52 protein-coding genes (1 of these 52 cut by a window edge) are annotated in these 57,671 nt (G+C 71.0%); 43 read left to right on the top strand and 9 right to left on the bottom strand.

Annotated elements, in window-relative coordinates:
- Positions 1-194 precede the first annotated feature (194 nt).
- From secD to relA, 4 genes are all read left to right on the top strand, one after another.
- Positions 195-1,958, top strand: coding sequence for a protein translocase subunit SecD (gene secD / locus ACZ5TL_RS14325; RefSeq protein WP_468589887.1), 1,764 nt, complete (start codon positions 195-197; stop codon positions 1,956-1,958).
- A gap of 1 nt (position 1,959) precedes the next feature.
- A complete protein-coding gene (gene secF, locus ACZ5TL_RS14330) occupies positions 1,960-3,075 on the top strand; it encodes a protein translocase subunit SecF (protein ID WP_468589889.1) in 1,116 nt (371 codons plus the stop codon).
- Positions 3,072-3,611 (top strand): adenine phosphoribosyltransferase, encoded by a 540-nt coding sequence (locus ACZ5TL_RS14335; protein WP_468589890.1) that lies wholly within the window; start codon positions 3,072-3,074, stop codon positions 3,609-3,611. Before secF ends, ACZ5TL_RS14335 begins: the two co-directional genes overlap by 4 nt.
- Before the next feature lie 192 nt (positions 3,612-3,803).
- A complete protein-coding gene (gene relA / locus ACZ5TL_RS14340) occupies positions 3,804-6,320 on the top strand; it encodes a GTP pyrophosphokinase (RefSeq protein WP_468589891.1) in 2,517 nt (838 codons plus the stop codon).
- Positions 6,321-6,387: 67 nt separating this feature from the next.
- Here the strand turns inward: relA and ACZ5TL_RS14345 are convergent, their stop codons facing one another.
- Both ACZ5TL_RS14345 and ACZ5TL_RS14350 read right to left on the bottom strand, forming a co-directional pair.
- Entirely contained in the window at positions 6,388-7,617 is a 1,230-nt protein-coding gene (locus tag ACZ5TL_RS14345) for a DUF349 domain-containing protein (RefSeq protein WP_468589892.1), read from the bottom strand.
- 136 nt (positions 7,618-7,753) lie between these two features.
- Positions 7,754-8,599 carry a peptidylprolyl isomerase gene (locus tag ACZ5TL_RS14350; RefSeq protein ID WP_468589894.1) on the bottom strand — a complete coding sequence of 282 codons (846 nt, stop codon included), beginning with the start codon at positions 8,597-8,599 and terminating at the stop codon, positions 7,754-7,756.
- A gap of 167 nt (positions 8,600-8,766) precedes the next feature.
- On the opposite strand from ACZ5TL_RS14350, the gene ACZ5TL_RS14355 reads away from it, so the two are divergent.
- Both ACZ5TL_RS14355 and hisS read left to right on the top strand, forming a co-directional pair.
- Positions 8,767-9,474, top strand: a complete 708-nt coding sequence (locus ACZ5TL_RS14355; protein WP_468589896.1) for an MBL fold metallo-hydrolase — start codon at positions 8,767-8,769, stop codon at positions 9,472-9,474.
- A gap of 11 nt (positions 9,475-9,485) precedes the next feature.
- Positions 9,486-10,748 carry a histidine--tRNA ligase gene (gene hisS, locus ACZ5TL_RS14360; RefSeq protein WP_468589898.1) on the top strand — a complete coding sequence of 421 codons (1,263 nt, stop codon included), beginning with the start codon at positions 9,486-9,488 and terminating at the stop codon, positions 10,746-10,748.
- Between the two features lie 280 nt (positions 10,749-11,028).
- Here hisS and ACZ5TL_RS14365 read toward each other — a convergent pair whose 3' ends face one another.
- Genes ACZ5TL_RS14365 through ACZ5TL_RS14380 form a run of 4 tightly spaced genes read right to left on the bottom strand, consistent with a single transcriptional unit; the run spans position 11,029 to position 14,553 of the window.
- The gene (locus ACZ5TL_RS14365) at positions 11,029-11,655 is read right to left on the bottom strand and encodes a response regulator (protein WP_468589899.1); all 627 of its coding nucleotides are present in this window, start codon (positions 11,653-11,655) and stop codon (positions 11,029-11,031) included.
- Positions 11,652-12,848, bottom strand: a complete 1,197-nt coding sequence (locus ACZ5TL_RS14370) for a sensor histidine kinase (protein WP_468589900.1) — start codon at positions 12,846-12,848, stop codon at positions 11,652-11,654. Before ACZ5TL_RS14370 ends, ACZ5TL_RS14365 begins: the two co-directional genes overlap by 4 nt.
- Complete coding sequence (locus ACZ5TL_RS14375; protein WP_468589901.1) at positions 12,845-13,690, bottom strand: ABC transporter permease; 846 nt, start codon at positions 13,688-13,690, stop codon at positions 12,845-12,847. Before ACZ5TL_RS14375 ends, ACZ5TL_RS14370 begins: the two co-directional genes overlap by 4 nt.
- Complete coding sequence (locus ACZ5TL_RS14380) at positions 13,687-14,553, bottom strand: ABC transporter ATP-binding protein (protein ID WP_468589902.1); 867 nt, start codon at positions 14,551-14,553, stop codon at positions 13,687-13,689. The genes ACZ5TL_RS14375 and ACZ5TL_RS14380 overlap by 4 nt, the downstream gene beginning before the upstream one ends.
- 142 nt (positions 14,554-14,695) lie before the next feature.
- Between ACZ5TL_RS14380 and ACZ5TL_RS14385 the strand changes: the two genes are divergently transcribed.
- The 17 genes from ACZ5TL_RS14385 to nusB all read left to right on the top strand — a co-directional run bounded on the left by ACZ5TL_RS14385 (position 14,696) and on the right by nusB (position 31,326).
- Entirely contained in the window at positions 14,696-15,352 is a 657-nt protein-coding gene (locus ACZ5TL_RS14385; protein ID WP_468589903.1) for a vitamin K epoxide reductase family protein, read from the top strand.
- Positions 15,353-15,421: 69 nt separating this feature from the next.
- Entirely contained in the window at positions 15,422-16,774 is a 1,353-nt protein-coding gene (locus ACZ5TL_RS14390) for a replication-associated recombination protein A (RefSeq protein ID WP_468589904.1), read from the top strand.
- A 314-nt stretch (positions 16,775-17,088) separates the two neighbouring features.
- Positions 17,089-17,703: a 30S ribosomal protein S4 gene (gene rpsD / locus ACZ5TL_RS14395; RefSeq protein ID WP_003988971.1), complete on the top strand. Its 615-nt coding sequence runs from the start codon at positions 17,089-17,091 to the stop codon at positions 17,701-17,703.
- A gap of 195 nt (positions 17,704-17,898) precedes the next feature.
- Entirely contained in the window at positions 17,899-18,330 is a 432-nt protein-coding gene (locus ACZ5TL_RS14400) for a DUF948 domain-containing protein (RefSeq protein ID WP_468590042.1), read from the top strand.
- A 9-nt stretch (positions 18,331-18,339) separates the two neighbouring features.
- On the top strand, positions 18,340-18,693 hold the full coding sequence (locus ACZ5TL_RS14405; protein WP_468589905.1) for a hypothetical protein: 354 nt from the start codon (positions 18,340-18,342) through the stop codon (positions 18,691-18,693).
- Positions 18,693-21,365: an alanine--tRNA ligase gene (alaS, locus tag ACZ5TL_RS14410; RefSeq protein WP_468589906.1), complete on the top strand. Its 2,673-nt coding sequence runs from the start codon at positions 18,693-18,695 to the stop codon at positions 21,363-21,365. Before ACZ5TL_RS14405 ends, alaS begins: the two co-directional genes overlap by 1 nt.
- A gap of 15 nt (positions 21,366-21,380) precedes the next feature.
- Positions 21,381-21,845, top strand: coding sequence for a Holliday junction resolvase RuvX (gene ruvX, locus ACZ5TL_RS14415; RefSeq protein ID WP_468589907.1), 465 nt, complete (start codon positions 21,381-21,383; stop codon positions 21,843-21,845).
- 123 nt (positions 21,846-21,968) lie between these two features.
- Complete coding sequence (mltG, locus tag ACZ5TL_RS14420; protein WP_468589908.1) at positions 21,969-23,702, top strand: endolytic transglycosylase MltG; 1,734 nt, start codon at positions 21,969-21,971, stop codon at positions 23,700-23,702.
- Positions 23,703-23,713: 11 nt separating this feature from the next.
- A complete protein-coding gene (locus tag ACZ5TL_RS14425; RefSeq protein ID WP_468589909.1) occupies positions 23,714-24,541 on the top strand; it encodes a shikimate dehydrogenase in 828 nt (275 codons plus the stop codon).
- Between the two features lie 51 nt (positions 24,542-24,592).
- The gene (locus ACZ5TL_RS14430; RefSeq protein ID WP_468589910.1) at positions 24,593-24,958 is read left to right on the top strand and encodes a hypothetical protein; all 366 of its coding nucleotides are present in this window, start codon (positions 24,593-24,595) and stop codon (positions 24,956-24,958) included.
- 140 nt (positions 24,959-25,098) lie between these two features.
- The gene (aroC, locus tag ACZ5TL_RS14435) at positions 25,099-26,283 is read left to right on the top strand and encodes a chorismate synthase (RefSeq protein ID WP_468589911.1); all 1,185 of its coding nucleotides are present in this window, start codon (positions 25,099-25,101) and stop codon (positions 26,281-26,283) included.
- Positions 26,280-26,795 carry a shikimate kinase gene (locus tag ACZ5TL_RS14440; protein WP_468589912.1) on the top strand — a complete coding sequence of 172 codons (516 nt, stop codon included), beginning with the start codon at positions 26,280-26,282 and terminating at the stop codon, positions 26,793-26,795. Before aroC ends, ACZ5TL_RS14440 begins: the two co-directional genes overlap by 4 nt.
- A complete protein-coding gene (gene aroB, locus ACZ5TL_RS14445) occupies positions 26,792-27,883 on the top strand; it encodes a 3-dehydroquinate synthase (RefSeq protein WP_468589913.1) in 1,092 nt (363 codons plus the stop codon). The genes ACZ5TL_RS14440 and aroB overlap by 4 nt, the downstream gene beginning before the upstream one ends.
- A gap of 163 nt (positions 27,884-28,046) precedes the next feature.
- The gene (locus tag ACZ5TL_RS14450; protein ID WP_468589914.1) at positions 28,047-28,910 is read left to right on the top strand and encodes a Pro-rich N-terminal domain-containing protein; all 864 of its coding nucleotides are present in this window, start codon (positions 28,047-28,049) and stop codon (positions 28,908-28,910) included.
- A gap of 249 nt (positions 28,911-29,159) precedes the next feature.
- On the top strand, positions 29,160-30,269 hold the full coding sequence (locus ACZ5TL_RS14455) for an aminopeptidase P family protein (protein WP_468589916.1): 1,110 nt from the start codon (positions 29,160-29,162) through the stop codon (positions 30,267-30,269).
- Between the two features lie 53 nt (positions 30,270-30,322).
- Positions 30,323-30,889: an elongation factor P gene (gene efp / locus ACZ5TL_RS14460; RefSeq protein ID WP_095933031.1), complete on the top strand. Its 567-nt coding sequence runs from the start codon at positions 30,323-30,325 to the stop codon at positions 30,887-30,889.
- A 2-nt stretch (positions 30,890-30,891) separates the two neighbouring features.
- On the top strand, positions 30,892-31,326 hold the full coding sequence (gene nusB, locus ACZ5TL_RS14465) for a transcription antitermination factor NusB (RefSeq protein WP_468589918.1): 435 nt from the start codon (positions 30,892-30,894) through the stop codon (positions 31,324-31,326).
- 165 nt (positions 31,327-31,491) lie between these two features.
- Here nusB and bldD read toward each other — a convergent pair whose 3' ends face one another.
- Complete coding sequence (gene bldD / locus ACZ5TL_RS14470) at positions 31,492-31,995, bottom strand: transcriptional regulator BldD (protein ID WP_006131213.1); 504 nt, start codon at positions 31,993-31,995, stop codon at positions 31,492-31,494.
- A 266-nt stretch (positions 31,996-32,261) separates the two neighbouring features.
- On the opposite strand from bldD, the gene pyrR reads away from it, so the two are divergent.
- From pyrR to ACZ5TL_RS14540, 14 genes are all read left to right on the top strand, one after another.
- Positions 32,262-32,828 (top strand): bifunctional pyr operon transcriptional regulator/uracil phosphoribosyltransferase PyrR, encoded by a 567-nt coding sequence (gene pyrR / locus ACZ5TL_RS14475; protein ID WP_468589919.1) that lies wholly within the window; start codon positions 32,262-32,264, stop codon positions 32,826-32,828.
- 102 nt (positions 32,829-32,930) lie between these two features.
- The gene (locus ACZ5TL_RS14480) at positions 32,931-33,965 is read left to right on the top strand and encodes an aspartate carbamoyltransferase catalytic subunit (RefSeq protein WP_468589920.1); all 1,035 of its coding nucleotides are present in this window, start codon (positions 32,931-32,933) and stop codon (positions 33,963-33,965) included.
- Positions 33,966-33,970: 5 nt separating this feature from the next.
- On the top strand, positions 33,971-35,284 hold the full coding sequence (locus tag ACZ5TL_RS14485) for a dihydroorotase (RefSeq protein ID WP_468589921.1): 1,314 nt from the start codon (positions 33,971-33,973) through the stop codon (positions 35,282-35,284).
- Positions 35,281-35,850 carry a PH-like domain-containing protein gene (locus tag ACZ5TL_RS14490; protein WP_468589922.1) on the top strand — a complete coding sequence of 190 codons (570 nt, stop codon included), beginning with the start codon at positions 35,281-35,283 and terminating at the stop codon, positions 35,848-35,850. The genes ACZ5TL_RS14485 and ACZ5TL_RS14490 overlap by 4 nt, the downstream gene beginning before the upstream one ends.
- A complete protein-coding gene (gene carA / locus ACZ5TL_RS14495; protein ID WP_468589923.1) occupies positions 35,847-36,989 on the top strand; it encodes a glutamine-hydrolyzing carbamoyl-phosphate synthase small subunit in 1,143 nt (380 codons plus the stop codon). Before ACZ5TL_RS14490 ends, carA begins: the two co-directional genes overlap by 4 nt.
- On the top strand, positions 36,982-40,290 hold the full coding sequence (carB, locus tag ACZ5TL_RS14500; protein WP_468589924.1) for a carbamoyl-phosphate synthase large subunit: 3,309 nt from the start codon (positions 36,982-36,984) through the stop codon (positions 40,288-40,290). Before carA ends, carB begins: the two co-directional genes overlap by 8 nt.
- 70 nt (positions 40,291-40,360) lie before the next feature.
- Complete coding sequence (locus ACZ5TL_RS14505) at positions 40,361-41,467, top strand: quinone-dependent dihydroorotate dehydrogenase (RefSeq protein WP_468589925.1); 1,107 nt, start codon at positions 40,361-40,363, stop codon at positions 41,465-41,467.
- Positions 41,464-42,309 (top strand): orotidine-5'-phosphate decarboxylase, encoded by an 846-nt coding sequence (gene pyrF / locus ACZ5TL_RS14510; RefSeq protein WP_468589926.1) that lies wholly within the window; start codon positions 41,464-41,466, stop codon positions 42,307-42,309. Before ACZ5TL_RS14505 ends, pyrF begins: the two co-directional genes overlap by 4 nt.
- A gap of 345 nt (positions 42,310-42,654) precedes the next feature.
- Positions 42,655-42,978, top strand: a complete 324-nt coding sequence (locus tag ACZ5TL_RS14515; protein WP_003977346.1) for an integration host factor — start codon at positions 42,655-42,657, stop codon at positions 42,976-42,978.
- Positions 42,979-43,036: 58 nt separating this feature from the next.
- A complete protein-coding gene (gmk, locus tag ACZ5TL_RS14520) occupies positions 43,037-43,630 on the top strand; it encodes a guanylate kinase (protein ID WP_468589928.1) in 594 nt (197 codons plus the stop codon).
- A gap of 68 nt (positions 43,631-43,698) precedes the next feature.
- A complete protein-coding gene (rpoZ, locus tag ACZ5TL_RS14525; protein ID WP_067025681.1) occupies positions 43,699-43,971 on the top strand; it encodes a DNA-directed RNA polymerase subunit omega in 273 nt (90 codons plus the stop codon).
- A gap of 108 nt (positions 43,972-44,079) precedes the next feature.
- On the top strand, positions 44,080-45,282 hold the full coding sequence (gene coaBC / locus ACZ5TL_RS14530; RefSeq protein ID WP_468589929.1) for a bifunctional phosphopantothenoylcysteine decarboxylase/phosphopantothenate--cysteine ligase CoaBC: 1,203 nt from the start codon (positions 44,080-44,082) through the stop codon (positions 45,280-45,282).
- A gap of 238 nt (positions 45,283-45,520) precedes the next feature.
- Positions 45,521-46,729 (top strand): methionine adenosyltransferase, encoded by a 1,209-nt coding sequence (metK, locus tag ACZ5TL_RS14535; RefSeq protein ID WP_468589931.1) that lies wholly within the window; start codon positions 45,521-45,523, stop codon positions 46,727-46,729.
- A 246-nt stretch (positions 46,730-46,975) separates the two neighbouring features.
- A complete protein-coding gene (locus ACZ5TL_RS14540) occupies positions 46,976-49,147 on the top strand; it encodes a primosomal protein N' (RefSeq protein ID WP_468589932.1) in 2,172 nt (723 codons plus the stop codon).
- 120 nt (positions 49,148-49,267) lie between these two features.
- On the opposite strand, the gene ACZ5TL_RS14545 is transcribed toward ACZ5TL_RS14540, so the two are convergent.
- Positions 49,268-49,813 carry a hypothetical protein gene (locus ACZ5TL_RS14545; RefSeq protein WP_468589934.1) on the bottom strand — a complete coding sequence of 182 codons (546 nt, stop codon included), beginning with the start codon at positions 49,811-49,813 and terminating at the stop codon, positions 49,268-49,270.
- A 314-nt stretch (positions 49,814-50,127) separates the two neighbouring features.
- Between ACZ5TL_RS14545 and fmt the strand changes: the two genes are divergently transcribed.
- Both fmt and ACZ5TL_RS14555 read left to right on the top strand, forming a co-directional pair.
- Complete coding sequence (gene fmt, locus ACZ5TL_RS14550) at positions 50,128-51,060, top strand: methionyl-tRNA formyltransferase (RefSeq protein ID WP_468589935.1); 933 nt, start codon at positions 50,128-50,130, stop codon at positions 51,058-51,060.
- Between the two features lie 97 nt (positions 51,061-51,157).
- Positions 51,158-52,585 (top strand): RsmB/NOP family class I SAM-dependent RNA methyltransferase, encoded by a 1,428-nt coding sequence (locus tag ACZ5TL_RS14555; RefSeq protein ID WP_468589936.1) that lies wholly within the window; start codon positions 51,158-51,160, stop codon positions 52,583-52,585.
- Here the strand turns inward: ACZ5TL_RS14555 and ACZ5TL_RS14560 are convergent.
- Positions 52,566-54,707: an MMPL family transporter gene (locus tag ACZ5TL_RS14560; protein WP_468589937.1), complete on the bottom strand. Its 2,142-nt coding sequence runs from the start codon at positions 54,705-54,707 to the stop codon at positions 52,566-52,568. The genes ACZ5TL_RS14555 and ACZ5TL_RS14560 overlap by 20 nt on opposite strands.
- Before the next feature lie 164 nt (positions 54,708-54,871).
- Between ACZ5TL_RS14560 and rpe the strand changes: the two genes are divergently transcribed.
- From rpe to ACZ5TL_RS14580, 4 genes are all read left to right on the top strand, one after another.
- Positions 54,872-55,558: a ribulose-phosphate 3-epimerase gene (gene rpe, locus ACZ5TL_RS14565; RefSeq protein ID WP_468589939.1), complete on the top strand. Its 687-nt coding sequence runs from the start codon at positions 54,872-54,874 to the stop codon at positions 55,556-55,558.
- A gap of 78 nt (positions 55,559-55,636) precedes the next feature.
- Positions 55,637-56,680 (top strand): sugar-binding transcriptional regulator, encoded by a 1,044-nt coding sequence (locus ACZ5TL_RS14570; protein WP_468589940.1) that lies wholly within the window; start codon positions 55,637-55,639, stop codon positions 56,678-56,680.
- A 3-nt stretch (positions 56,681-56,683) separates the two neighbouring features.
- Positions 56,684-57,055: a barstar family protein gene (locus tag ACZ5TL_RS14575; RefSeq protein WP_468589941.1), complete on the top strand. Its 372-nt coding sequence runs from the start codon at positions 56,684-56,686 to the stop codon at positions 57,053-57,055.
- 109 nt (positions 57,056-57,164) lie between these two features.
- Positions 57,165-57,671 carry the 5' end (the start) of a GuaB1 family IMP dehydrogenase-related protein gene (locus ACZ5TL_RS14580; RefSeq protein ID WP_468589942.1) on the top strand. Its footprint extends 936 nt past the window's final position, so the window shows 507 of its 1,443 coding nt (coding positions 1-507); its start codon is at positions 57,165-57,167; its stop codon lies off the right edge, out of view.

Genomic DNA, 57,671 nt, shown 5'->3' on the forward strand with positions numbered 1-57,671 from the left:
GTGTGTTGGGGTTGGGTTGGGTTGGGGTTCAGTGGGTTGTTGCGGGGGGGGGGGTTTGTTTCCCCCCCCCCCCCCCCCCCCCCCCCCCCCCCCCCCCCCCGGCACGCGACCGGCTGGCACGGAGTCCCGACACCATGTCATGGCCGCCCGTCCGCCGATCCGGAGCGAGGCGGCCCGAGAGGGAGTACGAGAAGGTGGCCACACCTAAAAAGGGCCGGAGCGCGAGCGCCCAGAGCAAGCCGGGGCGCTCGCTGGCCCTGATCCTGATCGCCATCGCGGCGCTCACCGGTGGGATGTTCGCCTCGGGGCACACCACCCCGCGTCTCGGCATCGACCTGGCCGGCGGTACGAGCATCACGCTCCGCGCGGTCCCGGAGGCCGGCAACGAGGCGGCGATCAACAAGACCAATATGGACACCGCCGTCTCCATCATGGAGCGCCGTGTCAACGGTCTGGGCGTCCAGGAGGCCGAGGTCCAGACACAGGGCCGGGACAACATCATCGTCAACATCCCCAAGGGCACGAACTCCGAGCAGGCGCGCAAGCAGGTCGGCACCACCGCCAAGCTCTACTTCCGCCCGGTCCTCGTCACCGAGGTCTCCGGCGGCGGCGCGGCCAGCCCCTCGCCGAGCCCCACGGGAAGCCCTTCGGACCAGCCGTCCGGCAAGGCCACCGACAAGCCCGAGGCCGCCGACCAGGGTTCCGCCTCCCCGTCTGCCTCTCCCACCACGCAGGGCCGCGCGGTCACCGACGCGCTGAAGGCCGACGCGACGCCGTCCGCGAGCGCCTCGGGCGAGGCGAAGGCCAGCCCCTCCGCCTCCGCGACCGGCGGTGCCGCGGGTGACGACCCGAGCAAGCTCCAGGAGCAGTACGCCAAGCTCGACTGCACCGACGAGGCGACCCGCTCCACCGTGGGCGACGGCGTCAAGGCCTCCGAGTCGACGCTCGCCTGCGGCCAGAACTCGCAGGGTCAGTGGCAGAAGTACATCCTCGGCCCCGCCGAGGTCGACGGCACGGACGTGGACGAGGCCCAGGCCGTCCTGAACACCCAGACCGGTGCGGGCTGGACGGTCACGATGGACTTCACCGACGGGGGCGCCAAGAAGTTCGCGAACATCACCGGCAAGCTGGCGCAGAACCAGTCGCCGCAGAACCAGTTCGCGATCGTCCTCGACGGTGAGGTGGTCTCCGACCCGTATGTGCGGCAGGCCCTGACCGGCGGCAACGCGGAGATCTCCGGCAACTTCACCCAGCAGTCCGCCCAGGAACTCGCCAACATGCTGTCGTACGGTGCGCTGCCGCTGACCTTCAAGGTGGACAGCATGACGACCGTGACCGCCGCGCTGGGCGGTGACCAGCTGCAGGCCGGGCTGATCGCCGGCGCGATCGGTCTCGCGCTCGTCGTCATCTACCTGCTGGCCTACTACCGCGGCCTGTCGTTCATCGCGATCATCTCACTGCTGGCCTCCGCCGCCCTCACCTACACGCTCATGTCCCTGCTCGGCCCGGCCATCGGCTTCGCGCTGAACCTGCCGGCCGTGTGCGGTGCCATCGTCGCGATCGGTATCACGGCGGACTCGTTCATCGTGTACTTCGAACGCGTCCGCGACGAGATCCGGGAAGGCCGCTCGCTGCGCCCCGCCGTCGAGCGGGCCTGGCCGCGCGCCCGGCGCACCATCCTGGTCTCCGACTTCGTGTCCTTCCTCGCCGCCGCGGTGCTCTTCGTCGTCACCGTCGGCAAGGTCCAGGGCTTCGCGTTCACGCTCGGCCTGACCACCCTGCTCGACGTGGTCGTCGTGTTCCTCTTCACCAAGCCGCTGCTCACGCTGATGGCTCGCCGCCCCTTCTTCGCGAACGGCCACAAGTGGTCCGGCCTCGACCCGAAGAGCCTGGGTGCGCAGCCGCCGCTGCGCCGCACCCGCCGCCCCGCCGTCTCCGTCGACCCCAAGGAGGCCTGAGATGTCGAAACTCGGCAACCTCGGCGCCCGACTGCACCGTGGCGAGGTCGGCTACGACTTCGTCAAGAACCGCAAGATCTGGTACGGCGTCTCCATCCTGATCACCATCATGGCCATCGTCGGCCTGGCGGTCCGCGGCCTGAACATGGGCATCGAGTTCCAGGGCGGCGCCGTCTTCAACACCCCGAAGAACACCAGCGTCTCGGTGTCCCAGGCGGAGGAGTACGCGGAAGAGGCCTCCGGTCACGACGCGATCGTCCAGAAGCTCGGCGACGGCAGCCTGCGCATCCAGGTCGCCGGCATCGACACCAGCGCGGCGAACAAGATCAAGAGCACGCTCGCCGACGACCTCAAGATCGACTCGGAGCAGATCAACGCCGAACTGGTCGGCCCCAGCTGGGGCGAGCAGATCGCGAACAAGGCCTGGCAGGGCCTCGGCATCTTCATGGTCCTGGTGGTGATCTACCTCGCGATCGCCTTCGAGTGGCGCATGGCGATGGCGGCGTTCGTCGCACTGATCCACGACATCACCATCACGGTCGGCATCTACGCCCTGGTGGGCTTCGAGGTCACACCGGGCACGGTGATCGGTCTGCTGACCATCCTCGGCTACTCGCTCTACGACACGGTCGTGGTGTTCGACAGCCTCAAGGAACAGACCAAGGACATCACCAAGCAGACCCGCTGGACCTACAGCGACGTCGCCAACCGCTCGATCAACAGCACCCTGGTCCGCTCCGTCAACACCACGGTGGTCGCGCTGCTGCCGGTCGCGGGCCTGCTGTTCATCGGCGGCGGCGTCCTCGGCGCCGGCATGCTGAACGACATCTCGCTGTCGCTGTTCGTCGGCCTCGCCGCCGGTGCGTACTCCTCGATCTTCATCGCCACGCCGCTCGTCGCCGACTTCAAGGAGCGCGAGCCGCAGCTGAAGGCCCTGAGGAAGCGTGTCCTCGCCAAGCGGTCCCAGCTGGCCGCCAAGGGCGAGACCGAGGTCCACGAGGACGACGAGTCGTACGCGGGCGAGCCCGAGGACGCCGCCCCCGCGGTCGTCGGCCCGCGCAACCAGCCCGCGTCCCGTCCCCGCGGCCGTGGCCGACCCTCGGGGAAGCGCCGGTGACCGACATCAGGGAGCTGCTGCTCAGCCGCATCCGGGACGTGGCCGACTACCCGGAGCCGGGCGTGATGTTCAAGGACATCACCCCGCTCCTGGCGGACCCGGCGGCGTTCACCGCGCTCACCGACGCCCTCGCCGAGATCGCCGAGCGCGCCGGCGCCACCAAGGTCGTCGGTCTGGAGGCCCGCGGCTTCATCCTCGGCGCCCCCGTCGCCGTCCGAGCCGGTCTCGGCTTCATCCCCGTACGCAAAGCGGGCAAGCTCCCCGGAGCCACCCTCGCCCAGGCCTACGACCTGGAGTACGGCTCGGCGGAGATCGAGGTGCACGCCGAGGACCTCACCGCCGGGGACCGCGTGCTGATCGTCGACGACGTCCTCGCCACCGGCGGCACCGCCGAGGCCTCGGTCCAGCTCATCCGCCGGGCCGGAGCCGAGGTCGCGGGCCTCGCCGTCCTCATGGAGCTCGGCTTCCTCGGCGGCCGCGGCCGCCTGGAACCGGCTCTCCACGGTGCTCCGCTGGAGGCGCTGCTCACGGTCTAGCGGCCCCGAGCAGCCCGGTGGGCACCGGCACGACTCCGCGGAGGCGGGCCCGGAGGAATCCGGAGCCCGCCTCTCGCGTTTCCCGGGTTGACGGCTCTCACATTGGCCTGAAGGCGATCCTGAGGCCCAGGATCGCTACCATGGGTGCTCCGGAGCCTGACCGGGGACCCGGATCGCGCACGAGGAGCCCTCTTGCCAGACGAGGCCCAGCACCTGACCGCCGCCAAGCCCGAGTCCGCCTCGGCAGCCGCGGCCAAGCCCGCGCCGAACGCGCCCCACGCGAAGAACGACACCCGCGGGCCGGTCGAACACGCCCAGTCGGCGCCGGTCGACAAGCCCGCCGAGCAGGCGCGCCCCAAGCCCGCCCCACCGGTGCGCCAGGCCCCCGGTCAGCCGGCCCGGACCGGCTCCTCCAACCGCGTCCGCGCCCGCCTGGCCCGGCTCGGTGTGCAGCGCGCGAACCCGTACAACCCGGTGCTGGAGCCGCTGCTGCGGATAGTGCGCAGCAACGACCCGAAGATCGAGACGTCGACGCTCCGCCAGATCGAGCGCGCCTACCAGGTCGCCGAGCGCTGGCACCGCGGCCAGAAGCGCAAGAGCGGCGACCCGTACATCACGCACCCGCTCGCCGTCACCACGATCCTCGCGGAGCTGGGCATGGACCCGGCCACGCTGATGGCGGGCCTGCTGCACGACACGGTCGAGGACACCGAGTACGGCCTGGACGACCTGCGCCGCGACTTCGGCGACATCGTCACCCTGCTCGTCGACGGCGTCACCAAGCTCGACAAGGTCAAGTTCGGCGAGGCCGCGCAGGCCGAGACCGTGCGCAAGATGGTCGTCGCCATGGCCAAGGACCCCCGGGTCCTGGTCATCAAGCTCGCCGACCGCCTGCACAACATGCGCACCATGCGCTACCTCAAGCGCGAGAAGCAGGAGAAGAAGGCGCGCGAGACGCTGGAGATCTACGCGCCGCTCGCCCACCGCCTCGGCATGAACACCATCAAGTGGGAACTGGAGGACCTCGCCTTCGCGATCCTCTACCCCAAGATGTACGACGAGATCGTCCGGCTGGTGGCCGAGCGGGCGCCGAAGCGTGACGAGTACCTGGCCATCGTCACCGACGAGGTCCAGCAGGACCTGCGGGCGGCCCGCATCAAGGCCACCGTCACCGGCCGCCCCAAGCACTACTACAGCGTCTACCAGAAGATGATCGTCCGCGGCCGTGACTTCGCGGAGATCTACGACCTGGTGGGCATCCGCGTCCTCGTGGACACCGTCCGCGACTGCTACGCGGCCCTCGGCACGGTGCACGCGCGATGGAACCCGGTCCCCGGCCGGTTCAAGGACTACATCGCGATGCCCAAGTTCAACATGTACCAGTCGCTGCACACGACGGTCATCGGCCCCGGCGGCAAACCGGTCGAGCTGCAGATCCGGACGTTCGACATGCACCGCCGCGCCGAGTACGGCATCGCCGCGCACTGGAAGTACAAGCAGGAGGCCGTCGCCGGCGCCTCGAAGGTGCGCAGCGACGTCCCCAAGTCGTCCGGTAAGAGCAAGGACGACCACCTCAACGACATGGCCTGGCTGCGCCAGCTCCTGGACTGGCAGAAGGAGACCGAGGACCCCGGAGAGTTCCTGGAGTCGCTGCGCTTCGACCTCTCCCGCAACGAGGTCTTCGTCTTCACCCCCAAGGGCGACGTCATAGCGCTCCCCGCCGGTGCCACTCCCGTGGACTTCGCCTACGCGGTCCACACCGAGGTCGGCCACCGCACCATAGGCGCCCGGGTCAACGGCCGGCTGGTCCCGCTGGAGTCCACCCTCGACAACGGCGACCTGGTCGAGGTCTTCACCTCCAAGGCACCCGGCGCCGGCCCCTCCCGCGACTGGCTCGGCTTCGTCAAGTCACCGCGAGCCCGCAACAAGATCCGGGCCTGGTTCTCCAAGGAACGCCGCGACGAGGCGATCGAGCAGGGCAAGGACGCCATCGTCCGCGCGATGCGCAAGCAGAACCTGCCGATCCAGCGCATCCTGACCGGCGACTCGCTGGTCACGCTCGCGCACGAGATGCGCTACGCGGACATCTCCGCGCTGTACGCGGCGATCGGCGAGGGCCATGTCTCCGCGCAGAACATCGTGCAGAAGCTGGTCCAGGCCCTCGGGGGCGAGGAGGCCGCCACCGAGGAGATCGACGAGTCGGTCCCGCCGGCCCGCGGCCGCAGCCGCAAGCGCCGCTCCAGCGCCGACCCGGGCGTCGTCGTCAAGGGCGTCGAGGACGTGTGGGTCAAACTGGCCCGCTGCTGTACACCCGTCCCGGGCGACCCCATCATCGGCTTCGTCACCCGTGGTAGTGGTGTATCGGTTCACCGCCATGACTGCGTGAACGTGGAGTCACTGTCCCGCGAGCCCGAGCGCATCCTCGAGGTCGAGTGGGCGCCCACCCAGTCCTCGGTCTTCCTGGTCGCCATCCAGGTCGAGGCACTGGACCGCTCCCGGCTCCTCTCGGACGTCACCCGCGTCCTGTCCGACCAGCACGTCAACATCCTGTCCGCGGCCGTCCAGACCTCCCGCGACCGCGTCGCCATCTCCCGCTTCACCTTCGAGATGGGCGACCCGAAACACCTCGGCCATGTGCTGAAGGCGGTCCGGGGCGTGGAGGGCGTCTACGACGTGTACCGCGTGACCTCGGCGCGCAGCAGGTCGTAACCGCTCGTAGCGACCACACGAAAGGGCTCCCGTACGACGTGTACGGGAGCCCCTCTCGGCCGGCTGGTCAGCCCCCGAACTCCTGCAGGCCCTTCAGCGCCTGGTCCAGCAGCGCCTGACGGCCCTCGAGCTCACGCTCGAGCTTGTCGGCCCTGGCGTTGTTGCCCTGCGCCCGGGCCTGCTCGATCTGGCCCCGCAGCTTGTCCACCGCGGCCTGGAGCTGGCCGGTCAGACCCTCGGCACGCGCGCGTGCCTCCGGGTTCGTCCGGCGCCACTCGGTCTCCTCGGCCTCCTGGAGAGCCTTCTCGACCGCGTGCATCCGGCCCTCGACCTTCGGCCGGGCGTCGCGCGGCACATGGCCGATGGCCTCCCAGCGCTCGTTCACGTTCCGGAACGCGGCGCGGGCCGCCTTCAGGTCCGTGATCGGCAGCAGCTTCTCGGCCTCCTCGGCCAGCTCCTCCTTGAGCTTGAGGTTCTCCGACTGCTCCGCGTCCCGCTCGGCGAACACCGAGCTGCGGGCCGCGAAGAAGACGTCCTGGGCGCCGCGGAAGCGGTTCCACAGGTCGTCCTCGTGCTCACGCTGGGCGCGGCCCGCGGCCTTCCACTCGGACATCAGCTCGCGGTAGCGCGCGGCCGTCGCACCCCAGTCCGTCGAGTTCGAGAGCGCCTCGGCCTCGGAGACCAGCCGCTCCTTGGTCTTGCGCGCCTCCTCGCGCTGCGCGTCCAGCTGCGCGAAGTGCTGCTTGCGCCGCTTGGAGAACGCCGACCGCGCGTGCGAGAACCGGTGCCACAGCTCGTCGTCGGACTTGCGGTCCAGCCGCGGCAGACCCTTCCAGGTGTCCACCAGGGCCCGCAGCCGCTCACCGGCCGCCCGCCACTGGTCGGACTGTGCCAGCTCCTCCGCCTCGGCGACCAGCGCCTCCTTGGCGTGCCGCGCCTCGTCGGACTGCTTGGCGCGCTGCTGCTTGCGCTCCTCGCGGCGCTTCTCGACGGTCTCCACGAGCTTGTCCAGCCGGACCCGCAGGGCGTCCAGGTCGCCCACCGCGTGATGCGCGTCGACCTGCTCGCGGATGTGGTCGATGGCGGCCTGCGCGTCCTTCGCCGACAGGTCGGTGGTCTTCACTCGCTTCTCGAGGAGGCCGATCTCGACAACCAGGCCCTCGTACTTGCGCTCGAAATAGGCCAGCGCCTCCTCAGGGGAGCCTGCCTGCCAGGAACCGACGACCTGCTCGCCGTCGGCCGTACGCACGTACACGGTCCCCGTCTCGTCGACGCGGCCCCACGGGTCGCTGCTCACAGCGCCTCCTCCACATGATGCCTGCGGGGGGCCTGAAGCTCCCCCGGGCATCGTCCACAGTTTCGTCACGGCCAACATAGGCGACCGGCGGGGGGCCTGTCCGCATCCCGCGCGACCGAAATTTCGCAGTTGAGGGTCAGGATTCGCTGACCGTGGCCTTGTTGATCACGACCGTCGCGTTGGGCGCCGTGTTGCCCGTCTGAGGGTCGGGAGCCTGTGCCCCGGCCTTGGCGATTTTCTGCAGCACCTTCATGCCCGCCTCGGACACCGTTCCGAACGGTGTGTAGTCGGGCGGCAGCTGACTGTCCTGGTAGACGAGGAAGAACTGGCTGCCGCCGCTGTCGCGTCCCTCCTTCGTCTGGGCGTTGTACTGGTTCGCCATCGCGACCGTCCCCGCCGGGTACACCCCGCCCTTGAGGCTCTTGTCCTTGAGGTTCTCGTCCGGGATGGTGTAGCCGGGACCGCCCATGCCGGTGCCCTGCGGGTCACCGCACTGCAGGACGTAGATGCCCTGGTCGGTGAGCCGGTGGCACTTGCTGTGGTCGAAGTAGCCCTTGCCGGCGAGGAAGTTGAACGAGTTGACGGTGCGCGGGGCCGCCGACGCCTTCAGCGCGATGTCCATCTCGCCGCAGGTCGTGTCCAGCTTCATCGTGTAGGTCGCCGACTTGTCGATGGTCAGCGCCGGTTCCTTCTTCCAGGTCTGCGACTTGACCTTGCCCGCGGCCGGCTTCTCGCACGGATCCGGGGCCTTGCTGGGCGTGGCGCTCGGGGTGACGTCCGCGTTCGCGTTCTCCGTCTTGCCGTTGTCCTCGAACGGCTTGGTCAGGAAGACCGTCACGGAGAGCACCACGACCACGCCCAGCACCGAGGCGATCACGGAGTTGCGGATGCGGGCCTTGCGTCGTGCGTCAGTGCGTCGCTGCTGCTGTCGCAAGAACTTCTCCCGGGCGAGCTGACGCCGCCGCTGTTCCTGGCTGACCACCGGGTTCTCTCCTCATGCGTCTGATACGTCGACCGGTACGCGTGCGTCCTGTGCGCCGACCGCCTGCGTGTGACCCGTACCGTATATGGGTTCGCTGAGGAATCGGCAGCGCCGGTAGGCTCTGTGAGCGACCGCAGCCGCCCGTATCGACACAACGAAGGACGATCGTGCTCATTGCCGGGTTCCCCGCCGGGGCCTGGGGGACGAATTGCTATCTCGTCGCCCCCGCCGCCGGTGAGGAGTGCGTGATCATCGACCCCGGCCACCAGGCCGCCGACGGCGTCGAGGAAGCGATCAGCAAGCATCGCCTCAAGCCCGTCGCCGTCGTCCTCACGCACGGCCACATCGACCATGTGGCCTCGGTCGTCCCGGTGTGCGGCGCGCACGACGTGCCGGCCTGGATCCACCCCGACGACCGGTACATGATGAGCGACCCCGAGAAGGGAATCGGCCGGTCCATCGGGATGCCGCTCCTGGGCGAGCTGACCGTGGGGGAGCCCGACGACGTCAAGGAGCTGGCCGACGGTGCGAAGCTGGAGCTGGCGGGCCTGGAGCTGTCCGTCGCGCACGCGCCCGGACATACCAAGGGGTCGGTGACCTTCGGCATGCCCGAGGCGGCGGACATCCCGCCGATCCTGTTCTCGGGCGACCTGCTGTTCGCCGGCTCCATCGGACGCACCGACCTGCCCGGCGGTGACATGGCCGAGATGCTCGACTCGCTGGCCCGCGTGTGCCTGCCGCTCGACGACTCGACCGTGGTGCTGTCCGGCCACGGCCCCCAGACCACGATCGGCCAGGAGCGCGCCACCAACCCGTACCTGCGGCAGGTGGCGGCCGGCCAGGGAGCCTTCGAGACTCCCCGACGAGGAATGTGACGAGACCTTCCGTGAGCACCTTCAAGGCCCCCAAGGGCACGTACGACCTGATCCCGCCGGACTCCTCGAAGTACCTCGCGGTCCGCGAGGCGATCGCCGCGCCGCTGCGCAACTCCGGTTACGGCTACATCGAGACGCCGGGCTTCGAGAGCGTCGAACTCTTCGCGCGCGGAGTCGGTGAGTCCACCGACATCGTGACCAAGGAGATGTACGCCTTCGAGACCAAGGGCGGCGACCGGCTCGCCCTGCGCCCCGAGGGCACGGCCTCGGTCCTGCGCGCCGCGCTGGAGGCCAACCTGCACAAGGCGGGCAACCTCCCGGTCAAGCTCTGGTACTCCGGCTCGTACTACCGCTACGAGCGCCCCCAGAAGGGCCGCTACCGCCACTTCTCCCAGGTCGGCGCCGAGGCGATCGGCGCCGAGGACCCGGCCCTGGACGCCGAACTGATCATTCTGGCCGACCAGGCGTACCGCTCGCTGGGCCTGAGTGACTTCCGGATCCTGCTCAACAGCCTGGGCGACAAGGAGTGCCGCCCGGTGTACCGCACGGCGCTGCAGGACTTCCTGCGCGGCCTGGAACTGGACGAGGACACCCTGCGCCGCGCGGAGATCAACCCGCTGCGTGTCCTGGACGACAAGCGTGAGTCGGTCCAGAAGCAGCTGGGGGGCGCCCCGCTGCTGCGCGACTACCTGTGCGACGCGTGCAAGGCGTACCACGAGGAGGTCCGCGAGCTGATCACAGCGGCGGGCGTCACCTTCGAGGACGACCCGAAGCTGGTGCGCGGCCTGGACTACTACACGCGTACGACCTTCGAGTTCGTCCACGACGGCCTGGGCTCGCAGTCCGCGGTGGGCGGCGGCGGACGCTACGACGGCCTGTCCGAGATGATCGGCGGCCCCGCGCTGCCGTCCGTCGGCTGGGCCCTCGGCGTCGACCGCACGGTCCTGGCCCTGGAGGCGGAGGGTGTCGCACTCGAACTCCCCGCCACCACCAGCGTGTTCGCCGTCCCGCTCGGCGAGGAGGCCCGCCGCTTCCTGTTCGGCAAGGTCACGGAGCTGCGCAAGAACGGCATCGCGGCCGACTTCTCCTACGGCGGCAAGGGCCTCAAGGGCGCGATGAAGAACGCCAACCGCAGCGGCGCCCGCTACACGATCGTCGCCGGCGAGCGCGACCTCGCCGAGGGCGTCGTCCAGCTCAAGGACATGGAGTCGGGCGAACAGTCGGCGGTGGGCGTGCACGAGATCGTGGCGGAACTGGAAGCCCGGCTCGGCTAGGGCCTGTTGAGAAAGTGGCGTCGTCGCCCCAAGGGCGGCCGCGCGGCGTCCGGTGCGTGCTCTGGGGGTACCCCCTGCTCGAAGAGCTTGGGGGAGTGCCGCCCGGAAGCCCTCGTACTGGGCGTACTCGGGCTTTCGGGCGGTGCGGCGAGTGGGGCCCCTGCTCGAAGACTTTGGGGGAGCATGCCGGGCGTCGCGCGGCAGACGCCACTCCCGCAACAGGTCCTAGCGGCATGCCGGCGAGGGCGCCGGGCACCCACCGAGGTGCCCGGCGCCCTCGTCACGGTTCCAGCAGCCCGTGCCGCAGCGCGCTCGTGACGGCCGCCGTCCGGTCGTCCACTCCCAACTTGCCGAAGACGCGCAGCAGATACGTCTTCACCGTCGATTCCCCGATGAACAGCCGGCGTCCGATGTCCGCGTTCGTGCAGCCCTCGGCGACCAGCCGCAGCACGGCGGTCTCGCGTTCCGACAGCCGTGGCCGCTCCGGCTTGGCGCGCAACTGGTCGACCAGCCGGGCCGCCACAGACGGAGCCAGCACCGTCTCACCGCGCGCCGCGGCCCGCACGGCCTCGGCCAGCTCCGCGCGGGGCAGGTCCTTCAGCAGATAACCCGCTGCCCCGGCCTCCACCGCCCGCAGGATGTCCCGGTCCGTCTCGTACGTCGTCAGCACGACCACCCGGCAGGGCAGCCCGGCCCGCGTCATCCGCTCGATGGAGTCCACACCGCCGCCGCCCGGCATCCGCAGGTCCATCAGCACGATGTCGGGCCGCAACTGAGCCGCCAGCGCCTCCGCCTGCGGCCCGCTGGACGCGTCGGCGACGACCTCCAGGTCGGGCTCGGCACTGAGCATCGCCCGCAGCCCCTCCCGTACGACGGGATGGTCGTCGGCCAGGATGATCCGGATCACGGCGTCTCCCTCCTCACCAGCGGCAGCCGGACGGTCACGACCGTGCCGTCACCCGGGGCGCTGGTCACCTCGGCCGTTCCGCCCACCTCCTCGGCCCGGGCCCGCAGCCCCGCCAGACCGTACCCGCCGCGCACGGCGCCCGGGTCGAAGCCGCAGCCGCCGTCCCGCACGGACACCGTCAGCGCATCGTCGGCGTACCTCAGCGACACGCATACCGGCACCGAACTCCCCGCGTGCTTGCGAACGTTCGCCAGCGCCTCCTGGCACGCGCGCAGCGCGACCACCTCCGGCCCGGCGGGCAGGATCCGCACCGGGCCCGCCACCTCCAGCTCCGCGTCATGACGTGTTGCGAGCCGCCGCAGCGCGTCCGGCAGGGACGCCCCGGCCAGGTCGGCCGGCGCGCCCCCGGCGACCAGGGCCCGGGCCTCGGCGAGGTTCTGCCGGGCCGTGTCATCCATCAGCCGCAGATGGCGCCGCGCCTCGGAGACGTCGTGATCCAGTTCCGCCTCGACCGCCTGGATCAGCATCACCACACTGGTGAACCCCTGGGCGAGCGTGTCATGGATCTCCCGGGCCAGCCGCTCCCGCTCGGCCAGCGCCCCATGGGCCTCGGACAGCCGTCCGATCTCGTGGCGGCGCGCGTCCAGCTCGGCGATCAGCTCGGCCCGCTCCTGGCTCTGCTCGATGATCCGGATGATCCAGACGCCGATCGCCACCGAGAACACCCACGTGACCAGGCAGAAGAGGCCGTCGAAGACCATGTCCCGGGCGCTGGGCCGCCACAGCAGCGCCCAGCCCGCCACCGGCACCACGTTCATCACGGCCACGGCCACCAGTGCCGACCGCAACCGCAGTGTCATGAAGCATTGGGAAATCAGCGCGAAGATCAGCACCCGCGCCTCGTCGGCGAGTACCGCCGAGGGCAGGAACAGCGTCAGTGCCGCCGTCAGGTACGCGATCGCCTGCCGCTGGTCGGGCGGGTCCCCCCGGATCAGCCGCCGCCCGGCCAGCACGTACAGCGGGACCAGCGGCACGAGCAGGGCCGCCGCGAGCGCACGGACCGGCCAGCCGGGATGCTCGGTGGCGAGCACGTACGCCACCGTGGCCAGCCAGATGAGAGCGAAGTAGGTGTCCCACAGCCGGAACGAGCGCTCCCAGGTGTAGGCGCTGTCCGCATGGGCCGCATCGCTCATCCCTCGCGCCGGTCCTTCCATCGGAACGTCAGCAGGCACAGCGCCAATCCTCCGACGCACCACGCCGCGAGCACCAGGGCCACCCGTCCCAACTCCCAGCTCCCGGCCTGCTCCAGCACCTGCGCCGACTCCGGCAGGAACACTCCGCGCAGCCCCTGGCACATCCACTTCAGCGGGAACAGTGCGCCGACGGTGAGCATCCAGTCGGGGATCGTGCCGATGGCGATGTACACCCCGGAGATGAACTGCAGCACCAGGAAGGGCAGCACGACGACGGAGCTCGCGCTGTTCGCGGACTTCGGGACCGAACTGATCGCGATGCCGAGCAGGGCGCACGCCGTGATGCCGAGCACGAAGATCCACGCCAGGTGCAGCCAGCGGCCCGCGTCCGACGGCAGGTCCACACCGTAGAAGGTCGTGCCGACGAGGAGCAGGATCGCCGTCTCCAGCAGACCGGTGAAGAGAACCAGCCAGATCTTGCCGAGGAAGTAGGCCGCCTGCGGCATCGGTGTGCCGCGCAGCCGGCGCAGCACCTTGTCCTCCCGCTCGATCGCGATCGAGATGCCGAGTGCCTGGAAACTCGTCGACATGATGCCGGCGGCCATCATCGCCGGGACGTACAGCTGCGAGGCCGTGATGCCCGCGCCCTCCACGTCGTCCCGGAAGATCGACGCGAACAGGAAGAGGAGGACGACCGGGAAGGCGAAGGTGAACACCACCTGGTCGCGCTGCCGGAAGAACTGCCGGATCTCCAGGGCACCCCGCCGCAGCCCGAGCCCCCAGGCACCGGGCAGCCGGTCCACGACGACGCCGCTGCGGTCCCGTACGACGGTCGTGCTCATGCCGTGCCCTCCTGTCTGGTCAGCCGGAGGTAGACGTCCTCCAGGGTGGGGCGGCTCACCGTCAGCCCCGGGATCTCGCCGCCGAAGCGGTGCATGAGCTCCGCCACCGTCCTGGTCGGCGTCTCGGTGCGCTCCGCACGCGGGGTGCCGTCCGGCTCGGTCCAGGCGACGGTGGCCTCGGTGCCGTAGCGCTCCCGCAGCGCCGCGGGCTCGCCCTCGGCCAAGATCCGGCCCTGCGCGACGATCGCCAGCCGGTGGGCGAGGGCTTCCGCCTCCTCCAGGTAGTGGGTGGTCAGCAGGATGGTCGTGCCGTCGTCGGCCAGGGCGCGGATCAGCGACCAGAACTGACGCCGGGCCGCCGGGTCGAACCCCGTGGTCGGCTCGTCCAGGAGCAGCAGGTCCGGACCGCCGATCACGCCGAGCGCCACGTCCAGGCGCCGGCGCTGGCCGCCCGAGAGCCCCTTGATCCGGCTGTCCGCCTTCGCCTCGAGACCGACCAGGCCGATGACCTCCTCCGGGTCGCGGGGCCGCGGGTAGTAGCGGGCGAAGTGCCGTACGGTCTCCCGGACCGTCAACTCCGCGGGCGCCGATTCGTCCTGCCAGACGATTCCGACACGCGAGCGCCACGCGCGCGTGCCGGTCGCCGGGTCCGCCCCCAGCACGGACACCTCGCCCGCGTCCCGGTCCCGGTTGCCCTGGAGGATCTCCACCGTGGTGCTCTTGCCCGCGCCATTGGGCCCGAGCAGGCCGAACACCTCGCCCCGCCGGATGCCGAGATCCATGCCGTCGACGGCGGTCACCCCGCCGTAGCGCTTGCGCAGCCCCCGAACGTCCACGGCGAGCTCGTACCTCTGTGCTGTCATGCGACGAGCGTCGGCCGGAACACACCCTTCGGGGACGACCGCGCGGACATCCTTATGTCCATCGAACGGTGGACGGACGTACCTGTGCGGCACAATGACCCTGCCCGAAGTTGTCCAGGCCTCAAGTGACGGAATCGGCGTGATGAGCAAGACGACAGTCAAGGACGTCTCCACGGAGCCCGAGCCGGAGCGCGCCGAGATCGCGCCCCGCGCGGAGGGCGGCAGCCGGGCCCTCGCCCTGCTGCTGGTGATCACCGGCGCGGCCGGACTGCTCGCCGCGTGGGTCATCACGATCGACAAGTTCAAGATCCTCGAAGCCAAGGCCGAGGGCGAGACGTTCACGCCCGGCTGCAGCTTCAATCCCGTCGTGTCCTGCGGCAGCGTCATGGAGAGCAAGCAGGCCGCCGTCTTCGGCTTCCCCAACCCGATGCTCGGCCTCGTCTGCTACGGCATCGTCATCGGCGTCGGCGTGAGCCTGCTCGCCCGCGCCCGCTTCCCGCGCTGGTACTGGCTCACCTTCAACGCCGGCTGCCTGTTCGGCGTCGGCTTCTGCGCCTGGCTGATGTTCCAGTCCCTGTACCGGATCAACGCGCTGTGCCTGTGGTGCTCCCTGGCCTGGGTCGCCACGATCGTCATGTTCTGGTACGTGACGTCGTTCAACATCCGCAAGGGCTTCCTGCCCGCCCCGAGCTGGCTCAAGGGCTTCTTCGCCGAGTTCACCTGGGTCATGCCGGTGCTGCACATCGGCATCATCGGCATGCTGATCCTGACCCGCTGGTGGGACTTCTGGCTCAGCTGACCCCGGGCGCCAGGGGCCCGGTTCGGGCGGCCCGGCGGATTGTCAGTGCGGTGATTTAGGGTTGCCGACGTGGAGCCCGACCTGTTCACCGCCGCAGCCGAAGAACGCCAGGAGAAGGAGCCGTCCAGCAGCCCCCTGGCGGTGCGGATGCGCCCGCGCACCCTCGACGAGGTCGTGGGCCAGCAGCACCTGCTGAAGCCGGGCTCACCGCTGCGCAGACTGGTCGGGGAGGCCTCCGGCCCGGCCGGCCCCTCCTCCGTGCTCCTGTGGGGCCCGCCCGGCACCGGCAAGACCACCCTGGCGTACGTCGTCTCCAGGGCCACGGACGCCCGCTTCGTCGAACTGTCGGCGATCACCGCGGGTGTCAAGGAGGTCCGCGCGGTCATCGACGGCGCCCGCCGCGCCTCCGGCGGATTCGGCAAGGACACCGTCCTCTTCCTCGACGAGATCCACCGCTTCAGCAAGGCCCAGCAGGACTCCCTGCTCCCCGCCGTCGAGAACCGCTGGGTGACGCTCATCGCGGCGACGACGGAGAACCCGTACTTCTCGGTGATCTCGCCCCTGCTGTCCCGCTCCCTGCTGCTCACCCTCGAACCGCTCACGGACGACGACATCAGGGGCCTTGTCCGCCGCGCCCTCACCGACGAGCGCGGCCTCAAGGACGCCGTCACCCTCCCGGAGGAGACCGAGAGCCACCTCCTGCGCATCGCCGGCGGCGACGCCCGCCGTGCCCTGACCGCCCTGGAGGCGGCCGCCGGAGCCGCCCTCGACAAGGGCGAGGCGGAGATCGGCCTGACCACCCTGGAGGAGACGGTCGACCGGGCCGCGGTGAAGTACGACCGCGACGGCGACCAGCACTACGACGTCGCCAGCGCCCTGATCAAGTCCATCCGGGGCTCCGACGTCGACGCCGCCCTGCACTACCTGGCCCGCATGATCGAGGCCGGCGAGGACCCCCGCTTCATCGCCCGCCGCCTGATGATCTCGGCCAGCGAGGACATCGGCCTCGCCGATCCCAACGCCCTGCCGATCGCGGTCGCCGCCGCACAGGCCGTCGCCATGATCGGCTTCCCCGAGGCCGCCCTCACCCTCAGCCACGCCACCATCGCCCTCGCCCTGGCACCCAAGTCCAACGCCGCGACCACCGCGATCGGCGCCGCCCTGGACGACGTACGCAAAGGCCTGGCCGGCCCCGTCCCCGCGCACCTGCGCGACAGCCACTACAAGGGCGCGACCAAGCTCGGCCACGGCCAGGGATACGTCTATCCGCACGACCTGCCCGAGGGCATCGCCGCCCAGCAGTACGCCCCGGACGCCCTCAGGAACCGCGAGTACTACGAGCCGACCCGGCACGGCGGCGAGGCCCGCTACGCGGACGCGGTCGAGTGGACCAGGAAGAACCTCGGTCGAAAGCGGTCCTGAGCACCCTGTAAACTCGTCCGGAGTGCTGCGTCCCGTGCAGTCAGAACGGGACAGTCAGCCGGAGTCAGCCGGGGGCACAGCCCCCGGACCGGCTCCAGGAGCGTCGCGCACCGTCGAACGGTGTCGCGGGCAGCCCACCACCACTCGTCGCAGGACGGGACCGGTCGGTGGGCCACTCGCGTGCTGCACGTATGTGCCCAGACCAGGGGAGCGGCTGCCCACCGAGGTCCGTCAGGACCGAGGAGGGTTTCCCCGGCTGCGGATGCGACCTCCCTCAACCCTGACAAGCCGGAAACCAGGAAAGAGAAAAGACAGTGGCGAACCAGTCCCGCCCCAAGGTCAAGAAGTCGCGTGCCCTCGGCATCGCGCTGACCCCGAAGGCCGTCAAGTACTTCGAGGCCCGCCCCTACCCGCCGGGTGAGCACGGCCGTGGCCGCAAGCAGAACTCGGACTACAAGGTCCGTCTGCTGGAGAAGCAGCGCCTGCGCGCGCAGTACGACGTGTCCGAGCGCCAGCTCGTCCGCGCCTACGAGCGTGCCTCCAAGGTCCAGGGCAAGACCGGTGAGGCCCTGATCATCGAGCTGGAGCGCCGTCTCGACGCCCTGGTCCTGCGTTCGGGCATCGCCCGCACCATCTACCAGGCCCGCCAGATGGTCGTCCACGGCCACATCGCGGTGAACGGCAAGAAGGTCGACAAGCCCTCCTTCCGTGTCCGCCCGGACGACGTCGTGCAGGTCCGCGACCGCTCCAAGGAGAAGACGCTCTTCACGATCGCCCGTGAGGGTGGCTTCGCCCCCGACGGTGAGACCCCGCGCTACCTCCAGGTGAACCTCAAGGCCCTGGCGTTCCGCCTGGACCGCGAGCCGAACCGCAAGGAGATCCCGGTGATCTGCGACGAGCAGCTCGTCGTCGAGTACTACGCCCGCTGATCCTCGGCAGGCACGCGGTACTTCAGCCCGCCGTCTCACCGCCCCCTCCGGGCGGCGAGGCGGCGGGCTTTCGCGATTGCCCTGCGCGCGGCGGGTAATCCGGTACGGAGCGCCATCCCCGGCGCGATAGGCTCGTCGCACGACTTTTTCGATGTTCTCGATGTTCAGGCACGTTTCAGGGAGCGGGTGCAGACAGTGTCCGGTGGAGAGGTTGCCGGAATCCTGGTGGCCGTCTTCTGGGCGATTCTGGTCTCCTTCCTCGCCGTCGCGCTGGCGAGGCTGGCCCAGACGCTCAGGGCGACCACCAAGCTCGTGGCGGACGTGACCGACCAGGCCGTCCCGCTGCTGGCCGACGCCTCCACGGCGGTGCGCTCCGCGCAGACACAGCTCGACCGGGTCGACTCGATCGCCTCCGACGTCCAGGAGGTCACGTCGAACGCCTCGGCGCTGTCGACCACCGTCGCCTCCACCTTCGGCGGCCCCCTGGTCAAGGTCGCGGCCTTCGGCTACGGCGTGCGCCGGGCCCTCGGCGGCCGCAAGGAGGACGTGCCCGCCAAGGCGTCCAGGCGTACCGTGCTCGTGGGCCGCACGGTCTCTCGGCGCAGCGCCCGAGGGAAGAGGGACTGAGAGCCAGCGATGTTCCGCCGTACCTTCTGGTTCACCACGGGCGTCGCCGCCGGTGTGTGGGCCACCACCAAGGTCAACCGCAAGCTGAAGCAGCTGACCCCCGAGAGCCTCGCCAGAACCGCCGGCGACAAGGCGATCGAGGCCGGTCACCGCATCAAGGACCGTGCGGTGGGCTTCGCCCTCGACGTACGGGACAACATGGCCGTGCGGGAGGCCGAGCTGGGCGACGCCCTCGGGATCAACGAGAACCCCGAACTCCCCGGCCCCCGGCGGCCCGCCGCCATCGAGAACCGCAACCACCCGAAGTACGTCGAGGGTTCGGCGTACCCGACGTACCCGTACAACCGGAATGAGGACCACTGATGGAGTCGGCTGAGATTCGCCGCCGCTGGTTGAGCTTCTTCGAGGAGCGCGGTCACACCGTCGTCCCTTCGGCGTCGCTCATCGCGGACGACCCGACTCTGCTCCTCGTCCCGGCCGGCATGGTGCCCTTCAAGCCCTACTTCCTGGGTGAGGTCAAGCCGCCCTTCGCCCGAGCCACGAGCGTGCAGAAGTGCGTGCGCACGCCGGACATCGAAGAGGTCGGCAAGACCACCCGGCACGGCACGTTCTTCCAGATGTGCGGGAACTTCTCCTTCGGCGACTACTTCAAGGAAGGCGCCATCAAACTCGCCTGGGAGCTGCTCACCAGCCCCCAGGACAAGGGCGGTTACGGCCTCGACCCCGAGCGCCTGTGGATCACCGTCTACAAGGACGACGACGAGGCCGAGCACATCTGGCACGAGGTCGTCGGCGTGCCGAAGGAGCGCATCCAGCGCCTCGGCATGAAGGACAACTACTGGTCCATGGGCGTCCCCGGCCCCTGCGGCCCCTGCTCGGAGATCAACTACGACCGCGGCCCCGAGTTCGGCGCCGAGGGCGGCCCCGCTGTCAACGACGAGCGGTACGTGGAGATCTGGAACCTCGTCTTCATGCAGTACGAGCGGGGCGAGGGCATCGGCAAGGACAACTTCGAGATCCTCGGCGACCTGCCCAGCAAGAACATCGACACCGGCCTCGGCCTCGAGCGCCTCGCCATGATTCTGCAGGGCGTGCAGAACATGTACGAGATCGACACCTCGATGGCCGTCATCAACAAGGCCACCGAACTCACCGGCGTCCGCTACGGCGACGCCCACGCCTCGGACGTCTCCCTGCGCGTGGTCACCGACCACATGCGGACCTCCGTGATGCTGATCGGCGACGGCGTCACCCCCGGCAACGAGGGCCGCGGCTACGTGCTGCGCCGCATCATGCGCCGCGCCATCCGCAACATGCGCCTGCTCGGCGCCACCGGCCCGGTCGTCAAGGACCTGGTCGACACCGTGATCGGGATGATGGGACAGCAGTACCCCGAGCTCATCACCGACCGCGAGCGCATCGAGAAGGTCGCCCTCGCCGAGGAGAACGCCTTCCTCAAGACGCTGAAGGCCGGCACCAACATCCTGGACACGGCCGTGTCCGACACCAAGGCCGCCGGCGGCAGCGTCCTGTCAGGCGACAAGGCGTTCCTGCTCCACGACACCTGGGGCTTCCCGATCGACCTCACCCTGGAGATGGCCGCCGAGCAGGGCCTCTCCGTGGACGAGGACGGCTTCCGCCGTCTGATGAAGGAGCAGCGGGAGCGCGCCAAGGCCGACGCCCAGGCCAAGAAGACCGGCCACGCCGACATGGGCGCCTACCGCGACATCGCCGACAAGGCCGGCGAGACCGACTTCATCGGCTACACCGACACCCAGGGCGAGTCCACGATCGTGGGCATCCTCGTCGACGGCGCCTCCTCCCCGGCCGCCACCGAGGGCGACGAGGTCGAGATCGTCCTCGACCGCACTCCCTTCTACGCCGAGGGCGGCGGCCAGATCGGCGACACCGGCCGGATCAAGGTGGACTCCGGTGCGGTCATCGAGATCCGCGACTGCCAGAAGCCGGTCCCGGGCGTGTACGTCCACAAGGGCGTCGTCCAGGTCGGCGAGGTCACCGTCGGTGCCACGGCCCACGCCTCGATCGACCACCGCCGCCGCACGGCCATCGCCCGCGCCCACTCGGCCACGCACCTCACCCACCAGGCCCTGCGCGACGCCCTCGGCCCGACGGCCGCCCAGGCCGGTTCCGAGAACCAGCCCGGCCGCTTCCGCTTCGACTTCGGCTCGCCGTCCGCCGTCCCGACGGCCGTGATGACCGACGTCGAGCAGAAGATCAACGAGGTGCTCGCCCGCGACCTCGACGTCCGTGCCGACGTCATGGGCATCGACGAGGCCAGGAAGCAGGGCGCCATCGCCGAGTTCGGCGAGAAGTACGGCGAGCGCGTGCGCGTGGTCACCATCGGCGACTTCTCCAAGGAGCTGTGCGGAGGCACGCACGTGCACAACACCGCCCAGCTGGGCCTGGTGAAGCTGCTCGGCGAGTCCTCCATCGGCTCGGGTGTCCGGCGTATCGAGGCCCTCGTCGGCGTGGACGCCTACCACTTCCTCGCCCGGGAGCACACGGTCGTCGCCCAGCTCCAGGAGCTGATCAAGGGCCGCCCGGAGGAGCTCCCGGAGAAGGTCTCCGCCATGCTCGGCAAGCTGAAGGACGCCGAGAAGGAGATCGAGAAGTTCCGCGCCGAGAAGGTCCTGCAGGCCGCCGCCGGTCTTGCCGGGTCCGCCAAGGACGTCCGTGGCGTTGCTGTCGTGACCGGCCAGGTCCCGGACGGCACAACCGCCGACGACCTGCGCAAGCTCGTGCTCGACGTGCGCGGGCGCATCCAGGGCGGCCGGGCCGTCGTCGTCGCCCTGTTCACGGTGGCGAACGGCAAGCCGCTGACGGTCATCGCCACCAACGAGGCCGCCCGCGAGCGCGGCCTGAAGGCCGGCGACCTGGTCCGTGCTGCCGCCAAGACCCTCGGCGGCGGCGGTGGTGGTAAGCCGGACGTGGCCCAGGGCGGCGGCCAGAACCCGGCCGCCGTCGGTGACGCCGTGGACGCCGTCGAGCGACTCGTCGCCGAGACGGCCAAGTAAGAGACGGTCGACAGTATGCGCAGAGGACGTCGACTCGCGATCGACGTCGGGGACGCCCGCATCGGGGTCGCCTCGTGCGACCCCGACGGGATCCTCGCCACCCCGGTGGAGACGGTCCCGGGGCGTGACATCCCCGCAGCTCAGCGGCGGTTGAAGCAACTCGTCGAGGAGTACGAGCCCATCGAGGTCGTCGTCGGCCTCCCACGCTCCCTCAAGGGTGGCGAGGGCCCGGCCGCGGTCAAGGTCCGGGGCTTCGCCCAGGAACTGGCCCGCATGATCTCCCCGGTTCCGGTGAGACTCATGGACGAACGGATGACGACGGTGACGGCCAGTCAGGGACTGCGCGCATCGGGCGTGAAGTCCAAGAAGGGACGGTCCGTCATCGACCAGGCAGCCGCCGTGGTGATCCTGCAGCAGGCGCTTGAATCCGAACGGGTGTCAGGTAAAGCACCCGGCGAAGGCGTCGAAGTGGTCATCTGATCGCGATACGGTAACGTTCCGCGCGATGCGACGGCATTCGAACAGCCGCCGCACAGCAAGAGGCGGAACGGGAGCGCCGAGCCGGAAGCCGCGCCACCGCCGCCTCGCGGCTCTAGGGGATCGATGACTGAGTATGGCCGGGGCCAAGGCTCCGAACCGTGGCATCCGGAGGACCCGTTGTACGGGGACGGCGGATGGGGCGGACAGCAGGCCCACCAGGGCCAGCAGTCCCCCTACGGCGGCCAGCCGCAGCACTATCCAGAGCAGCCGCAGCAGCCGCAGTACGGCGACTGGGGCACCGGTGAGCAGGCCGGATACGGTCAGCCGCAGCAGCAGTACCCCTACGACCAGCAGTACGCGGCACAACCCCACGGGCATCAGCAGTACCCCGGCCAGGAGAACCACGGGCACCCGCAGGACCCGGCGTACCACCAGCAGCAGTACGACAACGGCGGCTGGAACACCGGCGCTCATCAGCAGCAGATCTCCTACCCCGCTGACCCCGGTGACCCCGGCGATCCGTACGGCCAGCAGACCGGCGCGTACGGCGGGGGTCAGCAGGACTACTACGGCACGCCCGACGCGTATCCGCCCCCCGAGCCGCCCGGCCGACGGGGGGTGGAGCCGGAGCCGGAGCCGGAGACCGACTGGGACCCCGGTCCCGACCAGGGCGAACACGCCTTCTTCGCGGGCGGGGACGACGACGGCGACGGAGACGGCGACGAGCCGAGGGGCCGCCGCGGTCGCGACGAGAAGCGGGGACGCGGCGGCAAGCCCAAGAAGCGCCGCAACGGAATGGCCTGCCTGGTGGTCGTCCTTGTCCTCGGCGGCGGCCTGGCGGGCGTCAGCTACTTCGGCTACCAGTTCTTCCAGGGTCGTTTCGGCGAGGCCCCGGACTTCGCGGGCGACGGCAACGGGCAGGAGGTGTCCGTCGAGATCTCCAAGGGCGCGGACGGCTACGCGATCGGACGGGCGCTGAAGGCCGCCGGCGTCGTCAAGAGCGTCGACGCCTTCGTATCGGCCCAGGCCGGCAACCCCGACGGCCGGAGCATCCAGGACGGCGTGTACACGCTGCAGAAGCAAATGTCGGCCTCCAGTGCGGTCGAACTGATGCTCAGTCCGGACAGCCGCGACAACCTGATCATCGCCGAGGGCAAGCGCAACGCCGACATCTACCGGCTCATCGACAAGCGGCTGGAGGTCAAGGCCGGCACCACCGCCGCGGTCGCCAAGAAGGACTACAAGAAGCTCGGCCTGCCCGCCTGGGCGCAGAACCACCCGGACGTCAAGGACCCGCTGGAAGGCTTCCTCTTCCCCTCCAGCTACGGCGTCAGCCAGGGGCAGAAGCCCGAGGACGTGCTGAAACAGATGGTGGCGCGGGCCACCGAGACGTACGAGAAGCTCGGCGTCGAGAAGAAGGCCGAGAGTCTCGGGCTCGAGGACCCGTGGCAGCTGATCACCGTCGCCAGCCTGGTCCAGGCCGAGGGCACCAGCCACGACGACTTCCGCAAGATGGCCGAGGTCATCTACAACCGCATGAAGCCCGGGAACCCCCAGACCAACGGCATGCTGGAGTTCGACTCCACCTACAACTACATCAAGAACCAGAGCAAGATCGACCTGACTCTGCGGGAACTGCGGACGTACGACAACCCGTACAACACGTACTTCTACAAGGGCCTGACGCCCGGTCCGATCGACAACCCGGGCGAGGACGCGATCAAGGGCGCCCTCAACCCGACGGACCAGGGCTGGTACTACTTCATCTCGCTCGACGGCAAGACCAGCAAGTTCACGAAGACGAACGCCGAACACCAGAAACTGGTCGACCAGTTCAACGCCTCGCGGAACAACTGAGGAATCCTTCGATGGCCGCACCACGCCGGGCCGCCGTACTCGGCTCCCCGATCGCTCACTCGCTCTCCCCGGTCCTGCACCGCACCGCCTACCAGGAGCTGGGCCTGGAGGGCTGGACGTACGACAGGTTCGAGGTCGACGAGGCCGGTCTGCCGCGATTCGTCGAGAAGCTCGGCCCCGAGTGGGCCGGGCTCTCGCTGACCATGCCGCTGAAAAGAGCCGTCATCCCGCTGCTGGACGAGGTCAGCGAGACCGCGGCCTCGGTGGAGGCGGTGAACACCGTCGTGTGCACCGAGGACGGTCGACGTGTCGGTGACAACACCGACATCCCCGGCATGGTCGCGGCCCTGCGCGAACACGGCATCGACAAGGTCGACGCCGCCGCGATCCTCGGCGCGGGCGCCACCGCCTCGTCCGCGCTGGCCGCGCTGGCCCGTATCTGCCCGGGCGAGATCGCCGTGTACGTGCGCAGTGAGGCCCGGGCCGCCGAGATGCGGCAGTGGGCCGAGCGGCTGGACGTCGCGGTGCGCATCGCCGACTGGGCGGACGCCGGGCAGGCCCTGCGCGCGCCCCTGGTGATCAGCACCACGCCGGCCGGGGTCACCGACGCCCTCGCCCAGTCCGTGCCGGAGCGGCCGGCTGCCCTCTTCGACGTGCTCTACGACCCGTGGCCCACCGTACTCGCCGCCCGCTGGTCGGCGTACGGCGGTGCCGTCGTCAGCGGTCTCGACCTGCTGGTGCACCAGGCGGTGCTCCAGGTCGAGCAGATGACGGGGCTGGCCCCGGCACCCCTGGACGCCATGCGAAAAGCGGGCGAGCGGGCTCTCTCGGACCGATAAGATCCGCTCTCGGTTCCGCAGGGGGCGGAACAGGGGAGGGGACCGTCCGCCATGTCCGCAGATCTGCCTCAGGCGTCCGTCAAGTCCCAGATATTCGAGTCCCTGCTGGGATTCCTGCCCGACTGGGTACAGATCACGGTGCTCGCGCTGATCGTGCTCGCCCTCGTGGCGTCCTGGACCGTGAAGATCAAGCGCAGGATCGCCCACCGCCGCGCCGTGCGCAGCGGGCGGCCGGTGCACGCGGCGGCGCGGTACGGGCAGGGGCGCGGCGCGGACTACCTGGGGGAGTACGCCCCCCAGCAGCCCCAGCAGCCCCAGACCCAGCCCGTGCAGCAGCCCAGCGGGGCCGACTTCCTGGGTGCGTACGCTCCGCAGCAGCGTCCGGGCGACGGCCCGTCCGCGAGCGCGTCCGCTTGATGGACCGGCCGCCGGGCAGTCGGCCCGGACGTGGGAGGATCGGAGGTGGCGGACCGGGCCGCGCACCCGGTCAGGCCGTCGCCGTACGCGAGGACGCGCGTACTGAGGGCAGTACCAGGCGCGAGCACTGAGGAGCACCGTTGAGCAGGTTGCGCTGGCTGACCGCGGGGGAGTCCCACGGTCCCGCACTCGTCGCGACGCTGGAGGGTCTTCCCGCCGGCGTGCCGATCACCACGGAGATGGTGGCGGACCACCTCGCGAGGCGGCGCCTGGGCTATGGGCGCGGTGCCCGGATGAAGTTCGAGCGTGACGAGGTCACCTTCCTCGGCGGCGTCCGGCACGGCCTCAGCCTCGGCTCGCCGGTCGCGATCATGGTGGGCAACACCGAGTGGCCGAAGTGGGAGCAGGTCATGGCGGCCGACCCGGTCGATCCGGAGATCCTCGCCGGGCTCGCCCGCAACGCCCCACTGACCCGCCCGCGGCCCGGCCACGCCGACCTCGCCGGTATGCAGAAGTACGGCTTCGACGAGGCCCGGCCGATCCTGGAGCGCGCCTCGGCGCGTGAGACCGCCGCCCGGGTGGCGCTGGGCGCGGTGGCCCGGTCGTACCTGAGGGAGACGACCGGCATCGAGATCGTCAGCCATGTCGTGGAGCTGGCCGCGGCGAAGGCGCCGGAAGGCGTCTACCCGACGCCGGCCGACGTCGAGAAGCTGGACGCGGACCCCGTGCGCTGCCTGGACGCGGACGCGTCGAAGGAGATGGTCGCCGAGATCGACCAGGCCCACAAGGACGGCGACACCCTCGGCGGCGTGGTCGAGATCCTGGCGTACGGAGTGCCGGTGGGTCTCGGTTCGCATGTGCACTGGGACCGCAAGCTGGACGCCCGGCTCGCCGGCGCGCTCATGGGCATCCAGGCGATCAAGGGCGTCGAGATCGGCGACGGCTTCGAGCTGGCGCGGGTTCCCGGGTCCAAGGCGCACGACGAGATCGTGAAGACCGACGAGGGCATCCGGCGCACCTCCGGCCGCTCGGGCGGCACCGAGGGCGGCCTGACCACGGGTGAGCTGCTGCGCGTCCGCGCCGCGATGAAGCCGATCGCGACCGTGCCGCGCGCCCTGCAGACCGTGGACGTCACCACGGGCGAGGCGACGCAGGCCCACCACCAGCGCTCCGACGTGTCCGCGGTCCCGGCCGCCGGCATCGTCGCCGAGGCCATGGTGGCCCTCGTGCTCGCGGACGCGGTGGCGGAGAAGTTCGGCGGCGACTCGGTGGCCGAGACCCGCCGCAACGTGACGTCGTACCTCGACAACCTCGCCATCCGATGACCGGTCCGCTGGTCGTCCTGGTCGGCCCGATGGGCGTGGGCAAGTCCACCGTCGGGCGGCTGCTGGCCGAGCGGCTCGGTGTCTCCTACCGGGATACCGACGACGACATCGTCGCCGCGCAGGGCCGGACCATCGCCGAGATCTTCGTCGACGAGGGAGAGCCCGCCTTCCGGGCCGCCGAGAAGGCGGCCGTGCACCGGGCGCTCGCCGAGCACGACGGCGTTCTGGCACTGGGCGGCGGCGCGGTCCTCGACGCAGGCACCCGCGCGCTGCTCGCCGGGCAGCGCGTGGCGTACCTGTCGATGGACGTCGAGGAGGCGGTCAAGCGCACCGGCCTCAACGCGGCCCGCCCGCTGCTCGCGGTCAACCCGCGCAAGCAGTGGCGGGAGCTGATGGACGCCCGCCGGCACCTGTACGAGGAGGTCGCCACGGTCGTGGTCGCCACCGACGGCCGAACACCCGAAGAGGTCACGCAAGTCGCCCTGGAAGCACTGGAGTTGAAGGAAGCATGAGCGAGGCAGTCACCCGGATCCAGGTCGGCGGCACGGCGGGCACCGAGCCGTACGAGGTCCTGGTGGGCCGGCAACTGCTGGGCGAGCTCGGCGGGTTGATCGGCGCCAAGGCCCAGCGGGTCGCGATCGTCCACCCCGAGGCACTGGCCGAGACCGGTGACGCGCTGCGCGCCGACCTGGCCGGGCAGGGCTACGAGGCCGTCGCCATCCAGGTGCCCAACGCGGAGGAGGCCAAGACCGCCGAGGTCGCCGCCTACTGCTGGAAGGCGCTGGGCCAGTCCGGGTTCACGCGCACGGACGTCATCGTCGGGGTCGGTGGCGGCGCGACCACGGACCTCGCCGGGTTCGTGGCCGCCACCTGGCTGCGCGGCGTGCGCTGGATCGCCGTCCCGACCACCGTGCTCGCCATGGTCGACGCGGCCGTCGGTGGCAAGACCGGCATCAACACCGCCGAGGGCAAGAACCTGGTCGGCGCCTTCCACCCGCCCGCCGGTGTGCTCTGCGACCTGGCCGCGCTGGACTCCCTCGCGGTCAACGACTACGTCTCCGGGCTCGCCGAGGTCATCAAGGCCGGCTTCATCGCCGACCCGGTGATCCTCGACCTCATCGAGTCCGACCCCGAGGCGGCCCGCACCCCGGCCGGTCCGCACACCGCCGAGCTCATCGAGCGCTCCATCCGGGTCAAGGCCGACGTCGTGTCGTCGGACCTGAAGGAGTCGGGCCTGCGCGAGATCCTCAACTACGGCCACACGCTGGGCCACGCCATCGAGAAGAACGAGCGCTACAAGTGGCGCCACGGCGCGGCGGTCTCGGTGGGCATGCACTTCGCCGCCGAACTCGGCCGCCTGGCGGGCCGGCTGGACGACGCGACGGCCGACCGCCACCGCACGGTCCTCGAAGCGGTCGGACTGCCCCTGCACTACCGGCACGACCAGTGGCCCAAGCTGCTGGAGACCATGAAGGTCGACAAGAAGTCCCGCGGCGACCTGCTGCGCTTCATCGTCCTCGACGGCCTGGCCAAGCCCACCGTCCTGGAGGGACCCGACCCGGCCGTGCTGCTCGCCGCGTACGGCGAGGTCGGGCAGTAAGTACCCCGGCGCGTCTTCCGCCCGAATTCGCCCTGCGGGCCGGGCACTTCGGACCGCCCCCGGCCGTTCACACATCGACGACCGGGGGCGGTACCGTTCGGTAGCAGCGGGTTCCGCCCCCGCTGTCAGCGCCCATCGCCTGTACGAGACGGAGTGGCACCGGATGCAGCACGCAGTGGGTTCTCCGCTGCCGCCGCCCCACCAGACGGGGCACGGACCGGCCGCCGGCTGGTCGCCGGCCGCACACCACCCGGGGCCGCAGCACCCGGGCGCGCACCAGGGTTCCGCGCCCGTGCCGCCGCCACCCCCGGCGCCGGGGTATCCCGTGCCGCCACCCGGCCCCCTCCCGCCTCCACCACAGGGTTCTCTGCCTCCCGCCCCGGAGACCACCGGCCATGTGCCGCTGCCGCCGGGTGGTCCGGTCGCCGTGCCGAGCGCACCGCACGCCGCGGCCGCCCCCGACCCGGCGGGCACGACCCTCGCCGTGCTGCTGATCGGCCCCGCGGGCGCGGGCAAGACCAGCGTGGCCAAGTACTGGGCGGACCATCGCCGGGTCCCCACGGCGCACATCAGCCTCGACGACGTCCGCGAGTGGGTCCGCTCCGGCTTCGCCGACCCCCAGTCGGGGTGGAACGAGAACTCCGAGGCGCAGTACCGCCTCGCTCGCCGCACCTGCGGCTTCGCTGCGCGGAACTTCCTGGCCAACGGCATCTCGTGCATCCTCGACGACGCGGTCTTCCCCGACCGTCCGGTCGTCGGCCTCGGCGGCTGGAAGCGCCACGTCGGCCCGGGCCTGCTGCCGGTCGTGCTGCTGCCCGGACTGGACATCGTCCTGGAACGCAACGCGGAGCGCTCGGGGAACCGGCGGCTGTCGGACGAGGAGGTCGCCCGCATCCACGGCCGCATGGCCGGCTGGTACGGCTCCGGTCTGCCGATCATCGACAACTCGCAGCTGGATGTCCCGGAGACGGCGAGGATCCTGGACGACGTGCTGGCCAGGTCCATCGCGAGCCCACCGCAGTGGTAGCCGGTGCCGGGTGGGTCCGCGGCCCGGCGTAGAGGATGCCGCCGCGCTCACCAGCGCCGTCATGAGTGGCCCGGGGCCAAGCGGGACCGGTGGCCTGCCGTATGCGAGCGGGAACCAGGACGCGCCCGCGCCCGCGCACGCACGGGAGGGGCCGTGTCGGGGACTGTCCGCCCGCAGGCGAAGGCGCGCACCACCCCCACTCGGCCCTCCCGACCGGCGACATTCCCCGGTCGCTCGTAGGCTCGGGTCATGTCAGAGGTGTACGCGGCCCGCCGGACGCGTCTGAGGGAATACTGCAACGCGGGCGGCAGCGCGGCGGCGCTGGTCTCCCGCCCCGCCAACGTGCGCTATCTCGCGGGCGCCGCCCCGCACGGCGCCGTTCTGCTGCTGGGCAGGACCGAGGATCTCCTGGTGTGCGCCGGCCCGACGGCCGACCGCCCCACATCGGAGCGCCCCGACCAGGCCCTGCGCGTACAGACCCTGCCGGGCGTCGGCGGCGGTGACCCGGCCGTCGCCGCAGCCGGCTTCGCCGGAGGCCAGGGCGCCGAGTCCCTCGCCGTGGAGGAACACCACCTCACCGTGGCCCGGCACCGAGCCCTCGGCTCGGTCGCCCCCCGGCTGCGCCTGGCCGACCTCGGCACCGCGGTCGAGCAGCTCAGGGTCGTCAAGGACGAGGAGGAGATCTCCTGCCTCCGCATCGGCGCCGAGATCGCCGACCAGGCCCTCGGCGAACTGCTGGAGTCCATCCTCGTCGGCCGCACCGAGCGCCACCTCGCCCTGGAGCTGGAGCGACGCCTGGTCGACCACGGGGCCGACGGACCGGCCTTCCCCACCTCCGTGGGCACCGGGCCCAACTCCGGCCGCCCCGGCCACCGGCCCACCGACCGGCGTGTGGAGGAGGGCGACTTCCTCTCCGTCTGCCTCGGCGCGACGTACCGCGGCTACCGCTGTGAGATCGGCCGTACGTTCGTCATCGGCACCGCTCCGGCGGACTGGCAGATCGAGCTGTACGACCTGGTCTTCGCGGCCCAACGGGCCGGACGTGAGAGCCTGGTACCCGGCGCCGCCTGCCGGGACGTCGACCGCGCCGCCCGCCAGGTCCTGGACTCCGCGGGGTACACGGAGGGCCTCACGGCCCTGACCGGACACGGTGTGGGGCTCGAAATCGACGAGGACCCTCAAATGAGTCCCGCGGCCATGGGTAAACTGGACGCTTGCGTGCCGGTCACCGTCGAACCGGGGGTCCACCTCCCGGGCCGGGGCGGTGTCAGGATCGATGACACGCTCGTCGTCCGCCCCGAGGCGGACGGCGGACCCGAGCTACTCACCATCACGACCAAGGAGCTGCTCGCCCTGTAGGTAGGCAGGTGCGTGCCCCGGGGTCGTACGTCAGTCCAGGAGATTCCGCAACCGTGGCTTCCACGAACGACCTCAAGAACGGCATGGTGCTCAAGCTCGAAGGCGGCCAGCTCTGGTCCGTCGTCGAGTTCCAGCACGTCAAGCCCGGCAAGGGCCCGGCCTTCGTGCGCACCAAGCTCAAGAACGTGCTCTCCGGCAAGGTCGTCGACAAGACCTTCAACGCCGGCGTCAAGGTCGAAACGGCCACCGTCGACAAGCGCGACATGCAGTTCTCCTACATGGACGGCGAGTACTTCGTCTTCATGGACATGGAGACGTACGACCAGCTCCACGTCGACCGGAAGGCCGTCGGCGACGCCGCCAACTTCCTGATCGAGGGCTTCACCGCCACGGTCGCGCAGCACGAGGGCGAGGTGCTCTTCGTCGAGCTGCCCGCCGCTGTCGAGCTCGTCATCCAGGAGACCGAGCCGGGCGTCCAGGGCGATCGCTCCACCGGCGGCACCAAGCCGGCCACGCTGGAGACCGGCCACCAGATCAATGTGCCCCTCTTCATCACCACCGGTGAGAAGATCAAGGTCGACACCCGCACCAGCGACTACCTCGGCCGGGTGAACAGCTAACCGTGGCTGCCCGCAACACAGCCCGTAAGCGCGCCTTCCAGATCCTCTTCGAGGGCGACCAGCGCGGCGTCGAGGTCCTGACGGTCCTCGCGGACTGGGTCCGGCTCTCCCGGGCCGACACCCGGCAGCCGCCGGTGAGCGAGTACACGATGGAGCTGGTCGAGGGCTACGCGCAACACGCGAAGCGCATCGACGAGCTCATCGCCCAGTACTCGGTCGGCTGGACGCTCGACCGGATGCCGGTCGTCGACCGCAACATCCTGCGGCTCGGCGCCTACGAGCTGATCTGGGTCGACGGGACGCCGGACGCCGTCGTCCTCGACGAGATGGTGCAGCTGGCGAAGGAGTTCTCCACGGACGAGTCGCCCTCGTTCGTGAACGGCCTGCTCGGCCGGCTGAAGGAACTCAAGCCCTCGCTCCGCCGCGACGAGGTCTGAGGAAGACCACATGCCGGAGGGCCCGCAGCGCTCGCGCTGCGGGCCCTCCGGCGTATCCCGTGCGCCCCGAGGGCGGTCAGGCCCTCAGAACGCCGCCGGGGTGGCCGGGACCCCTATGGTTCCGGCCACCCCGGCGGCACGTTTCTGCTGTCCCCCGCCAAGCGGTCAGGCGTCCTCGTGGGAGGCCACCGCGCGGCGCGCGTCCGCGTCCAGGACACCCCAGCTGATCAGCTGCTCCGTGAGGACCGAAGGCGACTGGTCGTAGATGACGGCAAGGGTGCGCAGATCGTCCTGGCGGATCGAGAGCACCTTGCCGTTGTAGTCACCGCGCTGCGACTGGATCGTGGCCGCGTAGCGCTGCAGGGGGCCCGCCTTCTCGGCCGGGACCGTGGCCAGTCGCTCCAGGTCCAGGACCAGCTTCGGCGGCGGCTCGGCGGCGCCGCCCGGAGTGGTGCCCGGAAGCAGCTCCTGCACCGGAACGCCGTAGAAATCCGCCAGCTCGGCAAGGCGCTGCACGGTCACGGCACGGTCGCCGCGCTCGTACGAACCGACCACGACCGCCTTCCAGCGTCCCTGGGACTTCTCCTCGACACCGTGGAGGGAAAGGCCCTGCTGGGTGCGGATCGCCCGGAGCTTGGCCCCGAGCTGTTTGGCGTATTCGCTGGACATATAGCTCCCCGGCACTGTGTCGACGCGTCTGGCGAGGGTGCCAGGCCGCGCGGCTGGTAACTCACTGTGAGGTTACGCAGCGTTACTCTGCCGCGTCAAGCCGAATGGTCCGCACCGACTCTTCCGTGGTATCGGCACTCTGTTAGGCCGAGTGGGTGATCCGAGGGGGCCGTCCGGGCGACATTGAGGGCCTGCTACCGTGGATGGCGCAATCCCGACGTCCTTTAAGGTCCGTCCCGTGAGGCGGAGAAGGAGGTCCGTTTCATATGGACACACATAACGCGCAGTCCGATGCCCGGCCCGTTCTCGAAGGGCCCGACATCGCACGGGTGCTGACCCGTATCGCCCACGAGATCGTCGAACGCGCCAAGGGCGCCGACGACGTGGTGCTCCTCGGTATCCCGACCCGGGGCGTCTTCCTCGCCCGGCGGATCGCCGACAAGCTCGAGCAGATCACCGAGCGCAAGGTTCCGTGCGGCTCGCTCGACATCACCATGTACCGCGACGACCTGCGCATGCATCCGCCGCGTGCGCTGGCCCGCACCGAGATTCCCGGTGACGGCCTCGACGGCAAGCTCGTCGTCCTCGTCGACGACGTGCTCTTCTCCGGCCGCACCATCCGAGCCGCCCTCGACGCCCTGAACGACCTCGGGCGCCCGCGCGCGGTGCAGCTCGCCGTCCTCGTCGACCGCGGTCACCGTGAACTGCCCATCCGCGCCGACTACGTCGGCAAGAACCTCCCCACGTCGTTGCGGGAGACGGTCAAGGTCCAGCTCGCCGAGGAGGACGGTCGCGACACCGTGCTGCTCGGTGCCAAGCCGACCCCTCGGTAGCGCTCCAGGCGTACGGCACTGTCGTACGCCCGCTCAGTGCGCGCCCTCGCGCGCCCGTCTGCCCCACTTCTCCCGTTTGAACTGCCTTACGGAGCCTGACAGATGCAGCGTCATCTCATCTCGGCCGCCGACCTCACCCGCGACGACGCCGTCCTGATCCTCGACACCGCCGAGGAGATGGCCCGGGTCGCCGACCGGCCGATCAAGAAGCTGCCGACCCTGCGCGGCCGCACCATCGTCAACCTCTTCTTCGAGGACTCCACCCGGACCCGGATCTCCTTCGAGGCCGCCGAGAAGCGGCTGTCCGCGGACGTCATCAACTTCTCCGCCAAGGGCTCCAGCGTCTCCAAGGGCGAGTCCCTGAAGGACACCGCCCAGACCCTGGAGGCCATGGGCGTCGACGCCGTGGTCATCCGGCACGGCTCCTCCGGGGCCCCGTACCGGCTGGCGAACTCCGGCTGGATCGACGCGGTCGTCGTCAACGCCGGTGACGGCACCCACCAGCACCCCACCCAGGCCCTGCTGGACGCCTTCACCATGCGCCGCCGCCTGATCGGCCCGGACGCCGGACTCGGCCGGGACCTCGAAGGCAAGCGCATCACCATCGTCGGTGACGTCCTGCACAGCAGGGTCGCCCGCTCCAACGTCGACCTGCTGCACACCCTCGGCGCCGAGGTCACCCTCGTCGCCCCGCCGACCCTGCTGCCGGTCGGCATCGAGACCTGGCCCTGCGAGGTGTCCTACGACCTCGACAGCACGCTGCCCAAGTCCGACGCGGTGATGATGCTGCGCGTCCAGCGCGAGCGCATGAACGCCGCCTTCTTCCCGACCGAGCGCGAGTACTCCCGCCGCTACGGCCTCGACGGCGAACGCATGGCGCGGATGCCCGAGCACGCCGTCGTGATGCACCCCGGGCCCATGGTCCGCGGCATGGAGATCACTGCCGAGGTCGCCGACTCCGACCGCTGCACCGTCGTCGAGCAGGTCGCAAACGGAGTGTCCATCCGGATGGCCGTTCTGTACCTGCTGCTCGGTGGAAACGAGCCCGCCGTCACCCACACCCGCCCGCCCGTCTCCCACCACCACCCTTCCAGCGAGCGCTCTGCGCACACCCCTTCTGCGGCCGAGGAGAAGTAAGACCCATGAGCAAGATCCTGATCCGTGGTGCGAAGGTACTCGGCGGCGAGCCGCAGGACGTGCTGATCGACGGCGGGACCATCGCCGAGGTGGGCAGCGGACTGTCCGCCGAAGGCGCCGGTCGTGTTGGAGGCGCGCAGGATGTGACCGTTGTCGAGGCCGGGGGCAAGGTGCTGCTGCCGGGCCTGGTCGACCTGCACACCCATCTGCGCGAGCCCGGCCGCGAGGACTCCGAGACCGTCCTCACCGGCACCCGGGCCGCGGCCTCCGGCGGCTACACCACCGTGTTCGCCATGGCCAACACCTTCCCGGTCGCCGACACCGCCGGTGTCGTCGAGCAGGTCTGGCGGCTCGGCAAGGAGCACGGCTACTGCGACGTCCAGCCGATCGGCGCCGTCACCGTCGGCCTGGAGGGCCAGAAGCTCGCCGAGCTGGGCGCCATGCACGAGTCGGCCGCCGGCGTCACCGTCTTCTCCGACGACGGCAAGTGCGTCCACGACGCCGTGATCATGCGCCGCGCCCTGGAGTACGTGAAGGCCTTCGGCGGTGTCGTCGCCCAGCACGCGCAGGAGCCGCGGCTGACCGAGGGCGCCGAGATGAACGAGGGCATCGTCTCCGCCGAGCTGGGCCTCGGGGGCTGGCCCGCGGTGGCCGAAGAATCGATCATCGCCCGGGATGTCCTGCTCGCCGACCACGTCGGCTCCCGCGTCCACATCTGCCACCTGTCGACCGCCGGGTCCGTCGAGATCGTCCGCTGGGCCAAGTCCCGCGGCATCGCCGTGACCGCCGAGGTCACCCCGCACCACCTGCTCCTCACCGACGAGCTGGTCCGCTCGTACAACCCCGTCTACAAGGTCAACCCGCCGCTGCGCACCGAGCGGGACGTGCTGGCCCTGCGTGAGGCGCTCGCCGACGGCACGATCGACATCGTCGCCACCGACCACGCCCCGCACCCGCACGAGGACAAGGACTGCGAGTGGGCCGCGGCCGCCATGGGCATGGTCGGGCTGGAGACCGCGCTGTCCGTGGTGCAGGAGACCATGGTCGACACGGGCCTGCTGGACTGGGCCGGCGTCGCCGACCGGATGTCCTTCAAGCCCGCGCAGATCGGACAGGCCTCGGGCCAGGGGCGTCCCGTCTCGGCAGGTGAGCCCGCCAACCTCACCCTGGTCGACACGGCATACCGTGGGCTCGTGGACCCCGCGGGCTTCGCCTCACGCAGCCGCAACACCCCCTACGAGGGGCGTGAGCTGCCGGGCCGTGTGACGCACACGTGGCTGCGGGGCAAGGCCACGCTCGTCGACGGGAAGCTCACGTGACACCTGTACTCCTGCTGGCCGCCGAGAAGGAATCGGCGCAAGTGACCGACTGGGCCGCCCGCATCGGCTGGGTGGTCGGCCTCGCCCTCTTCGTCGCGCTCGTCTACTGGCTGATGCGCGAGGGCTGGAAGTGGCGCGGCACCCTTCAGGGCGACCTCCCCGAACTGCCCGTCACGCCGGACGACCCGGGCCCCGCGAAGCTCACCCTGAGCGGCCGCTACCACGGTTCCACCACCGCCGGTCAGTGGCTCGACCGCATCGTGGCTCACGGTCTGGGCACCCGCAGCCGCACCGAGCTCACGCTCACGGACGCCGGACTGGACGTCGTACGCCCCGGGGCGAGCGACTTCTTCGTCCCGGCCGCGGCGCTGCGCGAGGCCCGGCTGGACAAGGGCATCGCCGGCAAGGTGCTCACCGAGGGCGGCCTGCTCGTCATCACGTGGGAGCACGGCGACCGGCTGATCGACTCCGGGTTCCGCTCCGACCACGCGGCCGAGCACAGCGAGTGGGTCGAAGTTCTCAACTCCATGATCGAAACGAACCACAGGGAAGGCGCCGAACGATGACCACCTCCACCAGGGGAGCTGCCAAAACTCCCGCCGTACTCGTCCTGGAGGACGGCCGGATCTTCCGCGGCCGTGCCTACGGGGCCGTGGGGGAGACCTTCGGCGAAGCGGTGTTCTCCACCGGCATGACCGGCTACCAGGAGACCCTCACCGACCCCTCTTACCACCGCCAGGTCGTGGTGATGACCGCCCCGCACGTCGGCAACACCGGCGTGAACGACGAGGACCCCGAGTCCCAGCGCATCTGGGTCTCCGGGTACGTCGTGCGCGACCCCGCGCGCGTGCCGTCCAGCTGGCGCTCGCGGCGTTCGCTGGACGAGGAGCTGGCGGCGCAGGGCGTCGTCGGCATCTCCGGTATCGACACCCGCGCCCTCACCCGCCACCTGCGCGAGCGCGGCGCGATGCGCGTCGGCATCTTCAGCGGCGACGCCGTCGGGGACGACAGCGCGCTCCTCGCGCGCGTGCAGGAAGCCCCGCAGATGAAGGGTGCGAACCTCTCCGCCGAGGTCGCCACCACCGAGCCGTACGTGGTGCCGGCCGTCGGCGAGAAGAAGTTCACCGTCGCCGCCATCGACCTCGGCATCAAGGGCATGACCCCGCAGCGCATGGCCGAGCGCGGCATCGAGGTGCACGTGCTCCCGGCGACCGCGAGCGTCGAGGACGTCTACGCGGTGAACCCGGACGGCGTGTTCTTCTCCAACGGCCCGGGCGACCCGGCCACCGCCGACCACCCCGTCTCCGTGATGCGGGGCGTCCTGGAGCGTGGCACCCCGCTGTTCGGCATCTGCTTCGGCAACCAGATCCTGGGCCGCGCGCTCGGCTTCGGCACCTACAAGCTGAAGTACGGCCACCGCGGCATCAACCAGCCGGTGCAGGACCGGACGACCGGCAAGGTCGAGGTCACCGCGCACAACCACGGCTTCGCCGTCGACGCCCCGCTCGAGAAGGCCTCCGAGACCCCGTTCGGCCGCGCCGAGGTGTCGCACGTGTGCCTGAACGACAACGTGGTGGAGGGGCTGCAGCTCCTCGACCGCCCCGCCTTCAGCGTCCAGTACCACCCCGAAGCGGCAGCCGGCCCGCACGACGCCGCCTACCTGTTCGACCGCTTCGTATCCCTGATGGAGGGCCAGCGTGCCTAAGCGCACCGATATCCAGTCCGTCCTGGTCATCGGCTCCGGCCCGATCGTCATCGGCCAGGCCGCCGAGTTCGACTACTCCGGCACCCAGGCGTGCCGCGTCCTGAAGGCCGAGGGCCTGCGGGTCGTCCTGGTGAACTCCAACCCGGCGACGATCATGACCGACCCGGAGATCGCCGACGCCACCTACGTCGAGCCGATCACCCCCGAGTTCGTCGAGAAGATCATCGCCAAGGAGCGCCCCGACGCGCTGCTGCCCACCCTGGGCGGCCAGACGGCCCTCAACACCGCGATCTCGCTGCACCAGAACGGCGTCCTGGACAAGTACGGCGTCGAGCTGATCGGCGCCAACGTCGAGGCGATCCACAAGGGCGAGGACCGCGACCAGTTCAAGGAGGTCGTGGAGGCCGTCCGGCAGAAGATCGGGCACGGCGAGTCCGCCCGGTCCTACATCTGCCACTCCATGGACGACGTCCTCAAGGGCGTCGAGGAGCTCGGCGGCTACCCGGTCGTCGTCCGCCCGTCCTTCACCATGGGCGGCGCCGGCTCCGGCTTCGCCCACGACGAGGAGGAACTGCGCCGCATCGCCGGGCAGGGCCTCACGCTCTCGCCGACCACCGAGGTGCTCCTGGAGGAGTCCATCCTCGGCTGGAAGGAGTACGAGCTGGAGCTGATGCGCGACAAGCACGACAACGTCGTGGTCGTCTGCTCCATCGAGAACTTCGACCCCATGGGCGTGCACACCGGTGACTCCATCACCGTCGCCCCGGCGATGACGCTCACCGACCGTGAGTACCAGACCCTCCGTGACATCGGCATCGCCGTGATCCGCGAGGTCGGCGTCGACACCGGCGGCTGCAACATCCAGTTCGCGGTGAACCCCGAGGACGGCCGCGTCATCGTCATCGAGATGAACCCGCGCGTCTCCCGCTCCTCGGCACTCGCCTCGAAGGCGACCGGCTTCCCGATCGCCAAGATCGCCGCAAAGCTCGCCGTCGGCTACACGCTGGACGAGATCCCGAACGACATCACGCAGGAGACCCCGGCCTCCTTCGAGCCGACGCTCGACTACGTGGTCGTGAAGGCACCGCGCTTCGCCTTCGAGAAGTTCCCGAGCGCGGACTCCACCCTCACCACCACCATGAAGTCGGTCGGCGAGGCCATGGCCATCGGCCGCAACTTCACCGAGGCCTTCCAGAAGGCCCTGCGCTCCCTGGAGAAGAAGGGCAGCCAGTTCACCTTCGTCGGCGAGCCCGGCGCCAAGGACGAGCTGCTGCGCGAGGCGGTCCGCCCCACCGACGGCCGGATCAACACCGTCATGCAGGCCATCCGCGCGGGCGCCACGCCCGAGGAGGTCTTCGCGTACACGAAGATCGACCCCTGGTTCGTCGACCAGCTCTTCCTGATCAAGGAGATCGCCGACGAGCTCGCCGCCGCCGCCGAGCTCACGCCCGACCTGCTCGCCGAGGCCAAGCGGCACGGCTTCTCCGACACGCAGATCGGCGAGATCCGCGGCCTGCGCGAGGACGTCGTCCGCGAGGTCCGGCACGCGCTCGGCGTCCGCCCGGTCTACAAGACGGTCGACACCTGCGCCGCCGAGTTCGCCGCGAAGACGCCGTACTTCTACTCGTCCTACGACGAGGAGACCGAGGTCGCGCCCCGCGAGAAGGCCGCCGTCATCATCCTGGGCTCCGGCCCGAACCGCATCGGCCAGGGCATCGAGTTCGACTACTCCTGCGTCCACGCCTCCTTCGCGCTGAGCGACGCGGGCTACGAGACCGTGATGGTCAACTGCAACCCGGAGACCGTCTCCACGGACTACGACACCTCCGACCGCCTGTACTTCGAGCCGCTGACGCTGGAAGACGTGCTGGAGATCGTGCACGCCGAGCAGCAGGCCGGACCGGTCGCGGGCGTCGTCGTCCAACTCGGCGGCCAGACCCCGCTGGGCCTGTCGCAGGCGCTGAAGGACAACGGCGTGCCGATCGTCGGCACCTCTCCGGAGGCCATCCACGCCGCCGAGGACCGCGGCGCCTTCGGCCGGGTCCTGAAGGAGGCCGGCCTCCCGGCCCCCAAGCACGGCACGGCCACCACCTTCGCCGAGGCCAAGGCCATCGCCGACGAGATCGGCTACCCGGTCCTGGTGCGTCCCTCGTACGTCCTCGGCGGGCGCGGCATGGAGATCGTCTACGACGAGATCCGGCTGGAGTCCTACATCGCCGAGTCGACCGAGATCAGCCCCTCCCGGCCGGTCCTGGTCGACCGGTTCCTCGACGACGCGATCGAGATCGACGTCGACGCCCTCTACGACGGCGAGGAGCTCTACCTCGGCGGTGTCATGGAGCACATCGAGGAGGCCGGCATCCACTCCGGCGACTCGGCGTGCGCCCTGCCCCCGATCACGCTCGGCGGCTTCGACATCAAGCGCCTGCGCGCCTCCACGGAGGGCATCGCGAAGGGCGTCGGGGTGCGCGGCCTGATCAACATCCAGTTCGCGCTCGCGGGCGACATCCTCTACGTGCTGGAGGCCAACCCGCGCGCCTCGCGCACCGTCCCCTTCACCTCGAAGGCGACCGCGGTACCGCTGGCCAAGGCCGCCGCCCGGATCTCGCTGGGCGCGACCATCGCCGAGCTCCGCGCCGAGGGCCTGCTCCCGGCCGCCGGCGACGGCGGCGAGCTGCCGCTGGACGCGCCGATCTCCGTCAAGGAGGCCGTCATGCCGTGGTCGCGCTTCCGCGACATCCACGGTCGCGGCGTCGACACGGTCCTCGGCCCGGAGATGCGCTCCACCGGCGAGGTCATGGGCATCGACTCCGTCTTCGGCACCGCGTACGCCAAGTCGCAGGCGGGCGCCTACGGCCCGCTGCCCACCAAGGGCCGAGCGTTCATCTCGGTCGCCAACCGCGACAAGCGCTCGATGATCTTCCCGGCCCGCGAGCTGGTCGGACACGGCTTCGAACTGCTGGCCACCTCCGGCACGGCCGAGGTCCTCAAGCGCAACGGCATCAACGCCACGGTCGTGCGCAAGCAGTCCGAGGGCACCGGACCGAACGGCGAGAAGACCATCGTCCAGCTCATCCACGACGGCGAGGTCGACCTCATCGTCAACACCCCGTACGGCACCGGCGGCCGCCTCGACGGCTACGACATCCGGACGGCGGCCGTGGCACGCTCCGTGCCCTGCCTGACGACGGTCCAGGCGCTCGCGGCGGCGGTCCAGGGCATCGACGCCCTCAACCGCGGCGTCGTGAGCGTCCGCTCGCTCCAGGAACACGCGGAACACCTGACCGCGGCCCGCGACTAGCAGCCCCGAGGGGGACACCGGCAACGGTGTCCCCCTCTTCGTGAGGACGCCATGTCTTCGTGAGGACACCATGTACAAGATCTTCTTCCGTCTCGTCTTCAAACGGCTGGACCCGGAGCAGGCCCATCACCTGGCCTTCCGCTGGATCCGCCTGGCCGCCCGCGTGCCCGTGCTGCGCACCTTCCTCGCGGCCGCGCTCGCGCCCCGCTACAAGGAGCTGCGCACCGAGGCCCTCGGGCTGCGCATGCACGGCCCCTTCGGGCTCGCCGCGGGCTTCGACAAGAACGCCGTCGGCATCGACGGCATGGCCATGCTCGGCTTCGACCACGTCGAGATCGGCACGGTGACCGGCGAGCCCCAGCCCGGTAACCCCAAGCAGCGGCTGTTCCGCCTGGTCAAGGACCGGGCGCTGATCAACCGCATGGGGTTCAACAACGACGGCTCGCTCCGCGTCGCCGCCCGTCTGGCCTCCCGTACGCCGGTCTTCAAGCCGGTCGTCGGCGTCAACATCGGCAAGACCAAGGTCGTCCCCGAGGAGGAGGCCGTCGCCGACTACGTGAAGTCCGCCGAGCGGCTGGCGCCGTACGCCGACTACCTCGTGGTCAACGTCTCCTCCCCGAACACGCCGGGTCTGCGCAACCTCCAGGCCACAGAGGCGCTCCGTCCGCTCCTGAGCGCCGTCCGCGAGGCCGCCGACCGTGCGATGTCCGCGCGCCGCGTCCCGCTCCTGGTCAAGATCGCCCCGGACCTCGCCGACGAGGACGTCGACGCCGTCGCCGACCTCGCCGTGGAACTCGGCCTGGACGGGATCATCGCCACGAACACCACCGTCGCGCGCGAAGGACTCGGCCTGAAGTCCGCCCCCGCCCTGGTCGAGGAGACCGGCGGCCTGTCCGGCGCTCCCCTGAAGGAACGCTCCCTGGAGGTCCTGCGCCGCCTCTACGCGCGCGTGGGCGAACGGATCACCCTGGTGGGCGTCGGCGGCATCGAGAACGCCGAGGACGCCTGGCAGCGCATCCTGGCCGGCGCCACCCTGGTCCAGGGCTACAGCGCCTTCATCTACGAGGGGCCGTTCTACGCTCGCGACCTCCACAAGGGGCTCGCCGCACGCCTGGCCACGAGCCCGTACGCCACGCTCGCCGACGCGGTGGGCGCCGATGTGAGGAAGACGGCATGAGCGCTCTCGAACCCTTCGGCGCGCGGCTGCGCCGGGCCATGGACGAGCGCGGCCCGCTGTGCGTCGGCATCGACCCGCACGCCTCCCTGCTCGCCGAGTGGGGCCTGAACGACGACGTGGCGGGCATGGAGCGGTTCAGCCGCACGGTCGTCGAGGCGGTGGCCGACCGGGTCGCCGTGCTCAAGCCGCAGAGCGCGTTCTTCGAGCGCTTCGGCTCGCGCGGGCTCGCGGTCCTGGAGACGTCGGTGGCCGAGGCGAGGGCGGCGGGCGCGCTGGTGGTGATGGACGCCAAGCGGGGCGACATCGGCTCCACCATGGCCGCGTACGCCGAGTCCTTCCTGCACAAGGACGCGCCGCTGTTCTCCGACGCCCTGACCGTCTCGCCGTACCTCGGCTACGGCTCGCTCGGCCCGGCCGTCGCGCTGGCCCGGGAGAGCGGCGCGGGACTGTTCGTCCTGGCGCTGACCTCCAACCCGGAGGGCGGCGAGGTCCAGCACGCCGTGCGCTCCGACGGCCGGAACGTCGGAGCGACCATGCTCGCGCACCTGGCCGCCGAGAACGCGGGGGAGGAGCCCCTGGGGTCCTTCGGCGCGGTCGTCGGCGCCACCCTCGGTGACCTGTCGACGTACGACCTCGACATCAACGGCCCGCTTCTCGCACCCGGCATCGGTGCCCAGGGGGCGACGCCGGCCGATCTTCCCCGGGTCTTCGGGACGGCGGTGCGCAACGTCGTGCCGAACGTCAGCCGGGGAGTGCTGCGCCACGGTCCCGGCACCACCGCTCTGCGTGACGCCGCGGAGCGCTTCGCGGAGGACATCCGACACGCTGTGACCTCCTCCTGACCTCCTTCTGACTCCCTGCTGAGCCCCCCCAGACCCTCTCCAGACCCCCTCCTGAGTCCTCCGACGAGTGACCCGGGGTCCGCTTGAGTCTGAATACATCCTCAAATCCGGGGCAGTATGTCCTAAATGTCCGTTCAGATGAAGGCTGACCAGGACTTTTCCGCTGTTCTCGCTGACTCTGGCGGACTTGCCCGCTAGTCTCCGACGAGTGGGGACACCACCCACGCTCTTCAAAGCAAGTGGGGGAGAACGGGCAAGCGTGTTGCTCGTGGCTCCCCAGGTGTGGGGCGACTAGGTTCCTCACCGGTCCGTATCCGACAGTTCGACATCCGAGGTGACGTAGGCGTGGCTCTTCCGCCCCTTACCCCTGAACAGCGCGCAGCCGCGCTCGAAAAGGCCGCCGCGGCTCGCCGGGAGCGGGCCGAGGTCAAGAATCGACTCAAGCACTCCGGCGCCTCCCTTCACGAGGTCATCAAGCAGGGCCAGGAGAACGACGTCATCGGCAAGATGAAGGTCTCCGCCCTCCTTGAGTCCCTGCCGGGCGTGGGCAAGGTCCGCGCCAAGCAGATCATGGAGCGACTCGGTATCTCCGAGAGCCGCCGCGTGCGCGGTCTCGGTTCCAACCAGATCGCCTCCCTGGAGCGCGAGTTCGGCAGCACCGGCTCCTGAACCGGGCAGTCCGGGGAAGCGCGTCCCGGGCAGTCCGCGATTGCTGGATAATCGCTGCATGGCTGCAACACCCCGGGGGACGACCCCCGTACCCCCGGACGTACGTCCGCGGCTGACCGTGCTCTCCGGCCCCTCGGGGGTCGGCAAGAGCACGGTCGTCGCCCATATGCGCAAGGAACACCCCGAGGTCTGGCTCTCCGTGTCGGCGACGACCCGCAAGCCCCGCCCCGGCGAGCAGCACGGAGTCCACTACTTCTTCGTCACAGACGACGAGATGGACAAGCTGATCGCCAACGGCGAGCTGCTGGAGTGGGCCGAGTTCGCCGGCAACCGCTACGGCACGCCGCGTGCCGCCGTGCAGGAGCGCCTGGAGAACGGCGAGCCCGTGCTCCTCGAGATCGACCTCCAGGGCGCCCGGCTGGTCCGGGAGTCGATGCCCGAGGCCCAGCTGGTGTTCCTGGCTCCTCCCTCCTGGGAGGAACTGGTGCGCAGACTCACCGGGCGGGGCACCGAACCGCCCGAGGTGATCGAGCGCCGGCTGGCGGCGGCGAAGATCGAACTGGCCGCCGAGCCGGAGTTCGACACCACCCTGGTCAACACCTCCGTCGAGGACGTGGCGCGCGAGCTGCTAGCCTTGATGGACGTCGTGTGACCATCGCTGATCGTTCCGGTCGGCTGATCACCCCGACAAATTCTTTCCCATCCATCGGAAGGTAGAGCGTGTCCTCTTCCATCTCCGCGCCCGAGGGCATCATCAACCCGCCGATCGACGAGCTCCTCGAGGCCACCGACTCGAAGTACAGCCTCGTGATCTACGCCGCCAAGCGGGCCCGCCAGATCAACGCGTACTACTCGCAGCTCGGCGAGGGTCTCCTCGAGTACGTCGGTCCTCTCGTCGACACCCACGTCCACGAGAAGCCGCTCTCGATCTCCCTTCGCGAGATCAACGCGGGGCTGCTGACGTCCGAGGCCATCGAGGGCCCGGCGCAGTAAGCGCGATTCACAGCTTGACGCTGACGTGCACCACAGGCCCGGCAGGCCTCCTGCCGGGCCTGTGGTGTGTGATGGGACATGCAGGTCGCCTAGGTCCGGGGAGAGACAGTGGACAAGCCGAAGGTCGTGCTGGGGGTCAGCGGCGGCATCGCCGCCTACAAGGCCTGCGAGCTGCTGCGGAGGCTGACGGAGTCGGGTCATGACGTGCGCGTGGTGCCCACCGCCTCCGCGCTGCACTTCGTCGGCGCCGCGACCTGGTCCGCGCTCTCCGGCAACCCGGTCTCCACCGAGGTCTGGGACGACGTGCACGAGGTGCCGCACGTCCGCATCGGGCAGCACGCCGACCTGGTCGTCGTCGCCCCGGCCACCGCCGACATGCTCGCCAGGGCTGCCCACGGTCTCGCCGATGACCTCCTCACCAACACCCTGCTCACCGCCCGCTGCCCCGTCGTCTTCGCCCCCGCCATGCACACGGAGATGTGGGAGCACCCGGCCACCCAGGAGAACGTGGCGACGCTGCGCCGCCGCGGCGCCCTCGTCATCGAACCGGCCGTGGGCCGCCTCACCGGCGTCGACACCGGCAAGGGCCGCTTCCCCGACCCGGCGGAGATCTACGAGGTCTGCCGCCGGGTGCTGGCCCGGGGCGTGCGAGAGCCGGACCTCACGGGCCGGCACGTCGTGGTCAGCGCGGGCGGCACCCGGGAACCCCTGGACCCCGTCCGGTTCCTCGGCAACCGCTCCTCCGGCAAGCAGGGCTACGCCCTCGCCCGCACCGCCGCCGCCCGCGGCGCCCGCGTCACTCTGATCACGGCCAACAGCGCCCTCCCGGATCCGGCCGGCGTGGACGTGGTGCCGGTCGGCACGGCCGTGCAGCTGCGCGAGGAGGTGCTGAAGGCCGCCGCCGACGCCGACGCCGTGGTGATGGCGGCGGCGGTCGCGGACTTCCGCCCGGTGGCCTACGCCACCGGGAAGATCAAGAAGAAGGATGACAAGGAGCCCGAGCCCATCACCCTGGTACGAAATCCGGACATCCTCGCGGAGATCTCCGCCGGCCGGGCCCGCGCCGGGCAGGTGGTCGTCGGCTTCGCCGCGGAGACGGACGACGTCCTCGCCAACGGCCGCGCCAAACTGAAGCGCAAGGGCTGCGATCTGCTGGTCGTGAACGAGGTGGGGGAGCGCAAGACCTTCGGTGCCGAGGAGAATGAGGCCGTCGTGCTCGGCGCCGACGGCAGTGAGACGGCCGTGGCCCATGGCCCGAAGGAAGCCCTGGCCGACACGGTGTGGGACCTGGTGGCCGAACGGCTGAACTGATGTCTCCGCCGCCGTGCCACCCCCTTGAAACCCGGTCGATCGTGGCGTGGCGCCTCTGGCCAACGCCGCTCGGCATTGGGCAGAATGCCTGTGCCGCAGGTCACAGCACTCCCGAGTGGCGAGACAGGGGGCCCGTGGTCGAAGCGTGACCGATAAACTGTTCCACGGACGGCGCCGGGTGCAGCCCCCGCCGTCCGCCAATGATCAGCCAGCAGCCGCTGCAACCCCAGGGAGCGTTGTGTCCCGTCGCCTGTTCACCTCGGAGTCCGTGACCGAGGGTCACCCCGACAAGATCGCTGACCAGATCAGCGACACCATTCTCGACGCGCTGCTGCGCGAAGACCCGTCCTCCCGGGTCGCCGTCGAGACCCTGATCACGACCGGCCTGGTGCACGTGGCCGGCGAGGTCACGACCAAGACGTACGCGGACATCGCGACGCTGGTCCGGAACAAGATTCTCGACATCGGCTACGACTCCTCGAAGAAGGGCTTCGACGGCGCCTCCTGCGGTGTGTCGGTGTCGATCGGCGCGCAGTCCCCGGACATCGCCCAGGGTGTGGACACGGCGTACGAGACCCGTGTCGAGGGCGACGACGACGAGCTCGACAAGCAGGGCGCGGGCGACCAGGGCCTGATGTTCGGCTACGCGACGGACGAGACGCCGACGCTGATGCCGCTGCCGATCTTCCTGGCCCACCGCCTGTCGAAGCGCCTGTCCGACGTGCGCAAGAACGGCACCATCCCCTACCTGCGCCCGGACGGCAAGACGCAGGTCACCATCGAGTACGACGGAGACAAGGCGGTCCGCCTCGACACCGTCGTCGTCTCCTCCCAGCACGCCTCCGACATCGACCTGGACTCGCTGCTGGCTCCCGACATCAAGGAGTTCGTCGTCGAGCCGGAGCTGAAGGCACTGCTCGACGAGGGCATCAAGCTCGACACGGAGAACTACCGCCTCCTGGTCAACCCCACCGGCCGTTTCGAGATCGGCGGCCCGATGGGTGACGCCGGTCTGACCGGCCGCAAGATCATCATCGACACCTACGGCGGCATGGCCCGCCACGGCGGCGGTGCCTTCTCCGGCAAGGACCCGTCCAAGGTCGATCGCTCCGCGGCGTACGCGATGCGCTGGGTCGCCAAGAACGTGGTCGCCGCGGGCCTCGCCACCCGCTGCGAGGTGCAGGTGGCGTACGCGATCGGCAAGGCCGAGCCGGTCGGCCTGTTCGTCGAGACCTTCGGCACCGCCAAGGTCGACACCGACCGGATCGAGAAGGCGATCGACGAGGTCTTCGACCTCCGTCCGGCCGCGATCATCCGCGACCTCGACCTGCTCCGCCCGATCTACTCCCAGACCGCCGCGTACGGTCACTTCGGCCGCGAGCTCCCCGACTTCACGTGGGAGCGCACGGACCGCGTGGACGCGCTGCGGAAGGCGGCGGGGATCTAGGCCCCACCGCGGGGCCGCGGCCCCCGGCAACCGCACGAGGCCCGGCACCCTTCCTTCGGGGGCCGGGCCTCGTCGTGCCGCGCGGGCTCGCACATCGCTCGCGTCGGCGCACGGTGGTGCCCCGGTGGCGCGCGGTGGCGGCCGTCGGTGCCCGATGGAGCCGAGCGTGCCGGGGCGAGTGTGTGCGTCGCCGGTGGGGCACTTGTGCGCCGTCGGATGTCAGTGGTCTTTGGTAAGAATGCAAGCGTGAGCAGCGAGAACGAATCGGCGGGTGGCGGGGCGGAGAGTGCGCCGCCCGAGCAGCTCGCGCTCATCCGGGAGAGTGTGCGGAAGGCCAGGACACCCCGGGCCAAGCCGCGGACGTGGCGGGGGGCGGCGCTCGCCAAGGAGCTGCCCGTCGCGCGCGTCCTCGTCGACAAGGGCGTGCTCCACCTCGACCGGTACTTCGACTACGCCGTGCCCGAGGAGCTGGACGAGCAGGCGCAGCCCGGCGTCCGGGTCCGGGTGCGGTTCGGGGCGGGGCGGCACCGGGTGCGGGAGGGACGCCGCGAGGGCGGCGGGCTGATCGACGGCTTCCTCGTCGAGCGGCTGCCCGAGTCGGACTACTCAGGGCCGCTGGCCGCCCTCGCCCAGGTCGTCTCGCCCGAGCCGGTGCTGAGCGAGGACCTGCTGGGGCTGGCCCGGGCGGTCGCCGACCGGTACGCGGGCAGCCTCGCCGACGTCCTGCAGCTCGCCGTACCCCCGCGCAACGCACGGGCCGAGCAGCGCCCGTCCCCCGAGCCCATGCCACCGCCCCGGGCGCCCGAGGCAGGCTCCTGGCAGCGGTACGAGCGGGGAGCGGCCTACGTGGAGTCGCTGGCCTCCGGCGGCGCGCCCCGGGCCGTGTGGAACGCGCTGCCCGGGCCGCAGTGGAGCGAGGAACTGGCCCGGGCCGTCGTGGCGACACTGGCCTCCGGGCGCGGGGCGCTCGCCGTGCTGCCCGACGGACGGGCGGTCGCCCGGGTCGACGCCGCGCTGACCTCCCTGCTGGAGGAGGGACGGCACGCGGTCCTCACCGCCGACGCCGGCCCCGAGAAGCGGTACGCGCAGTGGCTCGCGGTGCGGCGGGGCTCCGTCCGGGCCGTGATCGGCACCAGGGCCGCGATGTTCGCGCCGGTCCGGAACCTCGGCCTCGTCGCCCTCTGGGACGACGGCGACGACAGCCACAGCGAGCAGCACGCCCCGCAGCCCCACGCACGCGAGGTGCTCCTGCTGCGCGCCGCCCAGGACAAGTGCGGCTTCCTGCTGGGCAGCTGGGCCTGCACGGTGGAGGCCGCGCAGCTCGTCGAGAGCGGCTGGGCGCGGCCGCTCCTCGCCGGGCGCGAGCAGGTGCGGGAAGCCGCTCCGCTCGTACGGACCGTCGGGGACGGTGATCTCGCCCGGGACGAGGCCGCCCGGGCCGCCCGGCTGCCGACCCTGGCCTGGCAGGCCGTCAGGGAGGGCCTGCGGCAGGGCCCGGTGCTGGTGCAGGTGCCCCGGCGGGGGTACGTGCCGCGCATGGCGTGCGCCGCCTGCCGGGCGCCCGCGCGGTGCCGGCACTGCTCCGGGCCGATGGAGACCCGGGACGGCGGCGCTCTGTGCTGTGGGTGGTGCGGACGCGAGGAGAGCAACTGGCACTGTCCGGAGTGCGGTTCCTTCCGGCTGCGCGCCTCGGTCGTCGGGGCGCGGCGAACCGCCGAGGAACTCGGGCGCGCCTTCCCCGCGGTGCCCGTGCGGACCTCGGGGCGCGAGCACGTGCTCGACACGGTGCCGGGGGCGCCCGCGCTGGTCGTGAGCACCCCGGGGGCCGAGCCGGTCGCCGAGGGCGGGTACGCGGCGGCGTTGCTGCTGGACGGGTGGGCGATGCTCGGGCGGCCCGATCTGCGGGCCGGGGAGGACGCGCTGCGGCGCTGGATCGCGGCCGCCTCCCTGGTCCGGCCGCACTCGGCCGGAGGCACGGTGGTGGTCGTGGCCGAACCGACGCTGCGGCCCGTGCAGGCGCTCGTGCGGTGGGACCCCGTCGGTCACGCGGTGCGGGAACTGGCCGAGCGGGCCGAGCTGGGTTTTCCGCCGGTGTCGCGGATGGCGGCCGTGTCGGGGCCGGGGGAGACGGTGGCCGACTTCCTCCGTACGGCCGAACTGCCGCCGGAGGCCGAGGTGCTGGGGCCGGTGCCGTTGCCGGTTCCCGCGGCGGGGCGACCGCGTCGGGCGGGGGCGCCGCCGCCCGGGGAGCGGTGGGAGCGGGCGTTGCTGCGTGTGCCGCCGGGGAAGGGGGCCGCCCTGGCCGCCGCGCTCAAGGCCGCCCAGGCCGCGCGGATGGCCCGGGGGAGCGGGTCCGGGACAGGAGGCGGCAGTGGGAGCGGGGTCTGGGTGCGGATCGATCCGGCGGATATCGGGTGAGCGTGCGCCGTCGGCACCCGTGGTCGTCGTGAGCCGGCGTCGCTGATGACCCGTGGGCCTGATCCGGAGGCGCGGCTGCCCTCCCGGAACGCGTTCCGGGAGGGCAGGGCAGAGGGGGTGTCAGCCGTTGCGCGGGCCCGGGAAGGCCGTCGGCCTCGCCTCGTCGCGGAGTGCGGGGCTGCCTGCCGTGGGCTGCGTGGGCATGGAGCGGGCCGCGGGGACCGTCGGGACCGGGGGGAAGCCGGTGTTCACACCGACCGTGCGGCTGCCCGACGGCTCCGGCGTGCGCTCGGGCTCGGCCACGGCCGGCTGGGCCGTGGCCCGGCGGGCTCCGTAACGGCGGTGGACCGCCTGCTTGGTGACTCCCAGTGCGGAGCCCACGGCGTCCCACGAGAAGCCGAGTGAGCGGTCGAAGTCCACGGCCGCCGTCACCAGGGTCTCGACGCTGTCCCGCAGCTCCTGGGCGAGACGTACCGTCGGGGCGGGGGCGCGCCCGTAGACGACGAACCCCGTGGAGGGGCCGGAGCGCCGCGGGCGGTAGACGTTGCCCAGTTGGGCGGTGAGGGTGCGCAGTGCGTCCACCTGCCGGCGGACCCGCTCGATGTCCCGCACCAGCAAGTGCAGGCTGGCCCGAGCCTGGGCGTCGTGGGTTGCGTGGTCGGCCATGAACAAGCCTCTCGAACCGGCGTTGAAAGGAATGGGCCGCGCTCGCGGCCCGTTGTGGTCAACTCTGTCTTGACCAACGCGGATTCGCTCCGCGGGTCACGGTGTGGGGGCGCGGGGGCATGTGCGTGCGCCTGTTTGCGCGGGGCGTGCGCCTCGGCCTTCGGGGTCGTCTCCCTCCCGCGCACCGCCCGTGACACCTGTCGAGAAGCTGAGCCCTCCCGCGGGGGCGGGCGCCGTCGGCGGCTTCTCCTTCGCTGCTCATAGACTTGGGCGTTGCCCGTCACCGCCCCCGCCCGAGAGGCCCCCGTCACCCCATGAAGCTCGTCTTCGCCGGTACACCCGAGGTCGCCGTTCCCGCTCTGGACGCTCTTCTCGCCTCCGGGCGGCACGAGGTGGCCGCTGTCGTCACGCGGCCCGACGCGCCGGCCGGGCGGGGGCGCAGGCTCGTCGCGTCGCCCGTCGCCGAGCGGGCGGAGGAGGCCGGGATCGAGGTGCTGAAGCCCGCGAAGCCGAAGGACCCCGAGTTCCTGGAGCGGCTGCGGGAGATCGCGCCGGACTGCTGCCCCGTCGTCGCCTACGGCGCTCTGCTGCCCCGGGTCGCCCTCGACGTCCCCGCGCACGGCTGGGTCAATCTGCACTTCTCCCTGCTGCCCGCCTGGCGTGGTGCCGCGCCCGTGCAGCACGCCATCATGGCCGGCGACGAGATCACCGGGGCGTCCACGTTCCTGATCGAGGAGGGGCTCGACTCCGGACCGGTGTACGGGACGGTGACCGAGGAGATCCGGGCCATCGACACCAGCGGGGACCTGCTGACGCGCCTCGCGTTCGCCGGCGCGGGGCTGCTCGCGGCGACCATGGACGGGATCGAGGACGGCACGCTGAAGGCAGTACCGCAGCCGGCCGACGGCGTCAGCCTGGCCCCCAAGGTCAACGTCGAGGACGCCCGTCTCGACTGGAGCGCGCCCGCGCTGCGCGTCGACCGGGTGGTGCGGGGCTGCACCCCGGCGCCCGGCGCCTGGACCACGTTCCGCGGCGAGCGGCTCAAGCTCATCCAGGTCAGCCCCGCGCCCGACCGGACGGACCTCGCCCCGGGGCAGATCGCCGCCGGCAAGAACAACGTGTACGCCGGCACCGGCTCGTACGGCATCGAGCTGCTGTGGGTGCAGGCCCAGGGCAAGAAGCCGATGCGGGCGGCGGACTGGGCCCGCGGGGTGCGGATCGCCGAGGGGGAGCACCTCGGGGGCTGACACCGCCCGCCCTCGACGCCCCACTGCCGGTCTTCCCCCGCACCCGGCGGCGTAGGCTGGACGGCGCATCTCTTCTCACACCCGGAGCACCTTTTTCGTGAGCGAACAGCCCCGTCGGCCCCGCCCGTCCGGCAAGCCCTACCGCCGGCCCAAGAAGGACCCCGTCCGCGTCCTCGCCTTCGAGGCGCTGAGGGCCGTGGACGAGCGGGACGCCTACGCCAACCTCGTCCTGCCGCCCCTGCTGCGCAAGGCGCGGGAGACGCGGGGACCCGAAGAGTTCGACGCCCGGGACGCGGCGCTCGCCACCGAGCTGGTGTACGGGACGCTGCGGCGGCAGGGAACGTACGACGCGATCCTCTCGGCCTGCGTCGACCGGCCGCTGAGGGAGGTCGACCCGCCGGTGCTGGACGTGCTCAGCCTCGGTGCGCACCAGCTGCTCGGGACGCGGATCCCGACGCACGCGGCGGTGTCCGCCACCGTCGAACTCGCGCGGGTCGTGCTGGGCGACGGACGGGCCAAGTTCGTCAACGCCGTGCTGCGGAAGGTCGCGCAGCACGACCTGGACGGCTGGCTGGAGCGGGTCGCACCGCCCTACGACGATGATCCCGAGGACCATCTCGCCGTCGTGCACTCGCACCCGCGCTGGGTCGTGTCCGCACTGTGGGACTCCCTGGGCGGCGGACGCTCCGGCATCGAGGAGCTGCTGCGCGCCGACAACGAGCGGCCCGAGGTGACCCTGGTGGCGCGGCCCGGGCGGGCCGGCGCCGGGGAACTGCTCGGGGAGGACGCCGCCGTGCCGGGGCGCTGGTCGCCGTACGCCGTGCGGCTGACCGAGGGCGGTGAGCCGGGCGCCATCGCGGCCGTGCGCGACGGGCGCGCGGGTGTGCAGGACGAGGGCAGCCAGCTCGTCGCGATCGCGCTGGCCAACGCGCCGGTGGAGGGGGCCGACCGGCGGTGGCTGGACGGGTGCGCCGGTCCGGGCGGCAAGGCCGCGCTGCTCGCGGCCCTGGCCGCCGAGCGGGGGGCCCTGCTCGTCGCCTCCGAGAAGCAGACCCACCGGGCCGGGCTCGTGGCCAGGGCCCTGGACGGAAACCCCGGGCCGTACCAGGTGATCGCCGCGGACGGCACCCGTCCGGCGTGGCGGCCCGGCAGCTTCGACCGGGTGCTGGTCGATGTGCCCTGCACCGGCCTCGGTGCCCTGCGCCGCCGCCCCGAGGCACGCTGGCGGCGTCGCCCGGAGGATCTGGAGGGGTTCGCGCCGTTGCAGCGCGGACTGCTGCGTGCGGCTCTGGAGTCGGTGCGGGTCGGCGGTGTGGTGGGCTACGCGACCTGCTCGCCGCACCTCGCCGAGACCCGGGCCGTCGTCGCCGACGTCCTCAAGCAGCACCCGGAGACCGATCTCATCGACGCCCGTCCGCTGCTGCCCGGCGTACCCGACCTCGGCGACGGGCCCGACGTGCAGCTGTGGCCGCATCTGCACGGGACCGACGCCATGTATCTGGCGCTCATTCGCCGGACCGGCTGACCCCCGCTCCGACGCTCTCCCGGGCCGACACACCGCCGTCCTCCCGCGCCAGCCGGTGCGGCCACCACACCTTCGGCCCGATGTCCAGGAACAGTGATGTCACCAGGACCGAGCGCACTATGAACGTGTCGATGAGGACGCCGAGGGCGACCGCGAAGCCGATCTCGGCGAAGGCGACCATCGGCAGGGTGCCGAGGGCGGCGAACGTGCCGGCCAGGACCAGGCCGGCGGAGGTGATGACGGTGCCGGTGGCGGCCAGGCCGGTGACCACGCCCGCTCTGGTGCCCTGGTGGGTCGCCTCCTCGCGGATGCGGGTGGTCAGGAAGATGTTGTAGTCGATGCCCAGGGCGACCAGGAACACGAAGACGAACAGCGGGAAGTCGGTCGTCTCGCTCGCGTAGTCGAAGACGTGCCGGAACGCGAGCGCGCTGAGGCCGAGTGCCGCCGCGAACGACAGGATCACCGTGCCGATCAGCAGCAGCGGGGCGATCAGGGCGCGCAGCAGCACGCAGAGGATCATCAGGACCACCACCAGCACCAGCGGAATGATCAGCATGTTGTCGTGCGTGGTCGCCCTGTCCATGTCCAGCAGGGCCGCCGCACCGCCGCCCACCTGGGCGTCGGCGCCCGGCACCGCGTGCACCGCGTCCCGGACCCGCTCCACCGTCTGCTTGGCCGCCTCGCTGTCCGACGGGGCGGTCATGGTGGCCTCGAAGAGGACCCTGCCCTCGAAGGCCGGTTTCGCGCCGGGTGGCAGGCCGAGGGACTGGGGGATCACGCCCGGCGTCGCGGCGACGGCGCGGCCCACCTGCTCGGCCTGTGCCTGGTTGCTGATGATGACCAGGGGATCGCCGCTGCCCGCCGGGAAGTAGCGCGCTGACACCTCCTGGCCGGTGATCGAGTCCGGCTTCCCGGTGAACGCGTCCGCGTTGCTGATGCCCTCCGCGCGCAGCTGGAACAGGCCCAGCGAACAGACCGCCAGCGCGATCGCCGTGACGCCCCAGGTCATCCGCGGGCGGCGGGCGATACGGCGGCCCGCGCGGGCCCAGATGCCGCGCTCGGTCGGGTCGGGCGTGCCGTGGTGCGGGATCACCGGCCAGAAGATCCACCGGCCGAAGATCACCAGCAGCGCCGGGAACAGGCTCATCATCGCCAGCAGGGCGACGGCGACACCGATCGCGGCGACCGGGCCCAGACCACTGGTCGAGTTCATCTCGGCGGCCAGCAGGACCAGCATGCTCAGCACGACCGTCGCGCCGGAGGCGAGAACCGCCGGCCCGGCGCGGTGCAGTGCCAGGGCCATCGCCTCGTGCCGGTCCTCGTGACGGCGCAGCTCCTCCCGGTAGCGGGCGACCAGCAGCAGGGCGTAGTCCGTCCCCGCGCCGAAGACCAGCACCGTGAGGATGCCGGCGCTCTGGCCGTTGACCGTCAGGCCCCCGTGCTCGGCCAGCAGGTAGATCAGCGCCTGGGAGGCCAACAGCGCGCAGACCACCGAGGCCAGGGGGACCAGCAACAGGGTCGGGCTGCGGTAGGTGATGAGCAGCATGACGATGACGACGGCCATCGCCGCGAACAGCAGGGTCGAGTCGATGCCCTCGAAGCCCTCCGCGAAGTCCGCCGAGGTGCCGCCCGGGCCCGTGATGTGCACGGCGAGCCCGCCGCCGCCCTCACCGACGTCGGCCCGGATGGAGTCCACGGCGGGTGAGATCCGCTCCCAGCCCTTCTCGTCCATCCTGATCGGCACGAACACCTGCGCGGCGCGCGGATCGGCCTGCCGGTCGAACACCGGACCCCGCGTCTCGGCGCCCCGGATGCCGTGGTCACGCAGTTCCTTCAGCTGCCGCACGTCCTCGGCGATCACGGCCCGGTCCCGTGCCGTCAGACCGCTGTCCCTGGCGTAGATCACCACCGCCGGGATCTGCTCGGGCCGGAAGTCCTCGGACGCCTCCAGCACCTGCGTCGACTCCGCGGACCCGGGCAGCCACGACGCCGCGTCGTTGTCCTGCGCGTCGGTCAGCTTCATGGCGAACGGCGCGGCGACGACCAGCACGACCACCCACAGCGCCAGCACCAGCCACTTGGCCCGCCGCCCGCATACCAGGTGAGCGACGCCCTGCTTCATGGCGACCCCTTTCGCGGCAGCGCCCCGCGAGGGGCGCGGGTCGGTGACCGATGAGGCTCCGTCGCGTCGGCGCGGGCAGCCGCACACGACCCGCGGCCGCCGTGCGACCGTCCTCGCCCGGGACCGATGCCCACAAGCCCGGGAAGGCATGGCAGTCTTAGGGCATGGCCGCGCAGATCAACCCCAGCATCCTGTCCGCCGATTTCGCCCGCCTCGCGGACGAGGCGAAGGCCGTGGAGGGAGCCGACTGGCTCCACGTCGACGTCATGGACAACCACTTCGTCCCGAACCTCACGCTCGGTGTGCCGGTCGTGGAGTCGCTGGCCCGTGCGACGGACACCCCGCTGGACTGCCATCTGATGATCGAGGCCCCCGATCGGTGGGCGCCCCAGTACGTGGAGGCGGGGGCCGGTTCCGTCACCTTCCACATCGAGGCCGCCGCCGCCCCGGTCCGGCTCGCCCGCGAGATCCGGGCCAAGGGCGCCCGCGCCTCCATGGCGCTGAAGCCCGCGACCCCCGTCGAGCCGTACGAGGACCTGCTCCCCGAGCTCGACATGCTGCTGATCATGACGGTCGAACCGGGCTTCGGGGGACAGGCCTTCCTCGACATCATGCTTCCCAAGATTCGCCGCACCCGCGAGTTGATCAGCAAGCACGGACTGGAGCTCTGGCTCCAGGTCGACGGCGGAGTTTCCGCTTCCACCATCGAGCGGTGCGCCGACGCCGGAGCCGACGTCTTCGTGGCCGGATCAGCGGTCTACGGGGCGAACGACCCGGCAGAGGCGGTACGTGCACTACGCACCCAGGCTGAGGCGACCACGGCGAAGGCCTCCTGGGCCTGCGACCACTGAGTCACAGCAAAGTGAACGGCTCTCATCAGGGCTGATCATCCGCGCCGGATCTGCAAGGATGAACGGCGAATCCAGAGTGTGAACAGCAGTGAGGAGAACGCCGTGTCGGGTATGTCGGCGGGCCGGTCAGCCATGCGGATGGGACCCGCTGAGCTGGTCCAGGCGGCGGCCATGGCCCGCCGCTTCTACCTCGAGGGCAAGTCCAAGATCCAGATCGCGGAGGAGTTCGGCGTCAGCCGCTTCAAGGTGGCCCGGGTCCTGGAGACCGCCCTCGAACGGGATCTCGTACGCATCGAGATCCGTGTGCCTGCGGAGCTGGACGCCGATCGCTCGGACGCGTTGCGCGCCCGCTACGGCCTCAGGCACGCCGTCGTGGTCGAATCCCCGGCCGAGGCCGAGGAGACGCCCGACCCCGAGAACCTGGGAGAGGTGGCCGCCGACCTGCTCGGCGAACTGGTCAACGAGGGGGATGTGCTGGGCCTGGCCTGGGGCCGCTCCACCATCCACATGGCGGCGGCGCTCGACCGGCTGCCCCCCTGCACGGTGGTGCAGCTGACGGGCGTCTACGACGCCGGGACCGCCGAGCGCGGGTCGGTCGAGGCCGTCCGCCGCGCCGCCCAGGTGTCCGGCGGCGACGCCCACCCCATCTACGCGCCGATGCTGCTCCCCGACGCGGCCACGGCCACGGCGCTGCGCAACCAGACGGGCATCGCCCGGGCCTTCGAGCACTTCGACAAGGTCACCGTCGCCTGCGTCTCCATCGGCTCCTGGGAGCCGGGCATCTCCACGGTGCACGACATGCTCAGCGACGAGGAGCGCTCCCACTACGCCTCCCTCGGCGTCGCCGCCGAGATGTCCGCCCACCTCTTCGACGCCGAGGGCCGCCGGGTCGGCCGGGACCTGGGCGAGCGGTGCATCACCGTGAAGGCCGACCAGCTCCGCCGGATCCCCGAGGTCGTGGCGATCGCGGGCGGGCAGCGCAAGGGGCCCGCGATCGACGCGGTGCTGCGCTCCGGGCTCGTCACCAGCCTGGTGACGGACACATCCGCCGCGGACTACCTGATGACGGCGGGCCCGGCGCCCAAGTCCGCGCTCAACCGGTCCGACCCGGACGGAGTCTGACGCGTGGCCGGCCAGGCGCACGGCGTGCACGACCCGGCGGGCCGGATCGTGGTCGTCCTGGACCTCGACGGGGTCACGGACCAGGCGGGCCTCATGGACCGCTGCGCCCGTGACCTCGCCCTGCCCGAGTGGTTCGGCCGCAACTGGGACGCCCTCGCCGACTGCCTGTGCGACCCCGCCCTGTGGCCCGACGGGGCTGAGGAGCGGGGGCTGCTGGTCGTCGTCCGGGGCTGGCGGGCCTACGCGGGGACGCGGCCCGAGGAGTGGCAGGTCGCGGAGGAGATCTTCGCCGAGGCTACGGACCGGGGCCCGGGACTCTTCGTCACCCTCGGCCTTGGAGCATCCTCCGAACGGGGTCCTGACCAGCCTGGATGATCCGCTGGGGGTCGTCCGTGCCGGTGTCATGGGAGAATGAAGTACGTGCTCTTTTCCCCCTGGCCGGCCGGTCGGGGGGTCACCTCTGATCGACTGGGATGTGCGGCACGTGCGTTTCCTCAATGACATCCAGCCCGGGTACGACCTGACGTACGACGACGTCTTCATGGTGCCGAGCCGCTCCGCGGTGGGCTCGCGGCAGGGCGTCGACCTCAGCTCCCCGGACGGCACGGGCACCACCATCCCGCTCGTCGTCGCCAACATGACCGCCATCGCCGGGCGCCGCATGGCCGAGACCGTGGCCCGCCGCGGCGGCCTCGTGGTGATACCGCAGGACATCCCGATCGACGTGGTCACCGACGTCGTCTCCTGGGTGAAGAGCCGCCATCTGGTCCTGGACACCCCGATCATCCTGTCCCCGCACCAGACGTGCGCGGACGCGCTGGCCCTGCTGCCCAAGCGGGCCCACAACGCCGGTGTCGTCGTCGACGAGGACCGCAAGCCCGTCGGCGTGGTCACCGACACCGACCTGTCCGGCGTCGACCGCTTCACGCAGCTCGCCGAGGTCATGTCCCGGGACCTGCTGCTCATCGACGCGGACGTGGACCCGGGCGAG

The sequence above is a fragment of the Streptomyces sp. NPDC033136 genome, assembly GCF_055578235.1.

What these genes read in the sequence shown, in the direction of transcription:
- ACZ5TL_RS14405 (WP_468589905.1), top strand. Translation starts at nt 18,340, where the DNA reads ATGTTCCGCCGTACCTTCTGGTTCACCACGGGCGTCGCCGCCGGTGTG.
- pyrR (WP_468589919.1), top strand. Translation starts at nt 32,262, where the DNA reads ATGGACACACATAACGCGCAGTCCGATGCCCGGCCCGTTCTCGAAGGG.
- aroB (WP_468589913.1), top strand. Translation starts at nt 26,792, where the DNA reads ATGAGCGAGGCAGTCACCCGGATCCAGGTCGGCGGCACGGCGGGCACC.
- mltG (WP_468589908.1), top strand. Translation starts at nt 21,969, where the DNA reads ATGACTGAGTATGGCCGGGGCCAAGGCTCCGAACCGTGGCATCCGGAG.
- ACZ5TL_RS14430 (WP_468589910.1), top strand. Translation starts at nt 24,593, where the DNA reads ATGTCCGCAGATCTGCCTCAGGCGTCCGTCAAGTCCCAGATATTCGAG.
- ACZ5TL_RS14425 (WP_468589909.1), top strand. Translation starts at nt 23,714, where the DNA reads ATGGCCGCACCACGCCGGGCCGCCGTACTCGGCTCCCCGATCGCTCAC.
- ruvX (WP_468589907.1), top strand. Translation starts at nt 21,381, where the DNA reads ATGCGCAGAGGACGTCGACTCGCGATCGACGTCGGGGACGCCCGCATC.
- gmk (WP_468589928.1), top strand. Translation starts at nt 43,037, where the DNA reads ATGGCTGCAACACCCCGGGGGACGACCCCCGTACCCCCGGACGTACGT.
- secF (WP_468589889.1), top strand. Translation starts at nt 1,960, where the DNA reads ATGTCGAAACTCGGCAACCTCGGCGCCCGACTGCACCGTGGCGAGGTC.
- ACZ5TL_RS14455 (WP_468589916.1), top strand. Translation starts at nt 29,160, where the DNA reads ATGTCAGAGGTGTACGCGGCCCGCCGGACGCGTCTGAGGGAATACTGC.
- ACZ5TL_RS14380 (WP_468589902.1), bottom strand. Translation starts at nt 14,553, where the DNA reads ATGACAGCACAGAGGTACGAGCTCGCCGTGGACGTTCGGGGGCTGCGC.
- ACZ5TL_RS14560 (WP_468589937.1), bottom strand. Translation starts at nt 54,707, where the DNA reads ATGAAGCAGGGCGTCGCTCACCTGGTATGCGGGCGGCGGGCCAAGTGG.
- ACZ5TL_RS14480 (WP_468589920.1), top strand. Translation starts at nt 32,931, where the DNA reads ATGCAGCGTCATCTCATCTCGGCCGCCGACCTCACCCGCGACGACGCC.
- ACZ5TL_RS14450 (WP_468589914.1), top strand. Translation starts at nt 28,047, where the DNA reads ATGCAGCACGCAGTGGGTTCTCCGCTGCCGCCGCCCCACCAGACGGGG.
- bldD (WP_006131213.1), bottom strand. Translation starts at nt 31,995, where the DNA reads ATGTCCAGCGAATACGCCAAACAGCTCGGGGCCAAGCTCCGGGCGATC.
- ACZ5TL_RS14375 (WP_468589901.1), bottom strand. Translation starts at nt 13,690, where the DNA reads ATGAGCACGACCGTCGTACGGGACCGCAGCGGCGTCGTCGTGGACCGG.
- ACZ5TL_RS14505 (WP_468589925.1), top strand. Translation starts at nt 40,361, where the DNA reads ATGTACAAGATCTTCTTCCGTCTCGTCTTCAAACGGCTGGACCCGGAG.
- ACZ5TL_RS14485 (WP_468589921.1), top strand. Translation starts at nt 33,971, where the DNA reads ATGAGCAAGATCCTGATCCGTGGTGCGAAGGTACTCGGCGGCGAGCCG.
- pyrF (WP_468589926.1), top strand. Translation starts at nt 41,464, where the DNA reads ATGAGCGCTCTCGAACCCTTCGGCGCGCGGCTGCGCCGGGCCATGGAC.
- ACZ5TL_RS14545 (WP_468589934.1), bottom strand. Translation starts at nt 49,813, where the DNA reads ATGGCCGACCACGCAACCCACGACGCCCAGGCTCGGGCCAGCCTGCAC.
- ACZ5TL_RS14440 (WP_468589912.1), top strand. Translation starts at nt 26,280, where the DNA reads ATGACCGGTCCGCTGGTCGTCCTGGTCGGCCCGATGGGCGTGGGCAAG.
- alaS (WP_468589906.1), top strand. Translation starts at nt 18,693, where the DNA reads ATGGAGTCGGCTGAGATTCGCCGCCGCTGGTTGAGCTTCTTCGAGGAG.
- ACZ5TL_RS14370 (WP_468589900.1), bottom strand. Translation starts at nt 12,848, where the DNA reads ATGAGCGATGCGGCCCATGCGGACAGCGCCTACACCTGGGAGCGCTCG.
- ACZ5TL_RS14385 (WP_468589903.1), top strand. Translation starts at nt 14,696, where the DNA reads ATGAGCAAGACGACAGTCAAGGACGTCTCCACGGAGCCCGAGCCGGAG.
- carA (WP_468589923.1), top strand. Translation starts at nt 35,847, where the DNA reads ATGACCACCTCCACCAGGGGAGCTGCCAAAACTCCCGCCGTACTCGTC.
- rpe (WP_468589939.1), top strand. Translation starts at nt 54,872, where the DNA reads ATGGCCGCGCAGATCAACCCCAGCATCCTGTCCGCCGATTTCGCCCGC.
- fmt (WP_468589935.1), top strand. Translation starts at nt 50,128, where the DNA reads ATGAAGCTCGTCTTCGCCGGTACACCCGAGGTCGCCGTTCCCGCTCTG.